The organism is Tardiphaga sp. 768_D3_N2_1, from assembly GCF_052076105.1.
In the GTDB taxonomy this organism is placed as follows: Bacteria; Pseudomonadota; Alphaproteobacteria; order Rhizobiales; family Xanthobacteraceae; genus Tardiphaga.
The window spans coordinates 4477246-4534916 of sequence record NZ_CP197245.1 but is presented as its reverse complement, the minus strand read 5'-3'; the positions used below and the strand labels follow the sequence as shown (position 1 = coordinate 4534916).

At 61.7% G+C, this 57671-nt stretch carries 46 protein-coding genes and 1 tRNA gene (2 of these 47 only partly in view); 31 read left to right on the top strand and 16 right to left on the bottom strand.

The window, feature by feature from the left end; genetic code table 11:
- Positions 1-1549, top strand: partial view of an outer membrane beta-barrel protein gene (locus tag AB8A27_RS21235; RefSeq protein WP_441243614.1) — the 3' portion only. It extends 140 nt beyond the left edge of the window; the window shows 1549 of its 1689 coding nt (coding positions 141-1689); its start codon lies beyond the left edge, outside the window; its stop codon occupies positions 1547-1549.
- A 24-nt stretch (positions 1550-1573) separates the two neighbouring features.
- Here the strand turns inward: AB8A27_RS21235 and AB8A27_RS21230 are convergent, their stop codons facing one another.
- Positions 1574-1846: a hypothetical protein gene (locus AB8A27_RS21230; protein ID WP_092145914.1), complete on the bottom strand. Its 273-nt coding sequence runs from the start codon at positions 1844-1846 to the stop codon at positions 1574-1576.
- A 198-nt stretch (positions 1847-2044) separates the two neighbouring features.
- Here AB8A27_RS21230 and AB8A27_RS21225 point away from each other — a divergent pair, with 198 nt between their 5' ends.
- The gene (locus tag AB8A27_RS21225; protein WP_441243613.1) at positions 2045-3541 is read left to right on the top strand and encodes a sensor domain-containing diguanylate cyclase; all 1497 of its coding nucleotides are present in this window, start codon (positions 2045-2047) and stop codon (positions 3539-3541) included.
- A 3-nt stretch (positions 3542-3544) separates the two neighbouring features.
- Here AB8A27_RS21225 and galU read toward each other — a convergent pair whose 3' ends face one another.
- Positions 3545-4429: a UTP--glucose-1-phosphate uridylyltransferase GalU gene (galU, locus tag AB8A27_RS21220; protein ID WP_115032961.1), complete on the bottom strand. Its 885-nt coding sequence runs from the start codon at positions 4427-4429 to the stop codon at positions 3545-3547.
- Positions 4430-4691: 262 nt separating this feature from the next.
- Between galU and AB8A27_RS21215 the strand changes: the two genes are divergently transcribed.
- Positions 4692-6089, top strand: coding sequence for a lytic murein transglycosylase (locus AB8A27_RS21215; protein ID WP_441244976.1), 1398 nt, complete (start codon positions 4692-4694; stop codon positions 6087-6089).
- A 95-nt stretch (positions 6090-6184) separates the two neighbouring features.
- Entirely contained in the window at positions 6185-7150 is a 966-nt protein-coding gene (locus AB8A27_RS21210) for a Bug family tripartite tricarboxylate transporter substrate binding protein (RefSeq protein ID WP_441243612.1), read from the top strand.
- 52 nt (positions 7151-7202) lie between these two features.
- On the opposite strand, the gene AB8A27_RS21205 is transcribed toward AB8A27_RS21210, so the two are convergent.
- Both AB8A27_RS21205 and AB8A27_RS21200 read right to left on the bottom strand, forming a co-directional pair.
- Positions 7203-8090 (bottom strand): TauD/TfdA dioxygenase family protein, encoded by an 888-nt coding sequence (locus AB8A27_RS21205; RefSeq protein WP_441243611.1) that lies wholly within the window; start codon positions 8088-8090, stop codon positions 7203-7205.
- Between the two features lie 116 nt (positions 8091-8206).
- Entirely contained in the window at positions 8207-9001 is a 795-nt protein-coding gene (locus AB8A27_RS21200; protein WP_441243610.1) for an SDR family NAD(P)-dependent oxidoreductase, read from the bottom strand.
- A gap of 109 nt (positions 9002-9110) precedes the next feature.
- On the opposite strand from AB8A27_RS21200, the gene AB8A27_RS21195 reads away from it, so the two are divergent.
- Both AB8A27_RS21195 and AB8A27_RS21190 read left to right on the top strand, forming a co-directional pair.
- The gene (locus AB8A27_RS21195) at positions 9111-9845 is read left to right on the top strand and encodes an SDR family NAD(P)-dependent oxidoreductase (protein ID WP_441243609.1); all 735 of its coding nucleotides are present in this window, start codon (positions 9111-9113) and stop codon (positions 9843-9845) included.
- An 82-nt stretch (positions 9846-9927) separates the two neighbouring features.
- Positions 9928-10290, top strand: coding sequence for a CsbD family protein (locus AB8A27_RS21190; protein WP_441243608.1), 363 nt, complete (start codon positions 9928-9930; stop codon positions 10288-10290).
- Positions 10291-10434: 144 nt separating this feature from the next.
- Here AB8A27_RS21190 and AB8A27_RS21185 read toward each other — a convergent pair whose 3' ends face one another.
- A complete protein-coding gene (locus AB8A27_RS21185; RefSeq protein ID WP_441243607.1) occupies positions 10435-12135 on the bottom strand; it encodes an SGNH/GDSL hydrolase family protein in 1701 nt (566 codons plus the stop codon).
- A 169-nt stretch (positions 12136-12304) separates the two neighbouring features.
- On the bottom strand, positions 12305-12685 hold the full coding sequence (locus AB8A27_RS21180) for a DUF930 domain-containing protein (RefSeq protein WP_441243606.1): 381 nt from the start codon (positions 12683-12685) through the stop codon (positions 12305-12307).
- 685 nt (positions 12686-13370) lie between these two features.
- Here AB8A27_RS21180 and AB8A27_RS21175 point away from each other — a divergent pair.
- Both AB8A27_RS21175 and AB8A27_RS21170 read left to right on the top strand, forming a co-directional pair.
- Positions 13371-13985: a GIY-YIG nuclease family protein gene (locus AB8A27_RS21175; protein ID WP_441243605.1), complete on the top strand. Its 615-nt coding sequence runs from the start codon at positions 13371-13373 to the stop codon at positions 13983-13985.
- Between the two features lie 211 nt (positions 13986-14196).
- A complete protein-coding gene (locus AB8A27_RS21170; protein ID WP_441243604.1) occupies positions 14197-14403 on the top strand; it encodes a hypothetical protein in 207 nt (68 codons plus the stop codon).
- 114 nt (positions 14404-14517) lie between these two features.
- Here AB8A27_RS21170 and AB8A27_RS21165 read toward each other — a convergent pair whose 3' ends face one another.
- Positions 14518-15975 (bottom strand): glutamate synthase subunit beta, encoded by a 1458-nt coding sequence (locus tag AB8A27_RS21165; protein ID WP_441244975.1) that lies wholly within the window; start codon positions 15973-15975, stop codon positions 14518-14520.
- A 129-nt stretch (positions 15976-16104) separates the two neighbouring features.
- Complete coding sequence (gene gltB / locus AB8A27_RS21160) at positions 16105-20862, bottom strand: glutamate synthase large subunit (protein ID WP_441243603.1); 4758 nt, start codon at positions 20860-20862, stop codon at positions 16105-16107.
- 546 nt (positions 20863-21408) lie between these two features.
- Here gltB and AB8A27_RS21155 point away from each other — a divergent pair.
- Positions 21409-22254 carry a hypothetical protein gene (locus tag AB8A27_RS21155; RefSeq protein ID WP_441243602.1) on the top strand — a complete coding sequence of 282 codons (846 nt, stop codon included), beginning with the start codon at positions 21409-21411 and terminating at the stop codon, positions 22252-22254.
- 126 nt (positions 22255-22380) lie between these two features.
- Here AB8A27_RS21155 and AB8A27_RS21150 read toward each other — a convergent pair whose 3' ends face one another.
- Positions 22381-22857, bottom strand: a complete 477-nt coding sequence (locus AB8A27_RS21150; protein ID WP_441243601.1) for an Hsp20 family protein — start codon at positions 22855-22857, stop codon at positions 22381-22383.
- 198 nt (positions 22858-23055) lie between these two features.
- Here AB8A27_RS21150 and AB8A27_RS21145 point away from each other — a divergent pair, with 198 nt between their 5' ends.
- The gene (locus AB8A27_RS21145) at positions 23056-24003 is read left to right on the top strand and encodes an alpha/beta fold hydrolase (RefSeq protein ID WP_441243600.1); all 948 of its coding nucleotides are present in this window, start codon (positions 23056-23058) and stop codon (positions 24001-24003) included.
- A 12-nt stretch (positions 24004-24015) separates the two neighbouring features.
- Entirely contained in the window at positions 24016-24654 is a 639-nt protein-coding gene (locus AB8A27_RS21140; RefSeq protein WP_441243599.1) for a LysE family translocator, read from the top strand.
- A gap of 66 nt (positions 24655-24720) precedes the next feature.
- Here the strand turns inward: AB8A27_RS21140 and AB8A27_RS21135 are convergent, their stop codons facing one another.
- On the bottom strand, positions 24721-25473 hold the full coding sequence (locus tag AB8A27_RS21135; protein ID WP_092145884.1) for a sulfite exporter TauE/SafE family protein: 753 nt from the start codon (positions 25471-25473) through the stop codon (positions 24721-24723).
- 93 nt (positions 25474-25566) lie between these two features.
- Between AB8A27_RS21135 and AB8A27_RS21130 the strand changes: the two genes are divergently transcribed.
- Positions 25567-26460, top strand: a complete 894-nt coding sequence (locus tag AB8A27_RS21130) for a LysR substrate-binding domain-containing protein (protein ID WP_441243598.1) — start codon at positions 25567-25569, stop codon at positions 26458-26460.
- Between the two features lie 10 nt (positions 26461-26470).
- Here AB8A27_RS21130 and hisN read toward each other — a convergent pair whose 3' ends face one another.
- The 3 genes from hisN to AB8A27_RS21115 all read right to left on the bottom strand — a co-directional run bounded on the left by hisN (position 26471) and on the right by AB8A27_RS21115 (position 29160).
- The gene (gene hisN, locus AB8A27_RS21125; protein ID WP_092145880.1) at positions 26471-27253 is read right to left on the bottom strand and encodes a histidinol-phosphatase; all 783 of its coding nucleotides are present in this window, start codon (positions 27251-27253) and stop codon (positions 26471-26473) included.
- A 625-nt stretch (positions 27254-27878) separates the two neighbouring features.
- Positions 27879-28034 carry a Flp family type IVb pilin gene (locus AB8A27_RS21120; protein ID WP_441244974.1) on the bottom strand — a complete coding sequence of 52 codons (156 nt, stop codon included), beginning with the start codon at positions 28032-28034 and terminating at the stop codon, positions 27879-27881.
- A 238-nt stretch (positions 28035-28272) separates the two neighbouring features.
- Positions 28273-29160, bottom strand: coding sequence for an N-formylglutamate amidohydrolase (locus AB8A27_RS21115; RefSeq protein ID WP_441243597.1), 888 nt, complete (start codon positions 29158-29160; stop codon positions 28273-28275).
- A 292-nt stretch (positions 29161-29452) separates the two neighbouring features.
- On the opposite strand from AB8A27_RS21115, the gene cpdR reads away from it, so the two are divergent.
- The 3 genes from cpdR (at position 29453) to AB8A27_RS21100 (ending at position 31006) form a co-directional block, all read left to right on the top strand.
- Complete coding sequence (cpdR, locus tag AB8A27_RS21110; protein WP_092145876.1) at positions 29453-29812, top strand: cell cycle two-component system response regulator CpdR; 360 nt, start codon at positions 29453-29455, stop codon at positions 29810-29812.
- A gap of 128 nt (positions 29813-29940) precedes the next feature.
- Positions 29941-30015: transfer RNA gene (locus AB8A27_RS21105), tRNA-Val, on the top strand.
- 175 nt (positions 30016-30190) lie between these two features.
- Positions 30191-31006: a gamma-glutamyl-gamma-aminobutyrate hydrolase family protein gene (locus tag AB8A27_RS21100; protein WP_441243596.1), complete on the top strand. Its 816-nt coding sequence runs from the start codon at positions 30191-30193 to the stop codon at positions 31004-31006.
- On the opposite strand, the gene AB8A27_RS21095 is transcribed toward AB8A27_RS21100, so the two are convergent.
- A complete protein-coding gene (locus AB8A27_RS21095; RefSeq protein ID WP_441243595.1) occupies positions 30972-32384 on the bottom strand; it encodes a DHA2 family efflux MFS transporter permease subunit in 1413 nt (470 codons plus the stop codon). The genes AB8A27_RS21100 and AB8A27_RS21095 overlap by 35 nt on opposite strands.
- A gap of 189 nt (positions 32385-32573) precedes the next feature.
- Between AB8A27_RS21095 and AB8A27_RS21090 the strand changes: the two genes are divergently transcribed.
- The 9 genes from AB8A27_RS21090 to AB8A27_RS21050 all read left to right on the top strand — a co-directional run bounded on the left by AB8A27_RS21090 (position 32574) and on the right by AB8A27_RS21050 (position 46360).
- Positions 32574-33464, top strand: coding sequence for an amino acid ABC transporter substrate-binding protein (locus AB8A27_RS21090; RefSeq protein WP_441244973.1), 891 nt, complete (start codon positions 32574-32576; stop codon positions 33462-33464).
- Positions 33465-33570: 106 nt separating this feature from the next.
- Positions 33571-34302 (top strand): amino acid ABC transporter permease, encoded by a 732-nt coding sequence (locus tag AB8A27_RS21085; RefSeq protein ID WP_441243594.1) that lies wholly within the window; start codon positions 33571-33573, stop codon positions 34300-34302.
- Positions 34303-34305: 3 nt separating this feature from the next.
- The gene (locus AB8A27_RS21080; RefSeq protein ID WP_115032978.1) at positions 34306-34998 is read left to right on the top strand and encodes an ABC transporter permease subunit; all 693 of its coding nucleotides are present in this window, start codon (positions 34306-34308) and stop codon (positions 34996-34998) included.
- Positions 34999-35048: 50 nt separating this feature from the next.
- A complete protein-coding gene (locus AB8A27_RS21075) occupies positions 35049-35780 on the top strand; it encodes an amino acid ABC transporter ATP-binding protein (protein ID WP_092145864.1) in 732 nt (243 codons plus the stop codon).
- Positions 35781-36086: 306 nt separating this feature from the next.
- Positions 36087-38117: a methyl-accepting chemotaxis protein gene (locus tag AB8A27_RS21070; protein WP_441243593.1), complete on the top strand. Its 2031-nt coding sequence runs from the start codon at positions 36087-36089 to the stop codon at positions 38115-38117.
- Positions 38118-38205: 88 nt separating this feature from the next.
- Positions 38206-40209 (top strand): HAMP domain-containing methyl-accepting chemotaxis protein, encoded by a 2004-nt coding sequence (locus AB8A27_RS21065; RefSeq protein ID WP_441243592.1) that lies wholly within the window; start codon positions 38206-38208, stop codon positions 40207-40209.
- A 672-nt stretch (positions 40210-40881) separates the two neighbouring features.
- Positions 40882-42642, top strand: coding sequence for a methyl-accepting chemotaxis protein (locus AB8A27_RS21060; protein ID WP_441243591.1), 1761 nt, complete (start codon positions 40882-40884; stop codon positions 42640-42642).
- Positions 42643-42696: 54 nt separating this feature from the next.
- Positions 42697-44388, top strand: coding sequence for a methyl-accepting chemotaxis protein (locus AB8A27_RS21055; protein ID WP_441243590.1), 1692 nt, complete (start codon positions 42697-42699; stop codon positions 44386-44388).
- Between the two features lie 292 nt (positions 44389-44680).
- Positions 44681-46360: a methyl-accepting chemotaxis protein gene (locus tag AB8A27_RS21050; RefSeq protein WP_441243589.1), complete on the top strand. Its 1680-nt coding sequence runs from the start codon at positions 44681-44683 to the stop codon at positions 46358-46360.
- 40 nt (positions 46361-46400) lie between these two features.
- Here the strand turns inward: AB8A27_RS21050 and AB8A27_RS21045 are convergent, their stop codons facing one another.
- Positions 46401-48203: a carbamoyltransferase family protein gene (locus AB8A27_RS21045; protein ID WP_441243588.1), complete on the bottom strand. Its 1803-nt coding sequence runs from the start codon at positions 48201-48203 to the stop codon at positions 46401-46403.
- 389 nt (positions 48204-48592) lie between these two features.
- On the opposite strand from AB8A27_RS21045, the gene AB8A27_RS21040 reads away from it, so the two are divergent.
- From AB8A27_RS21040 to hemC, 5 genes are all read left to right on the top strand, one after another.
- Positions 48593-48910: a hypothetical protein gene (locus AB8A27_RS21040; protein ID WP_441243587.1), complete on the top strand. Its 318-nt coding sequence runs from the start codon at positions 48593-48595 to the stop codon at positions 48908-48910.
- A 259-nt stretch (positions 48911-49169) separates the two neighbouring features.
- Entirely contained in the window at positions 49170-50282 is a 1113-nt protein-coding gene (locus tag AB8A27_RS21035; protein ID WP_441243586.1) for an NADH:flavin oxidoreductase/NADH oxidase, read from the top strand.
- Between the two features lie 219 nt (positions 50283-50501).
- Positions 50502-50687 (top strand): DUF3311 domain-containing protein, encoded by a 186-nt coding sequence (locus tag AB8A27_RS21030; protein WP_092145849.1) that lies wholly within the window; start codon positions 50502-50504, stop codon positions 50685-50687.
- On the top strand, positions 50677-52173 hold the full coding sequence (gene mctP / locus AB8A27_RS21025; RefSeq protein ID WP_441243585.1) for a monocarboxylate uptake permease MctP: 1497 nt from the start codon (positions 50677-50679) through the stop codon (positions 52171-52173). Before AB8A27_RS21030 ends, mctP begins: the two co-directional genes overlap by 11 nt.
- A 108-nt stretch (positions 52174-52281) precedes the next feature.
- Positions 52282-53265 (top strand): hydroxymethylbilane synthase, encoded by a 984-nt coding sequence (hemC, locus tag AB8A27_RS21020; protein ID WP_441243584.1) that lies wholly within the window; start codon positions 52282-52284, stop codon positions 53263-53265.
- A 124-nt stretch (positions 53266-53389) separates the two neighbouring features.
- Here the strand turns inward: hemC and AB8A27_RS21015 are convergent, their stop codons facing one another.
- Positions 53390-55489 (bottom strand): S9 family peptidase, encoded by a 2100-nt coding sequence (locus tag AB8A27_RS21015; protein ID WP_441243583.1) that lies wholly within the window; start codon positions 55487-55489, stop codon positions 53390-53392.
- Positions 55490-55570: 81 nt separating this feature from the next.
- On the opposite strand from AB8A27_RS21015, the gene AB8A27_RS21010 reads away from it, so the two are divergent.
- Complete coding sequence (locus tag AB8A27_RS21010) at positions 55571-56176, top strand: nuclear transport factor 2 family protein (protein ID WP_441243582.1); 606 nt, start codon at positions 55571-55573, stop codon at positions 56174-56176.
- A gap of 70 nt (positions 56177-56246) precedes the next feature.
- Positions 56247-57671: the 5' portion of a class I adenylate-forming enzyme family protein gene (locus AB8A27_RS21005; RefSeq protein WP_441243581.1), read on the top strand. It continues 114 nt past the right edge of the window; 1425 of the gene's 1539 nt are visible here — the first part of the coding sequence; it begins with the start codon at positions 56247-56249; the stop codon falls past the right edge of the window.

Sequence of the window (57671 nt, the reverse complement as noted above, 5' to 3'; positions counted from 1 at the left end):
AGGCGGCTTCGTGTCGCCGCAGAACCTGCCGACGCGCCGGACGGCGGATGCGCCGCTCCAGCCAAATGGAACGCTGCAGACCAGCCAGCTATCGCCGGATCGCTTGCCACAGTCGATCATCACGCCGCCGGTGCCTGCTGCATCGGGCGCCGCCAGCACTGGCTTCGACGCGCTCAACCGTAAGCGCAAGCAGACCAAATATTATCCGGGTGCGAAGAAGCCGAAGCCGCCAGTGGGGCCTGGCAGCCCGCCGCCGCCGCTGGTGCCGGAAACCAGGCCATCACCGCCATCGGCCAAGGCAGCGAAGCCGCCTGTCGCGCCATCGGTTGCCGGCACGGTGGTGGGTCAGCCGCCGCGCCGGCGATTGCCGATCGATCCCGATCCTTACGCGCCGACCGGCGTGCGCGTCGGCAGCTTCCTTGTGAAGTCGGCCGTGGAGATCTATGGCGGCTACGACAACAACCCGGCGCGCTTCGTGCAGCCGAAGGGGTCGTCGTTCTACAAGGTCGCGCCAGAGCTGCTGGCCGCAACCGACTGGACGCGGCACTCGATCATCGTGGATCTGCGCGGATCCTTCACCGGCTATGAGAGGCAGTTTCCGTCAGCCCCGTTCCAGCCTTCACCGGCGCCGGAAAATGTCGACCGCGCCGAATTCAACGGCAAGATCGCCGGTCGACTCGATGTTGCCCGCGACCTGCGCGTCAACAGCGAAATGCGCATGCGCGTCGGCGCGGACAATCCGGGCAGCCCGAATATTCAGGCCGGATTGAAGGACTTTCCGCTATTCACGACGACCGGCGGTTCGCTGGGCGTTGAGAAGGATTTCAACCGTTTTACGATCAAGGTCGATGGGCTCGTCGATCGCACCGTCTACCAGGATTCAAAACTGACCGACGGCACCCAGACCAACAACAACGACCGTAATTTCAATCAGTATGGCGGCGTGGGCCGCGCCACCTATGAAGTGCTGCCGGGTCTAAAGCCGTTCGCTGAAGTCCAGGGCGATGTGCGCGTGCACGACGAGGCCAGGGACCGCTTCACCTATCTCAGGGATTCCAGCGGCGGCTACATCAAGGCCGGCACCACCTTCGAATTCACGCGTCTGCTGACCGGCGAGGCGTCGATCGGTTATGCAGCGCGCAGCTATACGGACCCGCGGCTGGAGATGCTGAAGGGCCTGTTGACCTCGGCCTCGCTGGTCTGGTCCGCTACGCCACTCACCACGGCGAAGTTCATCTCGACGACGTCGATTGACGAGACCACCGTACCTGGCGTGCCAGGGATTCTGACTCGCACCTATGCAGTCGAGGTCTCCCATGATTTTCGTCGTTGGTTGACCGCCATTGGCAAGTTTACCTACGGCACGCAGGACTATCAGGAGAGTTCACGGTTCGATCGGACCTATTCGCTGCAGGGCGATCTTGTTTACAAGCTGAACCGGGAAATCCAGCTCAAGGCGCAGGTGCGCCGGGATATCCTGGATTCCAACGTCGCAGGCGCGAGTACCGCATCGACGGTGGTTATGCTAGGCGTGAGATTGCAGCGATAGCGAACCAAGGCTAGGTCGCTCGTCTCACTTCCATTTACGTAAGAATTTGGCCGTCTTCCGGCGAAATTTTACACCCGACCCGTCCGGCAATCGCGTGGCGATGAAGCCGGCTGCGATACAGGCCTCGCGCTGCGGCATTTGCTCATCCGGCGCGCGTTCGGTTTCCCACCACGAGGCCCTTTGCGAGGCGCGCGGCAGCGCATCGTCGATGATCTCCTCGATTGCATCCATGCTCAGCACGAATTCGTCCTTGGTCTGGCTGGCCAGATAGGCGCGGAGCAGGTCGTAGTCAGGCACGGAATTGTCCTCGGTGTGATCTCATATCCGTCATACGCGCCCGCGCGATCAGGCGCTACCGTGCGGATTCGGTAAATCAGCACCGGAGTGCGTCATCCGAGCATTTTCCGCAACCGTTCGTTAACGCCGTGCGGAACCCGGGCCCGGTATTTAAGCGCTCGGCAAGCATTGGCGTGCCATCCGTCTGGTACGGAGCACATGATGAAATCGGGGAATGCGAGCACGGGAATTCAACGCTGGCCGTTATCGGCCAAGCTTCTGATTCTATCGTCGCTGGTCACGATCCTCGGCTTCTCGGCTATTTGCGGCACCGTGATGCTTGATATGCGCCGCGGCGAGGAAGCGCTGGCGCGGCAGACTGCCGAGAACCTTGCCACCTCTATCGATTCCGATATCGGCCGAACCGTCGAACAATACGATCTGTCGTTGCGCGCCGTCATTTCCGGTATCAATACGCCCGAGATCGACAAGCTCAGCAAGGAAATGCGCCAGCTGATCCTGTTCGACAACGCGGCATCGTCGCGCCAATTCGCGTCCATTCAGGTGTTCGATGCGCATGGCGATCTTATCATCGATGCGGCATCGCTAGATCCCGCCAAGCAGAGCAGTGCCGACGAAGAGTACTTCAAGGTCCACAAGTTCGATGGCGAGCGCGGGCTCTATATCAGCAAACCGATGCTGCACCGGGGTGCCTATTCCGTGGTGCTGAGCCGCCGCATCACCGACGCCGATGGCAATTTTGCCGGCGTCGTCGCGGGTGCCATCCGGTTCGCCTATTTTCATGATTTGTTCGGCCGCTTGCGGCTCAACAAGGACGACAACATCACGGTGATCCGCCGCGACGGTGTCGTCATCATGCGTACGCCGTTCGATCTCGACGTGATCGGCAGGGATCTGAGCAAGACCCCCGGCGTGATGCGGGCGCTGAACCGGTCCAACGGGTCGTATTCGGGCATCGGTGTCGTTGACCAGATCGAGCGCCTCTATGTGTGGCGCGACAGCGGTCGGCCGTTGCTCGTGATCGTCGGCCGGCCGTGGGCCGGCATCTACAATCTGTGGTATCAGCAGGCAATCAAGATCGGCGGCATCATGCTGGCGCTGATTATCTTCATCACCGCGGTGACGCTGTTCCTGGCGCGCGAAATAGGCCGCCGCGCACGCGCCGAGCACAAGCTCGAAGAACTGGCCACGACGGATGGTCTCACTGGCCTGCGCAACCGCCGCAAATTCGATGCCGCGATCGAGCTGGAGTGGCGTCGTGCCATCAGGCATTCACGGCCGATGGCGCTGCTGTTGATCGACGCCGACCATTTCAAGGTTTTCAACGACAGCTTCGGTCATCAATCCGGAGACACCGCCCTGATCGCGATCGCGAATTGCATCGCAGGAGCGGCGAAGCGCGCCGGCGACTGTGCCGCGCGCTATGGCGGGGAAGAGTTCGCCGTGCTGCTGCCCGGTGCGACCGTGCAGGATGCCTATGAGGTTGCCGAAACCATTCGGCGCCGCGTCGAGCAGGTGCCGGCGGATCCCGCGATGCTCACGGTTAGCGTCGGCGTCGCCAGCGTGAAGCCGCTGGTGACGATGGAGTGGACAGGCCTGGTCGAAGCTGCCGACAAGGCGCTCTATGCGGCGAAGGCCGCAGGCCGCAACCGGTGCGTCATCGCAGGCGATGCGCACCAGGCGATGGCGGCCTAGCGCTTATTCTCCGAGATAACGCAGCATTTCGGCACGCAGGCCTTCGCGCAGATCAGGGCGCTGCAGGCCGAAGGCGATGTTGGCGCGCAGGAAACCCGACTTCGAACCGCAATCGTGCCGTTCGCCTTCGAATTCCACACCATAGAACGACTGGCTCTTCGCAAGGCCGATCATCGCATCCGTAAGCTGGATCTCGCCGCCCGCGCCGCGCTCCTGGGTCTCCAGGATCTTGAAGATCTCCGGCTGCAGGATGTAACGGCCGGTGATCGACAGATTGGACGGAGCCGTGCCTTTCGGCGGCTTCTCGACCATGCCGTCGATGCTGAAAGCCGCCTTGTGGGTCGGGTGTCGTTCGCCGACGCCGCAGATGCCATATTGATGCGTCATGTCCATCGGGACTTCCTCGACGGCGACGAGGTTGGATTTTTCGCCAAGCGCGCTCGCGATATCGACCATCTGCTTCAGGCAGCCCGGCGAATTCAGCACCAGCTCATCCGGCAGCACCACGGCGAAGGGCTCATTGCCAACGATGTCACGGGCGCACCACACCGCATGGCCGAGACCGAGCGGCGCCTGCTGGCGGGTGAAGCTCATGGCGCCAGCGGCCGGCTGGAAGCGTGCGAGCTGCTCCATTTCGGAGGTCTTGTTGCGGCTCTTGAGTGTCTCGTCGAGCTCGAACATGCGGTCGAAGTGATCTTCGATGACGCCCTTGTTGCGGCCGGTGACGAAGATGAAATGTTCGATGCCGGCTTCGCGAGCTTCGTCGACCACATACTGGATCAGCGGCCGATCGACGATGGTCAGCATTTCCTTTGGCATCGCCTTGGTGGCGGGAAGGACGCGGGTGCCGAGGCCGGCGACCGGAAAAACGGCTTTGCGAATTTTCATCAGGGGACTTTGCAATGACCTTGGAGGGGAGCGACGCAGGCAGGCCAACGAAGATTGCGCCTGCTGGTTCCGTTTGCAACCGGGAACAAAGGCGGATGTGTGGTGCCGGGCTACGTGTCTGCAATTATCCTTTCCGGCGAGGATGCCGCATTCGCCGGCGTGGCTGAAATTGGGTAATATTAAGCGGATGGAAACCCCGACCGGGCCTCCTGTCATCCCGCAGTCATGGCCGATTCCGGCCGGCTTCTTGAGATGGATAATGATGAAATCTGCGACGAAGGTGGCGCGTGGCCTGACATACGGTGCGGCTGTGCTCTGCGTGGTTCTGCTTGCGGCTGGACGGCCCGATGCGGCGCAGGCGCAGGCCAAGAGCGGCCCTTTCAGCCTGTTTGAGAACATCTTCACGGGATCGTCCCAGACGCAGGATCCGCCGCCGCAGGCTGCGGTGCCTGGTGCGTCCGGTGCGCAGCCATGGTCTGGCGAAGACGGTGCATCCGGCCATCCGTTGATGACTGCACAGGCGATCCGTGAGGCTGCTGGTAATTTCGACAACTGCATTGCCGGACTGTGGCCTGATGCCGCACGCCGCGGCATCTCGCAGGACAGCTATCAGCGTTTCACCGCCGGCCTGACGCCTGATCTGCGAATCATGGATCTGATGGATTCGCAGCCGGAATTCACCAAGGCGATCTGGGAATATCTCGACATTCTGGTGAACGACAACCGCATGGCCAAGGGTCGTGAGGTGCTGGCGAAGTACAAGACGATCTTCGATGCGGCCGAGAAGGCTTATGGTGTCGATCGCTACATCATTGCGTCGATCTGGGGCATCGAGTCGAACTACTCGACGATGATCGGCGATCGCAGCGTTCTGCGCTCGACGGCGACGCTGGCCTGTGTCGGCCGCCGTCAGGCCTATTTCAAGGACGAGTTTCTGGTTGCGCTGGAGATCCTGCACCGTGGCGATCTGAGGCCTGAACAGATGCGCGGCTCGTGGGCCGGCGCATTCGGGCCGACGCAGTTCATGCCGACCGCATTCAAGCGCTTTGCCGTAGATGGCGATGGCGACGGCCGCCGCGACGTGGTCGACAATCCGACCGACCTGATCTTCTCGACGGCCAATAACCTGAAGAAGGATGGCTGGCAGAGCGGCCAGAGCTGGGGCTTTGAGGTCGTCGTGCCACAAGGCTTCAACTACATGCTGGCCGACAAGGCCAAGGCGATGACACTGCCGCAATGGGAGCAGCTCGGCCTCAAGCGCGCCGACAACCAGCCGTTCCCGAAGATGGCGGAGAAGGCCTACCTGCTGGCTCCCGCAGGTTCGCAGGGGCCGGGCTTCCTGATGCTGACGAATTTCCGCGTCATCATGAAATACAATCCGGCCGAGGCCTATGCGATGGCGATCGGCCACTTTGCCGACCGGCTGCGCGGCGGGCCGCCCTTCGTGCAGCCATGGCCGCGGCAGGAGCGCGTGCTCTCGCGATCCGAACGGCTCGAACTGCAGCAGCTGCTGGCGCAGCGCGGCTTCTACAAAGGGACACCGGACGGCCAGTTCGGCGGCCAGACCCGCGAAGCTCTGCGCAACTTCCAGGCCTCCATAGGCGCGCCCGCCGACGGATTCGCGTCGTCGGAGATGCTCGATCGGCTCAGGGCGAGATAAGCGTCCTGCGCAGAGGCCCATGGCGCATAACATTATACCGCAGTGCAGCATACGTGTTACGCTCGCCCCTTAGATACATTCTTTGGGGACGATCGATGTTGAACAGGCGCACGCTGCTGGCCGGATTGTCGGCAAGCCTTCTTCCATTTCAGGCGAAGGCGGCATGGCCAGAGCGGTCCATCACCCTGTTGCACGGCTTCGCGCCGGGCGGTGGCACCGATGCGACCTCGCGCGTGCTCGCCGAAGGCCTGTCGAAAATCCTCGGCCAGACGGTGGTTGTTGAAACCAAGCCCGGTGCCGGCACGACGCTCGCCGGGGCACAGCTCGCCCGCTCGGCACCTGACGGTTACACGATCTCGCTGATCACAGCGACCTATGGCGCGTCGTCGGCCTTTTACAAGAGCCTGCCTTACAAGCCGGTCGATGATCTCAAGGGCATCTGCCAGATCAGTGAAGCGCCCTACATGTTCTCCTGCAATGCAGAGGCGCCGTTCAGGAATCTCGCCGAGCTGATCGCGGCCGCAAAGAAGCAGCCAGACAAGCCGTTGACCTATGGCACGCCCGGCGTCGGCTCCGGTCCGCATCTGATCGTTGAGCAGGTCGGACAATTAGCTGGCGTGAAGTTTCAGCACATCCCGTTCCGCGGCGGCGCGCAGGCGGTGGTCGAGGTGCTGGCTGGTCGCATCGATTTCATGGTTGATCCGCCGATCTCGATGATCGAGCAGATCAAGGCGGGCAAGTTTCGCGCGCTGGCCGTCACCACGGCCGAACGCTTTCCGTCATTCCCGGATATTCCGACCGTGGCCGAAGCTGGTTTTCCCGGCTACGCCGCGCCGGGCTGGTACAGTCTCGTGGGCCCGATCGGCTTGCCTGACGACGTCGTGGCGAAGCTGAACGCCGCGACGGTCTCGCTGCTCAAGGATGAGAGCGTGAAAGAGCGGCTGCTGGCGCTCGGCAGCCAGGCGAAAGCCTCGCAGCCAAAGGAAGTCATCGACCTCCTGGCGTCTGACGTGAAACGTTGGGGAGAAGTGCTGGAGAAAGCGAAGATCGAGCGGATCTAGGAGATACGCAGGCGCGCCGTGCCGTGCGGCGCGCCGATCTTTGAACGACAAACTATTCCGCCGCCTGCTGCGCCACGGTCGGGGCGTTGCCGGCGACGGTTGCGCGGCGCATGTCGCGGGGCTGCGACTGGTCGTAGCGGCGGACACGATGCATGGTCTGGCGATTGTCCCACATCACGAGGTCATGCAGCGTCCATTTGTGGACATAGACGAATTGCGGTTGCGTGGCATGCTCGTTGAGATCGCGCAGCAGGACGCGGGCTTCGGGCACCGACATGCCCCGGATCGCGCCGGCATGCGACGACAGATACAGCGACTTGCGGCCATGTACCGGATGCGTGCGCACCAGCCGTTGCAATACCGGTTTGAACATCTCTTTCTCTTCGTCGGTGTAGTCGAGAAAGCCGAGCGCGCCGCGCGAGGTCATCAGCGAATGTTCGCAGATCATGTCCTCGATCTCGGTTTTTGTGTCGTTGTCGAGCGTATCATAAGCCGCGCGCATGTCAGCGAATTCGGTATTGCCGCCCTTCGGATTCACCACGCGTGCCGACAGCAGCGAGAATTTTGCCGGGATCGGCCGGAAGGAACTATCCGAGTGCCACAGACAGTTGCCGAGATTGAACAGATGAGTGCGGCTGTCTTTCGGCAGCGGCTTGCCGTCCTTGCCGAGATTGGATACGTCGGCGAGCCCCGATGTCAGCCGGTAGTCTTCCTTCTTGGTGACGGAACCGCCTTTTCGATTTTCGCGTTCGCCGAAATTCTGCGCGAAAGCGAGTTGTTGTTCGTCGGTGATGTCCTGCTTCGGAAATATCAGGACGGCATAATCGTCCATGCCGCGCTCGATGGCGACGGCATCGTCGTGGCTGATCGGCTTGGTCAGATCGACACCGGTCACTTCGCCGACGAACAAGGGGTGCAGTTTACGGATCGTCACGGGCATTGCAATTTCCTCCGTGTGGAATGGTTGGCCCATTCGATTGCGGCTTCCGATCATGTCGGACCGCTTGAGAAAAATGCTACGCCCGCAAGGTGCGAAGTCAACTGGCGTGAATGCAGTTACGCATTGCGTGCCATTAGGCCTCCGTCGACCGGGATCACCGCGCCAGTGATATAGGACGCAGCCGGCAGGCACAGACTCAGCGTCATATGCGCGACCTCTTCGGGATCGCCGTAGCGGCGCAACACGGTGCGGCGCTTGGCGAAGATCATCTTGTGTTCGTCGCTGATACGCTCGGTGATTCCCGTCGTGATCGGGCCGGGACAGATACAGTTCACCGTAATGCCGTCGCGGCCGAGTTCCACCGCGAGTGAACGCGTGAGGCCGGTGACGCCGGCTTTTGCTGCGGAATAGGGACTGTGCAGTGCGGTGGCGCCGAGCGCTTCGGTGGACGCGATGTTGACGATCCGCGGCGATGGTGATTTGCGCAGATGCGGCAATGCGGCGCGGATGATGCGCTGATGCGAGGTGAGCATCACGGCGATGGCGCGGTCCCATGCGGCGTCATAGCCATCCTGATCGATCGCGGTGCTCACCGAGATGCCGGCATTGTTGACGATGATGTCGAGGCTGCCGAAATGCGCAGCGACGTCGCTGACCACCGTGCGAATACGATCGGGATCGGCGACGTCGAGCGTCCAGGCATGTGCGCTGCCGCCGCATGACGTGATCGCGTCCGATGCTGCTGCAATCCCGTCCTCCGAAATATCGGTGACGGCGACATTGGCGCCTTCCGCTGCGAATACGCGTGCAGTCGCGCGGCCCATGCCGCTTGCGGCACCAGTGACGAGTACGGTGAGGCCGCGCACCGAGCGGCTGAGCTGTTTGAAATCCGACTGATCGAAATTTGACAACGCATCCTCCGAATTTTCGCACCTTCATGATGAGGCTTGATTGAAGGCTTGCACCGATCGCCTGCGCGGTCAAACATGTGCGCATAAAAATCAAGAAGGACATCAAGGGATGAACGAACTCGACTTTAGTGGTCAGCAGGTGCTCATTGTCGGCGGATCAAGCGGCATCGGCAACGGCATGGCGCAAGCCTTTCGTGCGCGGGGCGCGCATGTGCATGTCTGCGGGACGCGCGCCAAGGCCAGCGACTATTCCATCGACGAAGGCTCCGATCTAGATGGCCTCAGCTACAGCCAGCTCGATGTCGGCAGCGCGTCGGCGATCGAGGCGTTTGATCCGAAGCTCAAGCGGCTCGACATACTGATCCTCGCGCAGGGTGCGGTGATCTATCGTCGCGGGGAATTCGAGATGGATGGCTTCCGCAAGGTAATGGAAGTCAATCTGATGAGCCTGATGGGCTGCGCGACGAAGTTTCATGCGCAGTTGAAATCGAGCAGGGGGCGGCTGATCATCGTCAGTTCGACTGCGGCCTATCACGCCACCAAGGGCAATCCCTCTTACAATGCATCGAAGACCGGCGCGGTCGGTCTCACGCGCACGTTGGCGCAGGCCTGGTCGGAAGACGGCATTCGTGTCAACGGGATCGCGCCTGGCCTCGTTGACACCAAGATGACAAAGGTCACGACGGCCAATCCGAAGCGGCTGGAAGGTGCAATTGCGCGGATCCCGCTGCAGCGTCTCGGCACGCCCGCCGATATGGCCGGCGCTGCATTGTTCCTGGCGTCGCCGCTGTCATCCTATGTTTGCGGTCACACACTGGTCGTCGATGGCGGTTTGATCCTTTAAAATCATCGCATCCGCACCGTGACGGAACCAGTATGGGGTTCAGGCATTACACCGGCGAGAATTTCCTCACGGAGTAATCGACATGGACAAGGACCGTATTGCAGGTGCAGCCAAGGATGCCGCTGGCAAGGTTGAAGGTGTGATTGGCCGCGCGACGGGTGACGAGCGGACGGAAGCGTCGGGTCGCGCGCGCGAAGCCTCTGGCACCGTGCAGAACCTGTACGGCCAGGCCAAGGATGCCGTGCGCGATGCGTCGGACGCTGCCACCAGCTACGCCAAGGATGCGCTCGACAGCGATGTCTATCGTGACGGCACGCAGGCGATCAGCGACAAGGTCCGCGAGAATCCGCTGGGCTCGTTGTTGATCGCAGGTGGTATCGGTTTTGCGCTGGCGATGTTGATGACGCGCCCGCCACGCCGTCGTCCGAACCGTTTCGGCTACTGATCGCGTATTGCGACTGACATCAACGATGCCGCAGAAGCGTCAGCAGTCATGTTCGAGAAAACGTCAGGGACATGAAAATCCCTCAGCCCGCAAAGGCTGAGGGATTTTTTGACTCTGAAATTTCGTGTCGGAATTTTTCGCGCTCTAGCGCGTGAAGAAACCGGAGGGGGCGGAAGCGGCGGGGCCGATATTGGCCGGCGGGCGCGGTCCGGGTGCCTGGGCCGGGCGGGGGCGCTGCGGCACCAGCTGGACGGGCGCGCGGCGCGGCTCGTCGAACCCGAAGAAGCTACCGAAGGACGAAGGCGTTTCGGTAGCGACGACGGGCTTCGGCTTTTTCTTCGGTGCAGTCGGCGGTGCCATCACCGGGACGACGCCATCCGATCCGGTCGCGGCAGCGGTGCTGCTCGTACCCGATGGGCCTGGGGTTACTGCAGCGACGGGAACATCGCCCTTGGCCTGTTCGCGGCCGATCTCGCGGCGTGGCCAGGCGAAGTCATCGGCACGCCCGGCGGGCGCGGCGAGCGGCTCGCCTTTCACCAGCACCCGCGCCACCAGCGCATCCACGTTCACCGGCTTCACGCCGGGCGCGCCCAGCAGCTGATCGGTGCCGACGGAGGAGGCGACCAGGGGCACGATGGGACCTGCCAGCGGACGCGGTGCCGGCGCGCCGGGCACGGCATTGAGGTCCGGCGTCGCAGGCTCGCTCGGTAGCGCGATCGGCGCGGAGCGGCCGGACAGCAGGCGGGTAATCTCGCGCTCGACGTAATGCGCCATCTTGCGGGCGCCGGCCTTGGTGAAATAGACGCCGTCGGCCGAGCGCAGCCGGCGGATCTGGCCTTCAAAATCCGGGCCCTGTTGCAGGAAGCGGCCGACTTCATCGACGAAGCCATCCCAGATGTCGACATAAGTGATGCCGGCCTTGGTCGCAGCCTCGCGATAGAGATTGTCGAGATAGAGCATGTCGGCGGTCGCCTTGGTGCCGCGTACCGCTGGCAGGCCGACCCACAGCACCGGCACGCCCTTCGCCTTCACGACGTTGATCATCTCCTCGATCTTCTTCGAGTAGAGGTCGCCCCAGCGTTCGTCGCGGAAATCGACCATGCCGCCGGTGCGCGCGCCGCGCTCGGCGACGATCGAACCGGGATCGGGAATATCCGCATCGTCGGCTTCGGGCTCGACCGGTTTGTCGCCGGGCTTCACCTCGGCCGCGCTGTCCTTCTTCTCATCCTTTTTGGCGCCCTTCTTCTCGGCAGCCTTGTCGGGCTCGCGGATCGCGACGCGGTCATTGAGGCCGAGCATGACGACAATGGCATCGGGCTTCTCGGTGGCCAGAATGCCCTTGGCTGCCGCGGCCCAGTCGGCGGGCTCGCCCTTCGGTTGATAGCGCAGCAGGCCGGAGACGGTTTTGTGCTTGCGGATCACGCCCATGTCGGGCTGTTCGGCATAGGCGTCCTCGAGGCCGTAAGCGAGCCAGTCGGCCATGCTGTCGCCGAGCACCAGCACGTTGCGTTCGGCGGGGGCATCACGTTTTTCCGGCGATGGCGCGCGCGAATAGTCCTCGCGCGGAGCGACCCGCTTAGGCGCCTGTTGTTGCTGGAACGGCGCAAAAAACGGACTGTCATTGCCACCGCCGAACCAGCCGAAGCCGCCACCGCCGCCCTGCGGCACATTGCGCTGCGGACGCGGGGGAGGTTGCTGCGGACCGCCGAAACCGAAGAATTGCGCCGACGCGGGAGCGACGATGCCAATCAAGAGGCCCAATGCCACGGCGAGCACCATCAGCGTGCCCTTTTCGGCACGCCAGTGGTCGATCCGCCATCTCGGCAAGTTGGGCTTCTGTGACATGCGCCTTGACCGCAATCGCAGGGTCCGCTGACCCGGGTTCCCGCTCGACATACTACCGGATTCGGGCCGCAAGCGGGCAGCCTCAATCCCGCCATCAAGCGCCGCACGGCGTTAACGTCAAGCAAATCCCGTAACTTTTCGCGGCAGGGTTAGCGCCGTCGGGCCTGGACTACTTCCAGAGGCCCAAAGACTGCCATTTCGCGGGCGGAATGACCGTCCCCGTCTTGTAGGTGAAATCCAGCACGGTCTTGTGGTCCGGCGTTGCCTTGCAGGTGAAGGCGACCTGCATCCATTTGCCGCCCGCGCGATAGGCACCGCCCTTGGCGATCAGCGTGTTGCCGAGATGCTGCGGCGGCACCAGCGCGTCTGATTTCGCGCGCTCGACGCGTGGCCCGCCCTTGCTGATCCGGCGCATCGCCTCGAAGTCACAGACCTGCTCCAGTCGGGTTTTGGGATCGAGCTTGCCAAGGGCCGCCATGAAGCGGGCATCGCTGGCATGGGCCTGCGGGATGAGCGCCACGAGGCCGAGCGGAAGAAGCAGGAATTTCATGCGGGAAGGGACAACACGTTTGAAAGGACGAACCGGCGGGACGACATCCGCTTAGCGTGTCCGGAGGTTGCTGACTACCCACCCTGAGATGCGCCGCGCGCCTGGTCGCGTGGGGCGAGTCTTTGTACTGCTTTGGATGGCGTCATGTTCCGGATGACGCGCACGCGCCGTCTGTCCCGCGCTTTTGCGCAAGTTGGCCTTCCGGTGGCCCCCCCTGCGAGATGAGGGGGATGAAGCGCCGAAAGGCGCAACTTTGTAGTTCGTGGCGCGTCCCGTCGGCTGCCTGCGACAGCGACCTTCGGTGCGCGCACGCCTTTCGGCGCTCCATCGCGGCTTTTCTGTTCCCGGGGCCGTGCTTCCGGGTACTGGGCAGGACTAATGAAAGCCCTCCGTTCCGGACGAGCTTTCGCCCGCCTTCACCCGCACCGCGTCCAGCCACTGAAGGCAGAGCCCCGTAGTGGGCCCGGACGGCTACCCAAGACCTCCCGAGTCCGTGCTTGCGAGGCACGTCCGCGGGCGCCGCACCCTGTCCCACCTCCAAAGACGCCCTCGAGAAGCGCCCCTCGTTGGACAGGGTTGAGGGAATATAAGCCTAATTATCTAAGTTGTCAAACTACACGCTAACTAATTGGCTCGATGCGCAGAAGGTGAATATGCTGTCGTTCTGTTAGCTGAGGAGCTGTAGGTGCCTGAAGTAGTTTACGTACTAATCAACGAGGCTATGCCCGGCCTCATAAAGATAGGACGAACTAGTAACGATCTGGCGGGAAGAATACGAGGCTTATACTCAACAGGTGTGCCTTTGCCATTCGAGTTATTCTACGCCTGCGAAGTCAACAACGGATTGTTTGTGGAAAGCCATCTCCACGAAGCTTTTGGCGATCATCGCGTCAGTAAGGGGCGAGAATTTTTCCGACTTGCTCCGGAACGTGCTAGAGCGGCGCTAACGCTGGCAGCAATCAAAGAAGTAAAGCTAGGGGATGAGATCTTCGAGACCAACGAGATCAAGGCCGAAGTTGAAGCAGCAAAGCGAAGAGGCCGTTTCCGTCTTTCAATGATCGGAGTTCCTGTCGGCTCTGAGCTTCAGCTTTTCAAGGATCCAAAGATCATCTGCACAACGGTCGATGAGAACAACAAGGTGAATTATCTTGGCGATGTAACGTCGCTCTCGGATGCTGCTCAACAAGCTCATCTGGCTATCGGGGATGACTGGCCCTCAGTATCTGGGCCGTGGGCTTGGGCCCATCATGGGAAGCGCCTGGACGATTTGCGTCGTGAAATTGAAGACCAATCCGACTGATACGTGAGCTTTACTTCACTGGCGAGTGAGCTGGTTCTCATCCCTTCCTCCCGCGCGGCAAAGCCGCGCGCAGTGGGGAGGGCGACCGGCCACTTGGCCGGTCGGGTGTGGTCTTGCAGCAAAGCGAGAACAGTGTGGTCAATTCGTTCGCGCGCTCCGTTAGGAAGACCCGACGCCGCAGGAAGCGAAGCTGTGGATCAAACTGCGTGAGTTGAAGCCGCTTGGCTTTCACTTCCGGCGGCAGGCGCCAATCAAGCATGTCATCGACGCAGCGCATCGGGATGAAGTATGGGATGCGTTCTTGCGCGGCGAGGGATCTCGCGCGATGCGATTATGGAATTTCGAGGTGGATCGGAATTTGCCGGGGGTGATGGAAACGGTGGTGACCGCATTGGGCACCCCAACCCGACCGGCCTGATGGCCGGCCACCCTCCTCACTGCGCGGCTTCGCCGCTTGGGGGAGGGAAAAGCAAGAAGCCTCGACGCTTGCGCATCGAGGCTTCTTTCAATTCCAACGACTGCCCGCCGCCCTTTACCTCGGCAGCGTCGTCGTTCCCATCAACGCCTGATCGATGGCACGTGCACACAGGCGTCCTTCGCGGATCGCCCAGACCACCAGGGACTGGCCGCGGCGCATGTCGCCTGCGGAGTACACCTTGGGCAGCGAGGTCGAGAAGTCGGTGGTCGCGGCGCGGACGTTGCCACGCTGGTCGAGTTCGACGCCGAGGGTCTTCAGCATGCCTTCGTGGACCGGATGGACGAAGCCCATGGCCAGCAGCACGAGGTCGGCCTTGAGCGCAAACTCTGTGCCGGGGATCGGCTTGAACTTGTCGTCGACGCGGACGCAATTGAGCTGCGTCACCTTGCCGTCCTTGCCCTCGAAGCTCTGGGTCAGCACGGCGAATTCGCGCTCGGCGCCTTCGGCCTGGCTCGACGAGGTCCGCATCTTCAGCGGCCAGTTCGGCCAGGTGAGGCCCTTGTTCTCGTGCTCGGGCGGGGCCGGCATGATTTCGAGCTGGGTCACCGACAGCGCGCCCTGACGCAGGCTCGTGCCGATGCAGTCTGAGCCGGTGTCGCCGCCGCCGATGACGACGACATGCTTGCCGCCGGCCAGGATGTCCTTGACGTCGCCGAGGGGCTCGTTGCCGACCCGGCGGTTCTGTTGCGGCAGGAAATCCATCGCGAAATGGATGCCGTCGAATTCGCGGCCCGGGATCGGCAGATCGCGACCATGCTCGGCGCCGCCGGTCAGCGCGATGGCTTCATATTCCTTGAGCAGTTCGGCGGGATCGATCGCGCCGGGCGAGGTGCCGCCGACAGCCTTGCCGTAGTGGAAGGTGACGCCTTCGCCCTCCATCTGCGCGACGCGCCGATCGATGACGTGCTTCTCCATCTTGAAGTCGGGAATGCCGTAACGCATCAACCCGCCGGCCTTGGCGAACTTCTCATAGACATGAACGTCGTGTCCGGCGCGCGCGAGCTGCTGCGCGCAGGCCATGCCGGCCGGGCCGGCGCCGATCACGGCGACCTTGCGGCCAGTTTTCACGGCGGAGACCTGCGGCTTCAGCCAGCCATTGTCCCATGCCTTGTCGACGATGGCGCATTCGATGGTCTTGATGGTGACCGGATTGTTATCGATGTTCAGCGTGCAGGAGGCTTCGCACGGCGCCGGGCAGATGCGGCCGGTGAATTCCGGGAAGTTGTTGGTGGAGTGCAGGTTGCGCGAGGCTTCTTCCCAGTTGCCGGTATAGACGAGGTCGTTCCAGTCCGGGATCTGGTTGTTGACCGGGCAGCCGGGTGTGCCGGGCTGAACCGAACCGGTGCCGTGGCAATAGGGAATGCCGCAATTCATGCAGCGCGAGGCCTGATCGCGGAGGTCTTTCTCGCTCAGCGGAATGACGAACTCGTTATAGCCCTTCAGGCGCTCGGCAACCGGCGCATACTTGCGGTCGTGACGATCGATTTCCAGAAAACCCGTGATCTTGCCCATTACAACTGACGCCTCTGCAGTCTGTCCCATCGTCATCCCGAGCGTTACGCATTGGCGCGCCTCGAAGGATGATTTGCTTGTTTCGATCTCAGTTCCGCCGCCCCTCGGGGCGGCGGCTCAGTCCGTATCCTACGCGCCGATCGCGATCGCCGGTTCGGCCTCGGCGCTTTTCGCTTTCATTTCGCGCAGCGCACGGCGGTACTCGACCGGCATGACCTTGCGGAATTTCGGCAGCCAGGTTTTCCAGTCCGCGAGGATCATCGCGGCCTTGGCCGAGCCGGCATATTTGGCGTGGCGCGAGATCAGCACGTGCAGGCGCTCGACGTCGCTATCGAGCAGGTCCGCGAACACGTCGACCTTGCCATGGGCTTCGAGATCGCCTGTGTGGTGATAGGTGTTCTCGGCCACCATCTCCTCGGAGAGGACGGGTTCGAGCTCGACCATCGCCATGTTGCAGAGCTTGTCGAAATCACCGGTCTCGTCGAGCACATAGGCGATGCCGCCGGACATGCCGGCCGCGAAGTTACGGCCGGTCTTGCCCAGCACCACGACAATGCCGCCGGTCATGTATTCGCAGCAGTGGTCGCCGGCACCTTCGACGACAGCCACAGCACCGGAGTTACGCACGGCGAAACGCTCGCCGGCGACGCCGCGGAAGTAGCACTCGCCTTCGATGGCGCCATACATCACGGTGTTGCCGACGATGATGGACTCCTCCGGCACAATTGCGGAGTGAGCCGGCGGACGGACGATGATCTTGCCGCCCGAGAGGCCCTTGCCGACATAGTCGTTGCCTTCGCCTTCGAGATCGAAGGTGATGCCCTTGCACAGCCAGGCGCCGAAGGCCTGACCGGCAGTGCCCTTCAACGACACCTTGATGGTGTCCTCGGGCAATCCGGCATGGCCGTAGATCTTGGCGACCGCGCCGGCCAGCATGGCGCCGGCCGAACGGTTGGTGCTGTTGATCTTCGACTCGAACTTCACCGGCGCGCCGCGGTCGAGCGCGGGCTGGGCCTGCCTGATCAGATCGCGATCGAGCACGGCTTCGAGATGATGGTCCTGATCCTCGGTGTGATAGATCTTCTGGCCGGGCAGTTCGGGCTGGCGCACGAACAGCTTGGAGAAGTCGAGGCCCTTGGCCTTCCAGTGCGAGACGAGCGCGGTTTGGTCAAGCATCTGCACCTGGCCGACCATCTCGTCGAAGGTACGGTAGCCGAGCTGGGCCATGATCTCGCGGACTTCCTCGGCGACGAAGAAGAAGTAGTTGATCACATGCTCGGGCTGGCCGGTGAAGCGCTTGCGCAGCACCGGGTCCTGCGTCGCAACGCCGACCGGGCAGGTGTTGAGATGACACTTGCGCATCATGATGCAGCCCGCGGCGATCAAGGGCGCGGTGGCGAAGCCGAATTCGTCGGCGCCGAGCAGTGCGCCGATGACGACGTCACGGCCGGTGCGGAAGCCGCCATCGACCTGGACGACGATGCGCGAGCGCAGGCGTTCACGCACGAGGGTCTGATGGGTTTCGGCAAGGCCGATTTCCCACGGCGAACCCGCATGCTTGATCGAGGTCAGCGGCGACGCGCCGGTGCCGCCTTCGAAGCCGGCAATGGTCACATGATCTGCACGCGCCTTGGCGACGCCCGCGGCAACCGTGCCGACGCCGATTTCCGACACCAGCTTCACTGAGACCTGGCCCGTCGGATTGACGTTCTTCAGGTCGTAGATGAGCTGCGCGATGTCTTCGATCGAATAGATGTCGTGATGCGGCGGCGGCGAAATGAGACCGACGCCCGGGGTCGAGTGGCGCACGGCGGCGATCGTCGCGTCGACCTTGTGGCCTGGCAACTGGCCGCCTTCGCCGGGCTTTGCACCCTGCGCCATCTTGATCTGCATCATGTCGGAATTGACGAGATATTCCGTGGTGACGCCGAAACGTCCTGACGCGACCTGCTTGATGGCCGAGCGCATCGAGTCGCCATTCGGCATTGGCTTGTAGCGATCTGACTCCTCGCCGCCTTCACCGGTGTTCGACTTGCCGCCGATCCGGTTCATGGCGATGGCCAGCGTCGTATGCGCCTCGCGCGAGATCGAGCCGTAGGACATGGCGCCGGTGGCGAAACGCTTGACGATCTCGGCTGCGGATTCGACCTCCGCGAGCGGCACCGGCTTACGCTTCTCGTCTTCGGCGCTCTTGATCTTGAACAGTCCGCGCAGCGTCAGCAAACGCTCGGACTGCTCGTTGAGAATCTTCGCGAAGGCGCGGTAGCGATCCTGAGAATTGCCGCGGACGGCATGCTGCAGCAGCGATACCGACTCGGCGTTCCACGCATGGTCTTCACCGCGGCTGCGATAGGCGTATTCGCCGCCGACATCGAGGGCCGTCTTGTAGATCTGGATCTCGCCGAACGCCTCGTTGTGGCGACGCACGGTTTCCTCGGCGATTTCGGCAAGGCCGACGCCTTCGATCTTGGTGTGGGTGCCCGTGAAGTACTTGGTGACAAATTCCTGACGCAGGCCGACAGCATCGAAAATCTGCGCGCCGCAATAGGACTGGTAGGTCGAGATGCCCATCTTCGACATGACCTTGAGCAGGCCCTTGCCGATCGACTTGATGAAGCGCTTGACGATCTCATAGTCGTCGAGCTGCACCGGCAGCTTGTCCTTCATCGCGATGATGGATTCGAACGCCAGATACGGGTTGATCGCTTCGGCGCCATAGCCGGCGAGGCAGGCGAAGTGATGCACTTCGCGCGGTTCGCCGGATTCAACGACCAGGCCGACCGAGGTCCGCAGACCCGTGCGGATCAGGTGGTGATGCACCGAGGCGCAGGCGAGCAGCGACGGAATCGGAATGCGATCCGAGCCGGCCATGCGGTCGGACAGGATGATGATGTTGACGCCTTCACGCACCGCGGCTTCGGCCCGGGCGCAGAGTTCGTCGAGCACCTGCTCCATGCCCGCCGCGCCGAAACCGGCATGGAAGGTGGTGTCGAGGGTGCGCGAGACGAAGTGCGACTCGGCGACGTCGGTGATCGAGCGGATCTTTTCGAGATCCTGGTCGGTCAGGATCGGCTGACGTACTTCGAGGCGCTTGGTAGTGGCGACGCCCTGCAGGTCGAACAGGTTCGGCCGCGGCCCGATGATCGAGACGAGGCTCATCACGAGCTCTTCACGGATCGGATCGATCGGCGGGTTGGTGACCTGCGCGAAGTTCTGCTTGAAATAGGTGAACAGCGGCTTCGGCTTACTCGACAGCGCCGAGATCGGCGTATCGGTGCCCATGGAGCCCGACGCTTCCTCGCCCTGCGACGCCATCGGCGTCAGCAGGATGGTGACGTCTTCCTGGGTGTAGCCGAAGGCCTGCTGACGATCGAGTAGCGGCAGGTTGGAGCGCTGGCCCTTGGCCGGCGCGTCCGGAAGTTCTTCCAGAACGATCTGGGTGTGTTCGAGCCACTCGCTATAGGGATGGCTTGCGGCCAGCGATGCCTTGATCTCGTCGTCAGGGATGAGACGGCCCTGTTCGAGGTCGACCAGCAACATCTTGCCGGGCTGCAGGCGCCACTTGGTAACGATGTCTTCTTCCGGAATCGCCAACACGCCCATCTCGGACGCCATGACGATGCGGTCGTCCTTGGTGACGAGATAGCGTGCGGGGCGCAGACCGTTACGGTCGAGCGTCGCGCCGATCTGGCGACCATCGGTGAAAGCGAGGGCGGCAGGGCCGTCCCACGGTTCCATCATCGCGGCGTGATATTCGTAGAACGCGCGGCGCTGCTCATCCATCAGGGGATTGCCGGCCCAGGCTTCCGGAATCATCATCATCACGGCGTGGGGCAGCGAGTAGCCACCCTGCACCAGGAATTCGAGCGCGTTGTCGAAGCAGGCGGTGTCCGACTGGCCTTCATAGGAGATCGGCCACAGACGGCTGATGTCCTTGCCATAGAGTTCGGACTCGATGGACGCCTGACGCGCCGCCATCCAGTTAACGTTGCCGCGCAGCGTGTTGATTTCGCCGTTATGCGCGACCATGCGGTAGGGATGCGCCAGCGACCAGGTCGGGAAGGTGTTGGTCGAGAAGCGCTGGTGCACCAGCGCCAGCGCGGACTCAAAATCGTCCTCGTGCAGGTCGGCATAGTAGCTGCCGAGTTGGTCGGCGAGGAACATGCCCTTGTAGATGATCGTGCGGCACGACATCGAGCACGGATAGTACCCGGCAAGGCCGCGCTCGCGGCGCTGATAGATCGCCTGCGAGATCGACTTGCGGAGAATGTAGAGGCGGCGCTCGAATTCATCCTCGTTGGCGATCTTCGCTTTGCCGATGCCGATGAAGACCTGCATGTTGGCAGGCTCGGTCGGCTTCACGCTTTCGCCGAGCGAGGTGTTGTCGGTCGGCACGCTGCGCCAGCCGAGCAGAACCAAGCCTTCCGCCTTGATCTGGTCGGCGATGATGCCCTTGATGACCTGACGCCAGGCGGTGTCGCGCGGCATGAACAGCGCGCCGATGGCGTATTTGCCAGGCTCCGGCAGGCTGAAGCCGAGTTCCGCCGTCTTGCGAACGAAGAACTTGTGCGGGATCTGCACCAGAATACCGGCGCCGTCGCCAAAGCGCGGATCTGCGCCGGTGGCGCCGCGGTGCTCGAGGTTGCAGAGGATGTTGATCGCGTCAGACACGATCTGATGCGACTTGCGGCCCTTGATGTTGGCAATGAAGCCGACGCCACAGGCGTCCTTTTCCTGCGACGGGTCGTAGAGGCCCAACGCCGGCGGACGGTAGGTATGGAGTTCCGGTTTGATGGCGGTGTCTTTCACGTGAGCCGATTTGATAGCCGGGGCCGCCGAATGCGTGCCGGTTTCGATCAATTGGCGCTCGTGCTCTGATCCGCTCATCTTCGTCCTCTCAACCCCCCGTCGGGGTTCTGCCACCCTTGTCGGCGCACCTTTGACGCTCGCGGAACCCGTTCGGGCTACCGCTCGCGCGCCTTGCGAGCCTCGTTTTCAGAATTCAGACTGGTGGTGCCCATCGTCCCCGGCGGCCACCCCATATCTCGCCTTAAAGGCATTTCGTCTCAGCAGGCGTGTTTTTTAGTCGCTACGCCTGCTTATGTTGCAAACCCTGTGCCGGATTTGCCACCAAAAATTGCGACAGTGATGCTGTCCTAACCAGGACTTTGCCAAATTTTTATCTAGCACACAAGCGCGCTTGAGTCCGCCATCGCATAGCAGCAACGCATGCCAAATTGTCCATGCCTCGAAGACACATTCAGGCGGGTGGTGCCGTGATCCGGCCCAAGCCCGGCCCAAGGACTGCCGGATTCAGCGATGAGGTTGCGCAGCTCGTTAACGCCTGTGGCGGCGGTGCTGGCCAGGCGAGCGAAGCGTGAGGTTCAGGGAACTGAACACACTCCGGGCGCGGGGGCGTCGAAGGAGCATGCAATGAAGGTACTTGTGGGATGTCTGGCCTCGGCCGGTCTGTTGCTGGCGAGTGGCGCTGCACAGGCGCAGGCGCTGCCGCCGATGCGCGGCGATGTTGCCGCTGTGGCGCGGGTATCCGATGTCGGCGGTCCCTATGCGGCCATGCCGCCGGCGGAATATGCTGAGCCGCGCCCCTATGGCGTCTTGCGCCGCAGCTATGATCTGGCGGTGCTGCCGCTGCGGGAGGTCTATTCGATTCTGCGCGAGGCCGGCTTCTCCGCCCTCGGCATGCCGCAGCAGCGCGGTCTCGTCTACACGGTTTCGGCGATTGATCTCGACGGCGAGGACGGCCGGCTGGTGATTGATGCGCGCACCGGACGGATCCTGCGCTTCATTCCGGCCTATCGCATGGGCGACCGGATGGGCGAGGAAATCGACGCGCGCTACGGCCCGCAAGGCGCCGTGCCGACCCTGCCGCAATATCGCCGTCCGCCGTTTACAGCCGGGACGGCAACACCCGCACCGAAAGTCGCGAGCCGCGCAACGACAGTGCCGTTGCCGAAGCGGCCGCCGGTGCGCGCGGTTGCGGCACCGGCCAAGCCTGTCGCTCCGGCCGAGACCAAGCCGGTCGCAGTCACGCCACCTGAAACGCCGCCGGCCGCAGCGCCGGTGCAGCAATCGGCCGTAACTGAACAGAAGCCCGCCGAGACGAAGGCGCCGGAGACGACGGGGACTGCTCCAACAACACCGGCGGCGCCCGAGAAGAAGGATGCTGCCGCACCGACGGTCGCTCCGCCGGCAACAGAAGCAAAGCCTTCGACGCCGCCCGCTGCAGAAACGCCGCCGCCTGCGCAGGGGTTGGAATAGTCCGGGAGAGCCGCTGACGGTATCTCTCCCTCCAGCACTTTGCTTGGGGGATCAAGAAAAACGCCCCGGATGGCTCCGGGGCGTTTCGTTCTACAGCTACACTTATTTCACACTACAAAGTCGCGGTTACGCGGCGACTTTCTCGGCCGAGCCGTCGACCACCTGCGGTGCGCTTACGGTGCCGGTGGAAATCGGAATGCTGCGCGGTTTCTTGGCTTCCGGAATCTCGCGGACGAGGTCCACATGAAGCAGGCCGTTCTCAAGCGAGGCGTTCTTCACCTGGACGAAATCGGCAAGCTGGAAGGCGCGTTCGAAGGCACGGGCGGCGATGCCGCGATAGAGTACTTCGGACTTGCTGCCATTCTCGTTGGCAGCCTTCTCGCCCTTGATCGTCAGCGTGTTTTCCTTCGCGACGATGGAGAGCTCGTTCTGCGCAAAGCCGGAAACGGCAACGCTGATACGATATTCGTTCTCGCCGGTGCGCTCGATATTATAGGGCGGATAGCCCGGCGCTGCATCGCCTGTGGCCTGATCGAGCAGGTTGAACAGGCGGTCAAAGCCGACGGTGGAACGATAAAACGGGGTGAGATCATAGCTACGCATAGGATAGTCCTCCATTGAGCGACTGTTGCAATAACCCGCCCGCCACAGGGCCGGGCTTTCGTGTCATGCAGCCTAGAGAGGCCTGCATGAAGCTGATATGGGAGGGGGCTGGCGGCTCGCAAGGGGGGCCGAAAGATTCGCGCCGACCTGTCTCCTGCCCTTGAAATCCCGCGTTTTTCGCCTAGCCGGTCCCCTGCCATGACGCTCGTCTCGATTCCCGCCAATCCCGTTCCCGAGGGCGCCGTGTCCGGCACCATCAAGACCCCGGACGGGGTCGAACTGCGTTTTGCGCGCTGGGCGCCGACGGGCGGGCGCAAAGGCACGGTCTGCGTCTTCGCCGGGCGCGGCGAATATATCGAGAAGTATTTCGAGACCGTGCGCGACCTGCGTGACCGCGGCTTTGGCGTGGCGATGATCGACTGGCGCGGGCAGGGCCATTCGTCGCGGCAGTTGCGCGATGGCCGCAAGGGATACGTGCGCAACTTCTCCGATTTCGAGATCGACGTCGAAACTTTCGTGCAGCAGGTGGTGATGCCGGATTGTCCGCCGCCCTATTTCGCGCTGGCGCATTCGATGGGGGGCGCTGTGATGCTGCGTGTGGCGCATTCCGGCAAGCGCTGGTTCGATCGCATGGTGCTGTCGGCGCCGATGATCGATCTGCCGGGCCGCTCGACCTCGCTGCCGGCGCGGTTGTTGTTGCGCGTCATGCGCTGGACCGGGCAGGGCGGCAACTACATTCCCGGCGGCAATGGCGAACTGGTCGGGACCTCGTCATTCCCCAACAACAAGCTGACCAGCGATCCCGTGCGCTATGCCCGCAACGCAGCGATCCTCGAAGAAGATCCGACGCTGGGCATCGGTTCGCCGACGGTGGCCTGGGCCGATACCGCGATCCGCGGAATGCACGGCTTTCGCGAGGCCAACTATCCCGTGAAGATCCGTCAGCCGATCCTGATGCTGGCCGCCAGCAACGACCAGGTGGTGTCGACGCCGGCCATCGAGGAATTCGCCTATCACCTGCGCGCCGGTTCGCATCTGGTGATCGCCGGCTCGCGCCACGAAATCCTGCAGGAGCAGGACCGCTATCGCCAGCAATTCTGGGCGGCCTTCGATGCCTTCGTGCCGGGCACACCGCTGTTCAAGTAACGGACACATCCTATGCTTGGTATTCACGGCCTCTGGCTCTTTATCCTCTCCGGCATCCTGCTCAACATCACGCCGGGACCCGACACCGCCTATATTGTCGGCCGCAGCGTGCAGATGGGCTGGCGCGGCGGGGTCGCGGCGGCGCTGGGGATCAGTGCGGGATGCCTGGTCCATGTGTTCGCTGCGGCGGTCGGATTGTCGGCGCTGCTGGCGGCCTCATCCTATGCCTTCACCGCAGTGAAATGGATCGGCGCGGCCTATCTGCTTTACACCGGCGTGCAGATGCTGCGCTCGCGCGCATCGACAGCTACGACGAACGACGCCGCGGAAAAGCCGCTGCTGTCGCTCCGGCAAGTATTCTGGCAGGGCGCCTTCACGAACGCGCTCAACCCGAAGGTTGCGCTGTTCTTTCTCGCCTTCCTGCCGCAATTCGTCGACGTGGATGCGCCCAGCAAAGCATTGGCCTTCATCGTACTCGGGCTGATCTTCATCAGCACAGGCACGATCTGGGGGCTCGGCACGGCCATTGTCGCAGCCAAGGCCGCCAGCCGCGTCCGGCAATCCGGTCAGGCGATGGTCTGGGTCAACCGCGCGCTCGGTGGCGTCTTCATCTATCTCGGCATTCGCGTGGCAATGCTCGAAACACGTTAAGCGGTTTCAAGCGAAGTGGATGCCGGTTCGCGTCCGGAAAACGCGTCAAAACAAAGGGCTCTACGGCTACTTCATCACCGCCAAGGTCGCGGTGATGGAGAGATAGATGCCAAGCAGCAGCATCGCGACCAGAAACCAGCGGCGAAACTGCTCGGGCTCCATGCGCTCGCGTACTGCCTGACCGAGGAACATGCCGGCAAAGGCGGTGATCATCGCGATCACGCCCGGCACCGCCGTTGCCGCATTGAGGAGACCGGCGCTGGTCAGGTTGAAGGCCTGTGCAAACGTCGCGACGGTGAAGTACAGGCCGAGCGCCTGCACCAGCTCGTTCTTCTCCATGCCGATGGACTGCATGAACGGCATCGACGGAATGACCTGCACGCCGGTGGCTGCGGCCACCACGCCCGTCAACAGGCCGGCGACGCCGCCGACCCATTTCTCGTTCTGAGGCGCTGTCCTGAACTGGAACTTCACCAGCGTGACGACGGCATAAATCACCAGCAGGATACCGAGCACGATCGAGCCATATTTTGCATAAGGCCCGGTCATCAGCCCGCCGCAGAGCCAGATGGCCACCGCAGTGCCGATCAGCAGTGGCCACAGCCTGCGGATGATGTCGCGCAGATAGGGGCCGGCAAAGGTCTGCCAGATATTGGTGACGATGGCAGGCACGATGACGATGGTCAGCGCCTGCACCGGGCTCATGGTCACCGCGAGCAGGCCTATCGAGACGGTCGGCAGGCCGAGGCCGATGACGCCTTTGACGAAGCCCGCGAGCGCGAAGACAGCGGCAATCAGAATGAGCATGGAATCGATCATGGTGCGACACATTGACCGATCATCCCGGACGGCACAATCTGGAGGTTACGGAGAATGCCTTCGTTTTGGACGAAGGCTGATGCGGAGAGAGCCATGCATGCCGATCTTGTCGATCTCAGGCTGTTCGTGGCAGTCGCCGAGGCGCGCAGCATCACCGGCGGCGCTAATGCCGCCAATCTGGCGCTGGCCTCGGCAAGCGCCCGGATCAAGGGGCTGGAAGCGACAGTCGGTGTGCCACTGCTGAAACGCGGGCGGCGCGGTGTCTCGCTGACGTCAGCCGGCGAAAGCCTGCTCGGCCATGCCCGCATCATCATGCAGAATGTCGAGACCATGCGCGGCGACATGGCCGCCTATGCCAATGGCATGAAGGCCAGCGTATCGATGCTCGCCAATACGGTCGGGCTCTCAGAACATCTGCCGAAGGCGCTGGCGGCGTTTCTGCGCGAGCATCCCAATGTCAGCCTCGAGGTTGAGGAGCGCGAAAGCGCCGATATCGCGCAAGCGATTGCCGCCGGCATCGCCGATTTCGGCTTCGCGGCCGAGCACACGCTGCCGGACAGCCTGGAACGCTTCACCTTCAACGAAGATCGACTGATGCTGGTGACGGCGCCGCGCAGCGATCTGGCCGGCCGCCGTCACATCGATTTCCACGAGATCATTGATCGCGACTTCATCGGCCTCACCAACGCGACGGCGCTGCAGAATCACATCGGCAAATATGCGGCGCAACTCGGAGCACGGCTTCGGTACCGGGCGCAGATGCGCGACTTCGATGCGATGTGCCAGATGGCGGCAGCCGGCGTCGGCATTGCGATCGTGCCGGAGGTCGCAGCACGGCGCTGCGCACGGTCTACCGCGCTGGCTCTGATCCGGATTCGCGATCCCTGGGCAAATCGCAAACTGGCGATCTGCTTTCGCAACCTGAAGACGCTGTCGCGGCCCGCGCAGCAGATGATCGAGCATCTGCGCACGGCTGCGCGGGCGTAGCAGGATCCGATCAGGCGTTGAGGATTTTCAGCGCCGCCTCATGCACGCGCGGATCGCCGGCGGCGACGATGCGGCCACCGTTCTGCGCGGGTTTGCCCTCCCATGTGGTCACGACGCCGCCAGCGCCGGTGATGATCGGGATCAGGGCTGCGATATCGTAGGCCTTCAGTTCGGTTTCGATGACGAGGTCGAGATGACCGGCGGCCAGCATGCAATAGGAATAGCAATCGCCGCCGTAGCGCGTCAGCCGCACGGTTTTTTCGACGTCCTGAAATTTCGCGCGATCGGCATCGCCCATCAGCCGCGGGCTGGTGGTGAACAGCGTGGCATCTTTCAACGATGCGCAGCGGCGCACGGCAAGCTTGCGGGTGGTGTTGTTGGCGCCCTGGTAGCGCGCCGACCCATTATCGCCGCTGAAGCGCTCACCGATATAGGGCTGATGCATCATGCCATAGACCGGGCTGCCTTTGTGCAGCAGCGCTATCAGCGTGCCCCAGATTGGAAAGCCCGAGATAAAGGATTTGGTGCCGTCGATCGGGTCGAGCACCCAGACATATTCGGCGTCTTCGCGTTCGGTGCCGAATTCCTCGCCGACGATGCCATGCTGGGGGAAGTTGGCCTTGATGAGCCGGCGCATCACCGCCTCGGCGGCGCGGTCGGCTTCCGTGACCGGGTCGAAATCGGCGCTGTTCTTGTTATCGACGCTCAGCGAGGTGCGAAAGAACGGCAGGATGGTCTCGCCCGACGAGGTCGCAAGACGACCAATGAAGGCGTTGAAGTCGATGACCGTCACAGGGAGGTCCTTTGTTACGGCTGCTGGATGGGGACGTGTCGCTTCCTATACAGGGCAGAGCAACGACTCGCATCTGCGGCGATCGAAACCCCTGTGCGATTCCACTAAATCACAGCGCTGAATCGGGTTGCGATTTCCCTAAGATTTTTGATGCCCGATATCAGAAATTGACCAATGAAATGAATTTATGATCATTTCTTAAATAGGTCAAAGCTACTGTCGTTTTTATAATTATTTGATTTTTCTAGCGAAAATTATGACGCCCATGCCTGAACGGTGCGATCACCATGCGAAATTTGCATGGAAATTTGCCCGAAAAGCCTTGCACTTGGTGCGCCGCGGCTGCATATTGTTGCGGTGCGGTAGCGCCTTGCGCTATCGCTGCCCTCCTTGGGCGTTTCCTCCCTAGACTTGGGCCGCTTGCTATCGCAAGCGGCCCTTTTTTCTTGTCTTGTCGGAGGAGTTTTGCATCAAGCGTGCCGACGTGGCTACCGGCGATTGTCTTTGCGTCGCCTGACCTGTTCGTCGTCCGCACCCCCCGACAGCCTCGGGTCCATTGCGACGTCAGTCATCAGGCAAGACCTATTCGGCTGAGAACCTCAAGCCGGTGTCCACGTCGCAGAGGTTACTTCAGCGACGAATTGATGTCGGCGAACTTGCCATTGAGGTTTGTGCCGAGTCCGTTGACGACGGCAATGATGGCCAGCGAGATGCCTGCAGCAATCAGTCCGTATTCGATCGCGGTTGCTCCCGATTCGTCCGACCAGAATTTCTTGATCATGTTCTTCACGTTCTCTCCTGCCCATTGTTGTGCGGTTCCAATCCGCGGAACCACGCTGGTGGGAAGAACCTAAAGTTGTGTGAATCGTGACGGTAGAATCCTGCCCCATCTCCAAATCCCCGCGAGTATGGCCAATTTGCCGCATGAAATAAGAACTCGTGATCTCTCGGATACGGTTCCAAATACCACATACGGTTGAGTTGACGGTTTGGACCTGGGTGGGGCGTTTAGAACCGGCCTATTCGGCGGCGGCCTGGAACGGGCCGAGGCTGTCCAACGGGATTTTCGCCAGCGCATCGGCCAGAACGGTAAAATCAGCCGCAATCTGGTCGAAGCGCGCTGTCCTCTCACGGCGGCGTTCATCCATATAGATCGCCCGATTCAGCTCGATCTGGATGGCGTGCAGCCCGCTGGCCGGGTTGCCGTAATGCTCGGTAATGAAGCCGCCGGCATAGGGCTTGTTACGGCCCAGGGAATAGCCGAGGCCGCCGAATGTGCCTTCGACCACCTCGGCCAGGAGAGTAGCGCAGCTGGTGCCATAGCGGTCACCGACAACCACGTCAGGGCGGCGCGGCTCCTCACGGGAGATTCCGATCGAGGGCATCGAGTGGCAATCCACCAGGATCACCGTACCGAATGTCTGGTGCGCCTTGTTGATCAGGCGGCGCAGGGCGCGGTGGTAGGGCTTGTACAGCGCCTCGATCCGGGTGAGGGCGTCATCAACGTCGAGCCGCTCGCGGTAGATCTCCTGGCCGTCACCGACCACCCGGGGAATCGTGCCGAGGCCGCCGGCGACGCGCATCGAGCGGGTATTGGCGAAACTGGGCAGACGACCGTTGAACATCCGCGGATCGAGCTCATAGGGCTCGCGGTTGACGTCCACATAGGAGCGCGGGAAGTGCACCCGGACCACCGGGAAGCCGCGATCGCTCAATCCTGCGATCAATTCGTCCATGAACGAATCTTCCGAGCGGCGCAGCGCCGCTACGTCGATACGGGACGCACTGAGGAATTCCGCTGGATAGACCGAGCCTGAATGCGGGGAATTGAAAATGATCGGGGCGCGCCAGTTGGCCGGCTCGACGATCTCAAAGGGAGGCGACAGCTCACCGTCAAACTGGGTCATCGTCGCGCATCGTCCCTGCAGCCGCCTTCTTCGGTTTGCCCAGTCTGGCAGAAAACCGGCGCTTTGTGAGGCGGCATTGTCGATAACCGAAACAAGTCTGCCAAGTTAAAAACCTTCCGCAGGCGTGACGATCGCGAGAAACGCGCTCATTTGTTGTGTTTCAAGGCGTTCTGGCGCACCATCCTGGGACGCTTATGCACAGCCTGCACTGATCACCTTCACCCGAAATTTACCAGACCTCGGGCTTAGTGGGCGAACAGGTCCTCTCATTCAGGTTCGACGTCCAATCGCCATGCACAAAATCCTTCTCGCAGAAGACGACAACGACATGCGCCGCTTCCTGGTGAAGGCGTTGGAAAACGCCGGTTTTCAGGTGTCGCACCACGACAACGGGATGTCAGCCTATCAGAGACTCCGCGAGGAACCCTTTGAAATGCTTCTAACGGACATCGTGATGCCGGAGATGGACGGGATCGAACTGGCGCGCCGCGCCAGCGAACTCGACCCCGACATCAAGATCATGTTCATCACCGGCTTTGCTGCTGTAGCGCTCAATTCCGACTCGGAAGCGCCGAAAAACGCCAAGGTGCTGGCCAAGCCGGTCCACCTGCGCGAATTAGTCAGCGAAGTGAACAAGATGCTGGCGGCCTGAGGGCAGCCGGCTTTCTTGCCGAGTTTCTTGGATTTTCCTGCGAATGAGGCAAGGATTGGCTGTTCGGCATCCTTGCTTGTCCGGGTTTGACCCGTTATAGACCCCACACCCGTAACGACCGGTTCTTAGGGCGCGTAGCTCAGCGGGAGAGCACTTCCTTGACATGGAAGGGGTCACAGGTTCGATCCCTGTCGCGCCCACCATCCAAAACCGTCAGCTAAATCCTCCGAACGGTGCCAGATGGGTGCCTTTTCAGGCATCCGGAGACGTTTCTTTCCCGAATGCACCGCTTAATGACAGTTTTGTTTCGGAATCAGTCGTTTTCGCGCCGTGACTCGGCTATAGCTCAATGGTCCAGGACTTTTCGACCGGAAGCTGATGCCAACGAAGACCCGGCCGGTAATCGGCGTGATCGGCAACGCGTATCGCATTGAGAACAGGTTCTCCGTCCAGGCGGTTGGAGAAAACAACCTTCGTGCGGTCGCGGAAGTGGCCAATGCCCTGCCGATGATGTTTGCCGGCACTCCTGACATCACCGATATCGGCCAGGTGCTCGATCTGGTCGACGGCATTCTGCTCACTGGCGCCCGTGCCAATGTCCATCCGACCCGGTTCGGTATGGAAGCCCATGTCCGTCACGAGCCCTACGACAATGGCCGCGATGCGGTCGCTCTCTCAATGATCGAAGCTTGCGTGGCGCGCGGCGTTCCGATCTTCGGAATCTGTCGCGGGTTGCAAGAGATGAACGTAGCGTTCGGCGGTTCGCTGCACCCCGAGATCCGTGAGATTCCCGGCCGTATCAATCATCGCATGCCGCGGCTTGAGAATGGCGAGATCCATCCCGATCCTGCCGTCGTATTCGCCGATCGCCATGACGTGCATCTGACCAGCAACGGCACATTCGCCAGCCTACTGGGGCGCGATACCATCACGGTCAATTCCCTGCATGGCCAGGGCATCGACATCCCAGGCGAACGTGTGGTGATCGAGGGCATTGCCGAGGACGGAACCATCGAGGCCATTCGCATCGCCGATGCGCCGAGCTTCGCGCTTGGTGTGCAATGGCACGCCGAATATGACCCGCAGATCAATCCGATCAACCGCACGCTCTTTCAGGCCTTCGGTGAGGCGGTGGCCGCCCGCAGGCAACGCGGGACCTTCACGGCTGCGCCGCTATCAGCAGGAACGCGCTGAGCGCGGCTGCGACGCAAAGGACGGCACCCGCGACTGTTGCTGCGGCAAATGCGTCGATCAGCGCCGGTCCCTTGGCCGCCATGACCGATCCGATCAGCGCGGTGATGACAAGCCCGCCGGTGCGTGCGACCGCGCTGTTGAGACCGGAGGCAGACCCCGTATGACGCGCGTCGACTGACATCAGTACGGCCGTGGTCAGAGGCGCGACGGCGCCGGCCATGCCAATGGCGATGACGATCATGGCGGGAAGGACGGTGGTCCAGTAGCTGGTGTCAGGGCCGATCCGAAGCGCGAGCAGAAAACCCAACGCGACGATGACGGGCCCAAGCGTCAACAAGGCCCGTGGGCCGGTTCTGGCCGCGAGCGAACCAGCGAGCGGCGATGTCAAAGAGATGACAAGCGGCAAAGGCAGCAGCGCGGCACCGGCTTGCGTTGCCGTATAGCCGGCGGCCTCGATCAGGAGAAAGGGCAGCAGGACGAACAGCCCGCCGAGTGCGCCATACAGCAGGAACGTCAGTAGCGTCAGGCCGACGAAGCTCGCCGACCCGAATAATGCGAGCGGCATCATCGCGCGTTCGCCCTTACGGCCTTCGACCCATACGAACACAAGCAAGAGCAGGAGGCCTGCCACGAGCATGCCAGGCGTGAAACCCGCCCAACCATGTGACGTAGCTTCGGTCAGACTCCAGGTGGTCAGGCCAAGTCCCGCAGTTGCGAGGATGGCGCCGAGACTATCGAGCGGTTCGTCGCCGTCCTGTCGGTCGCGGGGGATGCCAAGCCAGGCAAGAGCCATCGCAGCCAGCGCGATCGGCACATTGATGAGAAAGATGAGATGCCAGCTGCCGATGTCGATCAGCCATCCCCCGAGCACCGGGCCGAGTGCACCTGCAGCAGCGCCGCTGGCAGCCCAGATGCCGATGGCGCGCCCCTTGGCTTCACCGGAAAACGTCTGGCCGAGGATTGCCAGACTGTTCGGCATCAGCATTGCTGCGCTGACACCCTGCAGAAATCGTGCAGCCAGCAGCAGACGCAGGCTGGGCGCCACAGCGCAGGCCAGCGAGGCAAGCGCAAACAGGCCAACGCCCCAGATCAGGAGTTTGCGGCGGCCGAAGCGGTCGCCTGCTGCACCGCCGAGCAAAAGAAGTGCACTGAGCGGCAACAGATAGGCATTGATCACCCATTGCAGGTCGGCGGCATCGGCCTGAAAACTCGCGGCAATGGCAGGAAGTCCGACATTCACCACCGACCCGTCGATAAAGGCCAGGCTGGAGGCCAGGATCGTGGTGGTGATCACCAGCCCGGGATGGCTGATATCATCGATCTTTTCCGCGGCGCGGGCGGCACCTGTGTCACAAAGCGCATGCAGGGCGTTGCTCATGACCGGGTTGTAGGGGGAACGGGAGTTCAGAACAAACCGTTGTCCTCCGATCGGGCAATTCCGTTTTGGCCCCGATTGTGCAAGCATCCCGGGCGGTCGTGCCGGGGCGCTCGGAAAGAGAGTCGTTTGGCGTGAGATCGGACTGTGTTGAGGAGAGGGACTATGAAACGATTTTTTCTGTTGGGGACCATGATCGCCGTGGCGGTCTGCACGACGCAGGCGGGCGCTCAGGAGCTCACCGGCACGCTCAAGAAGATCAAGGACACCGGCGCCATCACCATCGGCTTCCGCGATTCCTCGGTGCCGTTTTCTTATCTGGATGACAACCAGAAGCCCGTCGGTTTCGCCATGGACATCTGCTACAAGATCGTCGATGCGGTGAAGAAAGAGCTGAAGAACGACAAGATCGAGGTGAAGCTCAATCCGGTTACCTCGGCTACCCGCATTCCGCTGATCGCCAACGGCACCGTCGATCTCGAATGCGGCTCGACCACCAACAATGCCGATCGCCAGAAGCAGGTCGCCTTCACCAATACGCACTTCCTGACCGCCAGCCGCTTCGTCTCGAAGAAGGCTGCCAAGCTCGACAAGATCGACGATCTGAAGGGCAAGTCGGTGGTCTCGACCTCCGGCACAACCAATATCAAGCAGCTCACCGAAGCCAATGCTGCGCGCAATCTCGGCATCAACGTCATTCCCGCCAAGGATCACGCCGAAGCGTTCCTGATGGTCGAGACCGACCGCGCTGTAGCCTTCGTGATGGATGACATCCTGCTCGCCAGCCTTGCTGCCGGTGCGCGCGATCCGAGCGCCTATGTGATCTCCAAGGACGCGTTCTCGAAGGCCGAGCCGTACGGCATCATGCTGCGCAAGGACGATGCTCCGTTCAAGAAGGTCGTCGATGCCGCCACCGCCGAGCTCTACAAGAGCCCGGAAGGCGCGAAGATCTATGACAAGTGGTTCATGCAAAAGATCCCGCCGAAGGGCCTCAATCTGAACGTTCCGATGGGAGCCGAACAGAAGAAGGCGTTCGCCAGCCCGTCGGATTCGCCGGATCCGGATGCCTACGTGGCCAACTAAGACGATCTGCCCATGCAATGGCCCGGCCATTGCATGGGTTTAGCCTTAGGTTGCCAGTTTTTCGGTTGCCAGGTTTTCGCGTAGGACGGCGCGTGGGGGTGAATGCGTGAACTATAACTGGAATTGGGGGATATTCTGGGACCAGACGCCTGATGCGATGGGGACCTATTTCGGTTCGCTGATGAGCGGCCTTCAGGTCACGATCCTCCTTGCACTCAGCGCCTGGGTCATCGCTTTCGTGATGGGCTCTCTGATCGGCATCATGCGGACCCTGCCTGTGCGCTGGGCCGTGATCGTCGGCAACACCTATATCGAGATATTCCGCAACATCCCGCTGCTGGTGCAGCTTTTCATCTGGTTCTTCGTCGTTCCCGAACTGCTGCCCGGCGATCTCGGGATCTGGATCAAGCAACTGCGCAACGGGCCGTTCATCGCAGCGATGCTCGGGCTTGGCTTCTATATGTCATCGCGTGTCGCCGCGCAGATCACCGCCGGCATCAATGCGCTGCCAAAGGGCCAGCGCATGGCCGGCACGGCAATCGGCCTCACCACCTGGCAGACCTATCGCTACATCCTGCTGCCGCTAGCCTATCGCATCATCTTCCCGCCGCTGACCTCCGAATTTCTCAACACCATCAAGAACACGGCGCCGGCGCTGACCATCGGTGTGCTCGAACTGACGGCACGGGCGCGGTCGATGCAGGAATTTTCGTTCCAGGTGTTCGAGGCCTTCTCGGCCGCAGCCGCCATCTACCTCGTACTCAGTGCCGTCGTGACGATCGTAATGCGCATGATCGAAAAGCGCCTCGCGATCCCCGGTTTCGGCGGGGGGAAATAAGCGATGTTCAGCAATTTCGATTACGACGTCATCTGGCGCAGCCTGCCCTACCTGTTTCAGCAGGGCATGGTGTTTACGCTTACTCTGACGGCGATTGCGACCGTCTTCGGCCTCATCCTCGGCACCTTGATTGCTATGATGCGGCTGTCGTCCAGTGCCGTGCTGTCGGGCTTTGCGGTGAGCTACGTCAATCTGATGCGTTCGCTCCCGCTCGTGCTGGTGATCTTCCTGTTCTACTTCCTGATGCCCTATGTCGGGCAGTGGATCATCCGGTCCGATCAGCCGGTGCAGGTCGGCGCTTACGCCTCGACCATCGTCACCTTCACGCTGTTCGAGGCTGCCTATTTCTCGGAGATCATGCGCGCCGGCATCCAGTCGGTTCCGCGGGGGCAGGTGATGGCAGGTTACGCCATCGGTCTCAACTATCGTGAAGTGATGCGCCACGTCGTGCTGCCGCAGGCGTTCCGCAACATGCTGCCGGTGATCTTCACCCAGACAATTGTGCTGTTCCAGGACACGTCACTGGTCTACGTACTGTCGATCACGGACTTCCTCGGCGCAGCGTCCAAGGTCGCACAGCGCGACGGTCGTCTCACGGAAATGTATCTGTTCGCGGCGCTGGTCTATTTCGTGATCTGCTTCACCGCCTCGTTCTTCGTGAAGCGCTTGCAGAAGCGCATCAGTATCATCCGCTAACCGCTTCGCTTTCAGTCTTTGCCTCCAACTGTCGGTCGCTCATCATGCCCATGATCACCATCGAAAAAGTCAGCAAGTGGTACAATCCGCAGTTCCAGGTGCTGAAGAACTGCACGACGACGGTCGAGAAGGGCGAGGTTGTCGTCGTCTGTGGTCCTTCGGGCTCGGGCAAGTCGACGCTGATCAAGACTGTCAATGCGCTGGAGCCCGTGCAGGAGGGCACCATCATGGTCGATGGACTGAATGTCACGACGATGAAGAAGGACCTGCCGAAGCTGCGTTCGCGCGTCGGCATGGTGTTCCAGCACTTCGAACTGTTTCCGCATCTGAAGATCGTCGAGAATCTGTGTCTCGGCCAGACCATCGTGCTCGGCCGCTCTGAAGATGCGGCGCAGGCCAAGGCGATGAAGATGCTGGAGCGCGTCGGCCTGACAGCGCATGCGCAGAAGTATCCCGGCCAGCTCTCCGGCGGTCAGCAGCAGCGCGTCGCCATCGCACGCGCGCTGGTGATGGACCCGATCTGCATGCTGTTCGACGAACCGACCTCGGCGCTCGATCCCGAAATGATTAACGAAGTGCTCGATGTCATGGTCGAGCTCGCCAAGGAAGGCATGACCATGATGGTGGTGACCCACGAAATGGGCTTCGCCAAGAAGGTCGCCAACCGCGTCATCTTCATGGATGCCGGTGAGATCGTTGAGGACGCGCAGAAGGATGACTTTTTCGGTCATCCGCGCAGTGATCGCGCGCAGCACTTCCTGTCGAAGATCCTCTCGCACTAACGCATACAGTGCGGTGCTGGTGCCTCATGTTTATGCAGGTTCTTGAATGCTGCGTGACGGGGCAATTAACGAATGTGTCAGAAATGAAGTGGTATCCTTCAACCGTGAGGGCGAGGGCCTGTTGGTCCGCTGATTGAACTCCACCGGAGCGATCGGGTCTTTGTCCTCACGGACAACCCGTGTCGCCACGTTCTCAGCCTCTGCCCCTATGCTTCTCTGACCGTCTTCCAACGACCCGAGCCGAGGCTGCGCGAGCCGTGCTTGCGCGCGTGTCCTGTCCTGGCCCTTCTCCGGAAAGTGCATCGCATGATCAAGATCAACAGCGTCGGCAACAAATTGGGGCTTGCCGGTCTCGTTGGCATCTTGCTCTCCGCTGGCGTTGTCGCAAACCAGATGAGGACCGAGAGCGCGATCTCGGAGGTCAATCGTCTGGCCGATGTGCAGCAGAAGATCGCCGATAGCGCGATGGAGGCCGACGGCCAGATGCGCGCCATGCAGGTGGCCAGTCAAGGTCTGCGCATGGCCATCACGACACCCGAGATTGACAAGAGCGCGGCCGAGATCAAGGCGGCCAAGGCTGCGCAGGACCGCATCATCGATGCCGCGTCCGCCCTGGCGACCCGGCAGGAATACAAAGACAATTTCGCGAAGATCAAATCGCTGACGTCAACCTATCTCGCTGCTGCCGACGAAATTGTTGGCCTGCAGAAGAAACTGCTCGAATTCTATCGCAACCGCAACGTCGCCGTAATCGACTGGAACCGGCATCTCGACCAGATGCGCCTCACCACTGCCGTCACCGAGGCGACGAACTGGCCTGAAGTGGATGGACAGCTTAAGATCGCGGACAATGCCATCAACGCCGTGCAGGCAGCCGCATGGCGCTATGCGTCGATGAATGAAGTGACGCAGAAGGGCCAGATTCTCACCCGGGCCAAGGTGCTGACCGACGCGCTGGCCAAGGCCAGCGTGTTCGAGGACAGCGAACTGGTGCAGAGCGGCTTGATCCAGCTCGGTGCCGACATGAAGAAATTCATGACGGCCACCGATGAAGCGATCAGCAGCAACGATCAGAAGACCGATATCGTCCGTACCAAGATCACGCCCACCGCTGCGGCGGCATCTCAACTGGTCGCGCAATCGGTATCGTCGGCCAAGGCTGCGGTTGGAGCGGCCCGGGCTCAAGCCGTCGAGGAAATGGCACGCTCCGGCCAGGTCAATCTCGCACTTGGACTAGCGGTCGTGCTGGTCCTGATCTGCACCATGGTGTTCTCCTTCATCGGCGTTGCCCGGCCGATGACGCGTCTGAACGGCGCCATGGGCAAGATGGCGGCTGGCGATCTCGATGTCGTGATCCCCGGTGCCAAGCGCGGCGACGAAATCGGCGATATCGCCAAGACAGTTACGGTCATTCGAGCAAACGCCGAACAGAAAGCACGCGATGAAGCTGCGGCGCGACTCGATCAGGAGAATCTAACGATGGCGTCGCGCAAGCGCGAAATGGTCGAGCTTGCCGATACGTTCGAACGGGCCGTCGGCAACATCGTCGATAATGTCTCGTCGGCATCATCTCAGCTCGAGGAATCTGCGGGTGCGCTGACGGCGACGGCCGAACAGGCCAAGGAGCTGACGGCCGCCGTCGCTGCTGCCTCGGACGAGGCTTCGACCAATGTGCAAGCGGTGGCGTCGTCGACCGAGGAAATGTCGTCCTCGGTGAACGAGATCAGCCGGCAGGTGCAGGAATCGGCTGACATCGCCAACTCGGCCGTTGCGCAGGCGCGCAAGACCAACGACCGTGTAACTGAGCTCGCCAAGGCAGCGGCCCGGATCGGCGATGTCGTCGAGCTCATCAACACCATTGCCGGCCAGACCAACCTGCTGGCGCTTAACGCCACCATCGAAGCGGCGCGCGCCGGCGATGCCGGCCGCGGCTTTGCGGTTGTTGCATCCGAGGTGAAGGCATTGGCCGAACAGACGGCCAAGGCGACGGGCGACATCAGCCAGCAGATCAGCAGTATCCAGACTGCGACCGAAGAATCGGTCGGCGCCATCAAGGAGATTGGTGACACCATCAGCCGCATGTCCGAGATCGCCTCGACCATCGCTTCAGCGGTCGAACAGCAAGGCGCAGCAACCCAGGAAATCTCGCGCAACGTTCAGCAGGCAGCGCAGGGCACGATGCAGGTCACGTCGAACATCACCGATGTACAGCGCGGCGCCAGCGAGACCGGATCGGCCTCGACGCAGGTGCTGTCCGCGGCGCAGTCGCTGTCCGGCGAAAGCGCGCGGCTCAAGCTCGAAGTCGGCAAGTTCCTGGACTCTGTCCGGGCGGCATAAATTCATGCTTCTCCCACAATGGGAGAAGCAGCAACAAAGACGGCGCCCGTCGCCGAAGCCAGATCAAGTCCTACCTAGGAAGCCAATGATGTCGCTGCTCAATCTCCGTATCCGCGGTCGCCTCTATGGCGGCTTCGGCGCGCTGGTCCTGTTCGGTCTCGCCAGTTCCGGCTTTGCCGTCTGGCAGATGACGGAGGTTGGAACGCAGGTCGAAACGCTGAGCGTGCAGTCGTCGAATACGATTCGTGCCTCGGAAATCGCGTCCGAGCTACACGCGATCCGTGGCGCCGTATTGCGCTATTCCTTCGATCAGGACGAAGCGGCGCTTGCAGATGCCGACAAGCGCCTCGCCGGGGTCACCGCCAGCCTGGATACGGTGATCAAGGCCAGCCGCTCGGAAGAGCGCCGTGCCGCCTACCGCGCCATCGAGAAGGATGTTGCCGATGTGAAGGCGCGGCGCCAGGCGCTCGGCGAAGCCATCAAGCAGATGGTCGCTGGCCGGGAAGTGCTGCAGGAGGCCGGGGATAAGCTGTCATCCAGCCTGCGCAAGCTGGTGATCAGCACGCGCAACACCATGTATGGCCAAGGTTCGACCAAGCTCGAATCCGACACGCTCATGGTGCAGATTGCGAATTGGCGCTTCTTCGTCAGCCGTGACGAGAAACATATCGAATCCTTCAAGGATCACGTCCGCATCGCGGAGCAGCAGATCGGCGAAATGGAGAAGATGCAGATGCCGCCGACGCTTAGCGCGTTGTTCGGTGCGATTCGTAGCAACCTGAAGAACTACGCTGCCCAGTTCGAGAAGGCTGCCGCCAGCCTGCAGACGGCAGACGGTATCTTCAACAAGTCGATCAGCCCGATCATCGTGAAAGCAATCGGCAAGGTCGAGACCATCAAGTCCGACATCCAGCAGGTTCAGTCGCAGACCGTCGCTGCAACCAGCAACCGCGTTTCGACAACGGGCATGCTGCAGCAGATCGTGGCAAGCGTCGCTACTGTGATGGGCCTCGCGATCGCCTTCCTGATCGCGCGCGGCATTATTGGCCCGTTGTCCGGCCTGACGGCAGGTATGAAGCGGCTCGCTGACGGCGATTTCAGCGTGGTGCTGCCGGGTCTCGCCCGCAAGGACGAAGTCGGCGACATGGCACGGGCAGTCGAGACCTTCAAGGTACGGGCCGAGGAAAAGGCGCGCGCCGAAGCTGAAGCCAAGCTGACACAGGACCAGCAGGCAGCCATCCAGCGCCGCAAGGACATGATCCGTCTCGCGGACGATTTCGAAGGCGCCGTCGGCAGCATTGTGGAAAACGTCTCGTCGGCCTCGAGCCAGCTCGAGGAATCGGCAGGTGGATTGACAGCGACCGCCGAACAATCACGCCAGCTCACCGCCATGGTGGCTGCAGCCTCCGATGAAGCCTCGACCAATGTGCAGGCGGTGGCGTCGTCCACCGAGGAGATGTCGTCCTCGGTCAATGAGATCAGCCGTCAGGTTCAGGAGTCGGCCAACATCGCCAACTCCGCGGTGGCACAGGCCCGCAAGACCAATGATCGCGTGGCTGAGCTTGCCAGGGCGGCCGCGCGGATCGGCGATGTTGTCGAGCTGATCAACACGATTGCCGGTCAGACCAATCTGCTGGCGCTCAACGCCACCATCGAAGCGGCGCGCGCCGGCGATGCCGGTCGCGGCTTCGCGGTCGTTGCATCGGAAGTAAAGGCGCTTGCCGAGCAGACGGCCAAGGCAACCGGCGACATCAGTCACCAGATCTCCGGTATCCAGGCCGCGACCGAGGAGTCGGTCGGCGCCATCAAGGAGATCGGTGACACTATCGGCCGCATGTCGGAAATCGCATCGACGATCGCGTCTGCCGTCGAGCAGCAGGGCGCGGCGACGCAGGAGATCTCCCGCAACGTTCAGCAGGCCGCGCAAGGCACGATGCAAGTGAGCTCGAACATTCTGGATGTGCAGCGTGGCGCGAGCAACACGGGTTCGGCGTCGTCGCAGGTTCTGTCCGCTGCACAATCGCTGTCCGGCGAAAGCGCGCGGTTGAAGCGCGAAGTCGGAAAGTTTCTGGATTCCGTTCGCGCCGCCTAGGACCAAACGTCATACGACTACGCGTGTTCGTCTGACGAAGAAGGCAGAACTAACAAACAGCCCGGGATGCGTCGTCGCATCCGGGCTGTTGCCTTTGTGAGCGGAGCGATGATGCGTATGCGCTTCCTGAACTCGGTGCGTGCTGCCTGAGTTTGTCCTAACGGCTCTCGCCGACGTGACCAGAGACCCACCTTCTCTCGCGCCGCAGGTCGCGCTGTTTCGGCAGAACTTCGCAATTGAAGCTATCTCGCCTGGCTGGCTATCGGCCTCGTACTGCAATCTTAGATAGTTAATTCGGGGCCGGCGTTGCACGAACTCCCGACGCATCGACCCGGAAAATGTTCGAGTTACTTAGGTGCCGCTGCCATTTCAGTTCAATTTGAGTGAGGGCATCATCGGCGTGTTAACGTTTGTGTCAGAAGCGCGGTGGTAGGTTCCTGTTCATGAACGGGTGATTTGATCGATCATCGAATGTATCGCTCGCTCATATGAGCTGATGACGTTTCTCGTTCAGGATCGGCTCAGGCCAAGCTTCGCGTGCCCGTCGGATTGCCGCCGGGCTCCGCCAAAAAGACAACCGCCTAGCATTCGACCATTTCATTCGACGCCGGACTCTGTCCGGCGAAGGACGACCCGACTCATTTCTCTGCCACTTCATTCCCAGGGACTGTCATGGCCTTCATCCAGAATCTGCGTATCGGCACCAAGCTCGCGATTGCGTCCGGGCTCGGCATCATTCTCGTCAGCCTGATGATCTATATGCAGATCACGGGAAGTGCGGAGGTGCGTCAGTCCTATCAGACCGCCGGCGTCTATCAGGCCATTGCGCAGAATGCTGCCGAGGCCAAGGCCTCATTCCGCGGCATGCAGATCGGCGTGCGGGATTTCCTCGGCGCGACGAAAGTCGCTGACGTCCAGAAGGCCGCCGATTATTTCACAGCGCGGACCGCAGCCGGGCTTCGCTTCTCGTCGCAAATGTTGAAATTGGCAACTGCGCCGGATGAGCGCGAACGCATCAGCAAATTCCTCGACATGATGACGACCCTCGGCAAGGGCGGTGACAAGATCGGTGCGATCCGGACGGATATCCTGAACCTGCAGGCGACACGTAACGAGGCAGGCGAACTGTCTGCCGATGCCTCCGCACGAATCACAGCGCTGGGTGCAGAGATCGTCAAGCTCCGCACCGATGTGCTGTTGCCGATGAGCGCCGAACTCGACAAGCTGGCGGATGCCATCGTCAACATGGCCAAGGAAAAGACCGAGCAGCAGACGACCGCCGCGGCGAACGAGGCCGCTGCAGCCGAGCGAAATTCGCTGATCCTTGGTGGCGTGGTCGCGCTAATGCTGATCGGCACCTGTGCATTCTCGGTGTTCACGATCGGCCGTCCCATGAGCGCGCTGAGCAAATCCATGGAAGAGCTCGCCGAGGGCAATTTCGGCGTGGTGCTGCCGGGCCTCGGCCGGAAGGACGAGATTGGCGAGGTCGCTGGCGCCGTGGAGAAGTTCAAGCTGAAAGCGCAGGAGCGCGCCCGCGCAGAAGCTGACGCTCAAAAACAGCAGGAAAAGATCGCTGCCGAGCAGCGCAAGCGCGAAATGATGAAGCTGGCGAATGATTTCGAGAGCGCCGTCGGTGAGATCGTCGAGACCGTGTCGTCGGCGTCGACGGAACTCGAAGCGTCAGCGGGCACGCTGACGTCATCGGCCGAGCGTTCACAGCAACTCACGACGATGGTCGCAGCGGCTTCGGAAGAAGCGTCGACCAATGTGCAGTCCGTGGCATCGGCGACCGAGGAAATGGCGTCGTCGGTGAACGAGATCAGCCGCCAGGTTCAGGAATCTGCGCGCATCGCCAGCGAGGCCGTGCAGCAGGCACAGAAGACCAACGACCGTGTCGGCGAATTGTCGAAGGCGGCGAGCCGTATTGGCGATGTGGTTGAGCTGATCAATAGCATCGCCGGGCAGACCAACCTTCTGGCGCTCAATGCGACCATCGAAGCCGCCCGCGCCGGTGAAGCCGGGCGTGGTTTCGCCGTAGTGGCGGCTGAGGTGAAGACGCTCGCGGAACAGACCGCCAAGGCGACGGGCGAGATCAGCACACAGATTGGCAGCATCCAGTCCGCCACCGACGAATCGGTCAGCGCCATCCGCGAGATCGGTGTCACCATCGGCCGGATGTCGGAAATTTCGTCGACGATTGCTTCGGCCGTCGAAGAGCAGGGCGCCGCCACCCAGGAGATTTCCCGCAACGTGCAGCAAGCCGCGCATGGCACCCAGCAGGTCTCGTCCAACATTACGGATGTGCAGCGCGGCGCCAGCGAGACCGGGTCGGCCTCGTCCCAGGTTCTTTCGGCCGCGCAGTCGCTCTCGTCGGACGGCAGCCGCCTCAAGGCGGAAGTCAGCCGCTTTCTCAGTTCGGTTCGGGCGGCCTAAGGCCATGCCGGACAACAGCTAGTTCCACCGACGAACGCCCACAGGACGTCAGCCATGTTCTCGAAGATCTCTATCAAAGCCAAGATCACCATCGTTATCGCGTTCCTGTTGATCGCGATGACTGGGATGGGGGCGCTTGCCGTCAGTAAGATGCAGACGATCAACGCCAATGCGTCGGACATCCAGAAAAACTGGTTGCCCAGCGTTCGTGTTCTCGGCGGGCTGCGGGCGACGACCATCGATTATCGCAATCTGGTGCGTGCCCACATTCTCGCAGCCAATGCCGAGCAGATGCAGAAGACAGAGGCTGGCATCGACACCATCGTCAAGCGGGTTGCCGAAGAGCGGGCGGCCTACGACAAATTGATCTCGAGCGCTGAAGAACGTGCGATCTTCAATGACTGGAGCAAGGAATGGGACACCTATCTGTCGCGCAGCCAGGAAGTCTTCGCGCTTGATCGCAAGAATCTCGGCAAGGGCAATCTGGAAGCCCATGAACTCAATCTCAATGTGATCAATCCGCTGGGATCCAAGGCCGACTTCGTCCTGCGCAAGGCCATCGAATTCAACGACAAGGGCGCAGCGGCATCGGGACAGAAGGCCGATGACAGCTATGGTTCGGCGCTGATGACTGTCATCGCGATCATTGCAGTGACCGCGGTTATCGGCATCGGTGTCGGCGTCTATCTGGTCAAGGACGTGTCCTCGGGCATCGCATCGATCGTCAAGCCGATGCAGGCGCTGAGCGCCGGCGATCTCACGGCGCATGTCGCGCATCAAGGCGAGAAGACCGAGATCGGCGCGATGGCCGACACGCTTCAGGTGTTCAAACAGGCGCTGATCGACAAGCGCGCGGCAGATGAAGCTGCCTCTGCCGACGCCGAAGCCAAGATCGAGCGCGGTCGCCGCGTTGACAACATCACCCGCGAATTCGAAATGATGATCGGCGAGATCGTGGATACCGTATCGTCGGCATCGACCGAACTCGAGGCCTCCGCAAGCACACTGACTGCGACAGCCGAACGTTCCCAGGGCCTGGCCACCACAGTGGCGGCAGCGTCCGAAGAAGCCTCCACCAACGTCCAGTCGGTGGCATCGGCCACGGAGGAAATGGCCTCGTCCGTTAACGAGATCAGCCGGCAGGTGCAGGAGTCGGCGAGCATTGCCAATCAGGCGGTCGATCAGGCGCGCCGCACCAACGATCGCGTCAGCGAACTCGCCAGCGCTGCATCGCGCATCGGGGACGTCGTCGAACTGATCAACAACATTGCCGGCCAGACTAACCTGTTGGCGCTCAACGCCACCATCGAGGCAGCACGGGCCGGCGAAGCCGGCCGCGGTTTCGCGGTCGTGGCCTCCGAAGTGAAGGCACTCGCTGAGCAGACTGCCAAAGCGACTGGCGAGATTTCGACGCAGATTTCCGGTATCCAGGCGGCGACGCAGGAATCGGTCGGCGCCATCAAAGAGATCGGAGACACTATCGGCCGGATGTCCGAGATTGCCTCGACCATCGCTTCCGCGGTGGAAGAGCAGGGCGCCGCGACGCAGGAGATTTCGCGTAACGTTCAGCAGGCGGCACAGGGTACCATGCAGGTCTCGTCAAACATCATCGACGTGCAGCGTGGAGCGTCCGAGACCGGCTCTGCGTCGTCGCAGGTGCTTTCGGCCGCGCGTTCGCTGTCATCGGACAGCACACGTCTCAAGAACGAAGTAAGCAAATTCCTGAATTCGGTGCGCGCTGCCTAACGGGTTTGAACACTGGTGTACAACGGCAAAAGCCGGCGCGTGAGCGTCGGCTTTCTTGCGCGATAATGCTGTTATGCGTGTGCGCCACACTCATTCAAGAAGCCATGCACAAGAAGTAGTCATGATGCACCGCTCCTTAACTTTATCCGGACAATCTCGATCACGAGATCGTTGATCGCTGAAAGCTATCGACGCTTGGCCGGCAGCTCCAATGCATGCCGCGTCTTCAAACCCAGAAAATACCATTCGTGCAGTTGCGCGCCAACGGTCGAAAACCGAGGGACCATCACCTATGTTTGCCAGCCTATCCATCCGCACCAAGATCACCATTGTCGTCTCGTTTCTGCTGCTCGCCATGTCTGCAATGGGCGCGCTGGCCATCAAGCAGATGTACACGATCAACGGAGCGACCTCCGACATCGTTACAAGCTGGCTGCCGAGTGTGCGTTCTTTGGGTGAAGTCCGCGCTGCTACGATCAGCTATCGCTCTGTGGTTCGCGGACATCTGCTTGCAACGGATGCCGCAGATACGAAGGTTCAGGACGACACGCTGGTGCGTTACGCCGAGATGCTCGACAAGGCGCGCAAGACGTATGAGCCGATGATTTCCTCGCCCGAGGAACGCGCGATGTACAACGAATTCAGCAAGCTCTGGAGCGAGTATATCGCGGCAGTGCAGCCCGTTCTTGCGTTGTCGCGCAAGAATGCTCGTGATGAAGCACGAGATATGAACGTGAAGGTCAACCAGATTGGCTTCAAGGCGGACGAAGCCTTGCAGAAGGATGTCGACCTCAACAACAAGGGTGCTTTGGCGGCCGGAGAACTGGCGACGGACAGCTTTGGGATCGCCATCAAGATGGTGATCGGTTCGCTCTTGCTTGCGGTCGTTGTCGGCGTCGGTGCGGCTACCCTGCTGGTGCGCGATGTTTCGGCCGGCATTACTTCGATCGTGCTGCCCATGCAGGCGCTCGGTACGGGCGACCTGACCGCAGTCGTCCCGCATCAGGGCGAAAAGACCGAGATCGGTACGATGGCGGACTCGCTGCAGGTGTTCAAGCAGGCGCTGATCGACAAGCGCGCGGCGGATCAAGCCGCGGCGGCCGACGCCGAAGCCAAGATCGAGCGCGGTCGCCGCGTTGACAGCATCACCCGCAATTTCGAATCGATGATCGGTGAGATTGTCGAGACGGTGTCGTCGGCATCGACCGAACTGGAAGCCTCGGCAGGCACGCTGACCGCCACGGCGGAACGTTCGCAGGAATTGACCACGACGGTCGCTGCAGCCTCAGAAGAAGCATCGACCAATGTACAGTCAGTAGCTTCGGCGACCGAGGAAATGGCCTCCTCGGTCAACGAGATCAGCCGCCAGGTTCAGGAATCGGCGGCAATCGCAGGACAAGCGGTCGATCAGGCACGCAAGACCAACGATCGCGTCAGCGAACTCGCCAGCGCAGCGTCGCGCATCGGCGACGTCGTCGAACTGATCAACAACATTGCCGGCCAGACTAACCTGTTGGCGCTCAATGCGACCATCGAGGCTGCACGGGCCGGCGAAGCCGGCCGCGGTTTCGCTGTCGTGGCCTCCGAAGTGAAGGCACTCGCTGAGCAGACAGCCAGGGCGACTGGCGAGATCTCGACGCAGATTTCCGGTATCCAGGCGGCGACACAGGAATCGGTCGGCGCCATCAAGGAGATCGGAGACACTATCGGCCGCATGTCCGAGATTTCCTCGACCATCGCTTCCGCGGTGGAAGAGCAGGGCGCCGCGACGCAGGAGATTTCTCGCAACGTTCAGCAGGCGGCGCAGGGCACGATGCAGGTCTCATCGAACATCGTTGATGTGCAGCGTGGTGCGACAGAGACCGGATCTGCCTCGACTCAGGTTCTCGCTGCAGCGCAATCACTGTCCTCGGACAGCACGCGGCTGAAGGATGAAGTCAGCAAGTTCCTGAACGCGGTGCGGGCAGCGTAATATTTGCGCTCTCCCCGCATGCGGGGAGAGCGCAAGGCCGCTACTTCACATTCGACATGACCAGTCCTGCGACGTCCATATAGGTGCGCACCAGCGGGGCGATGAATCGATGCGTTGAGGTCTTCGACACCAGCGTATCGTGCAGGATCAGGTGGTCAATGCCGGTATTGATGAAGCACGCCATCGCATCGCGCGGGGTCTCGACGATCGGTTCGCCCTTCACGTTGAACGAGGTGTTGAGCAGCACCGGAACGCCGGTAAGCGCATCGAATTCCTTCAGTAGCCGATACAGCACCGGATTGGTGTCTTCCGTGACGGTCTGGATGCGCGCCGTTCCGTCGACGTGCACGATAGCCGGAATCTTCTCGCGCCATTCGGGTCGCACCGGGGCCGCGATCAGCATGAACGGCGAATCCTGATCGCCTTCGAAAATCTCTCTGGCGCGCTCGGCGAGCACGATCGGCGCGAATGGCCGGAACGGCTGACGGTGTTTCACGCGTGAATTGAGAATGTCCTTCATCTCCGGCCGGCGCGGATCGGCGATGATGCTGCGATTGCCGAGCGCGCGCGGCCCGTATTCCGAACGCCCTTGAAACCAGCCGATCACTTTCTGGTCTGCGAGTAACTTTGCCGTGTCGCGGCAGATATTATCGCTGCGCACCGCGCTGGTCTGTGCCTTGACGAGCGTGCGCTGGGTCGCTGCCTCGACGTCGCGATCCGTATAGGCGCGGCCGGTGTAAGAGTGCGTCATCACATAAGAGCGCGGCTGCTTCTGTACCTCCAGCAGGCCGTAATAAGCACAGCCGATGGCGATGCCGTTGTCGCCGGCAGCGGGCTGGATCCAGACATTTTCGAAGCCGGCTTCGCGGGCGATGCGACCATTGGCGACGCAGTTCAGCGCGACGCCGCCGGCGATGCAAAGGTTCTTCGCGCCGGTCGTCTCGCGCAGCCAGCGCGCGCGGGCGAGCAGCACCTTCTCGGTGTCGTCCTGCACGCGCCAGGCGAGATCCTCCCAATGCCGCATGGACGGATGGGTGTCCCACTTGCCGTCGCTGTCGGCGATATAGGGCTGGTTGTATTCGGGGGTCCAGCGCGGCACGCTGAGGACATTGTCGGTGATATCCATCAGCGGCTTGATCTGGTCGCGGCGGCCGTAGGGGGCCAGCCCCATCAACTCACCGCATTTGTTCCAGTCGCCGAACACATAGGTCGAGGCCCGGCTATAGAGTGCGCCAAGGCCCGGCATGTTGTAGAATTCGTCGCTGAGAAAGCCGCGATCCGGCTCCATCCAGACTTTCTTCAGGCAGTCGAGCTGTGCGCCCTTGAACGTGTAGTAGCTCTCTGATTCCCGGGCGAGCTTCGAGCCTGGCTCGTCGCCAGGATAGGTCTCCATCACGTCCGAACGATAGCTGCCGACGCCGTCGACGATCATGATTGCCCCCTCCTCGAAGGGGCAGACGGCAAACGCGCTATAGGCGTGAGCCAGGTGATGCGAGATCGTTTTGACCTTGCCGGTGCGGGAGCGGAACAGCGGATGGACGCTGGCGTCCTGCCGTTCATATTCGGGCAGGAAGCCCGGCATGTCCTGATAGATCAGGCGGTCTTCCATCTCAGGAACCGGCAGGATGTAGCAATTGCTCACGACCAGGTCGACGTCGTCGAGCGTGATGCCTTCGGCGTCGAGGACGTAATCGATCACTTCCTTGTAGAATCCCGTGGCGTGTTTCTCGCGGGTAATCCGCTCCTTCTCGATCGCATAGGCCAGCGCGCCATCGCGCAGCAAGCAGGCGCTGACGTCGTGATCGTAGGTGTTGAGACCAAGGATGTAGCTGGGTTTGGGCATGAATCAGCTTCTGACAATTCGCGGGAAGGGACGAACGATGGGATCGAGCTGCTGACGCAGACGCGGTGGGTGTGACGGACCGCATATTCGCAGATGCGAGGCAGCGATCAGCATAGTGCGAGGCAATATGAAGAGAAGATGAACGGCAGGAGGTTAAAAGCGAGGTGATGCGGGAAGGTGCGCATTCGTTCGTAGTGACAGCGTTGCCGGCAACTTGACCGACGTTTGAGCTTGACCCTATTGTAAAGCACGTTCGTGCATGCACGCCTTGTGATGGCCATATTACTATTCTGGTTTCAGCACCTGTGTGAATCAAGAATTGCTCACTGAACGATTCGAGGCCGGAAGCATTCTAAAGCTGTGCTTCTGCAGAATGGGAGATCCTAAGAATGGCTCAAACCAAAACGACGCGCCATAATATCGTGACCCGCTGCCTGGCAGCGATGGCGCTTGTGTCTGTCTACTGTGTTGGTCTGATCGGCGCGTCCACGGTGTTGCTCACTACAAGCAGCACTTCGGCCGAGGCCCGTGGCGGTGGTCGCGGTTGGGGGCGTGGCGGCGGTTGGGGCCGTGGCCGGGGTGGCGGTTTCTATCGTGGCGGCGGCTGGGGCCGCGGTCGTGGCTATGGCTTCTATGGTGGGCCGCGCTTCGTGGCGCCGGGCTGCTATTTCAGCCGTCGCTGGGGCCGGGTGGTCTGCCCGTACTAAGTTGTAGGCGCTGCGGCGCTGAATGAACGAGATAGAGAGGCGCGCCGGATAACCGGGGCGCCTTTTGCTTTCCAGGCTCGCTTTCTCCAGGAATTGGGCCTCTCTTCCAGGAATGATTTGTCGAAAGCTACCTTCCTTGCACAATGCTGAGGTCGCTTTTGGCATGCCATCTTGCGTTTTCTCCTCCAAGTTCCAATGTCGGCATGGCAAGCTTGCGCGCTCGCGCATGGCAATTTGGTCCTCCCACCCTGGAATCTTCATGAGCGCTCTGTTTTCTCCCTTCAAGCTGCGCGACCTCACGCTGCCGAACCGCATCGTCATTGCGCCGATGTGCCAGTATTCTGCCGAAGATGGCCGGGCTACCGACTGGCACATGATCCATCTCGGCAATATGGCCCTGTCGGGCGCGGCCATGCTGGTGATCGAAGCGACAGCCGTGGAAGCCATCGGCCGCATCACACCAGGCGATCTCGGGCTCTATAACGACGAGACCGAAGCCGCACTGAAGCCGGTCCTCGCGGCGATCCGCAAACATTCGAAGATCGCCGTAGCGATGCAAATCGCCCATGCCGGCCGCAAGGCGTCGAGCCATGCACCGTGGGATGGTGGCCAGCAGGTACCGTTGGACAAAGGCGGCTGGGTCGCTCAGGCCCCGTCCGCGATTCCGCAGAAGTCCGACGAATTGCCGCCGCAGGAGATTGATGCCGCGGGCCTCGCGCGCATCCGCGACGCCTTTGTCGCGACCGCGAAGCGCGCGGAGCGGCTCGGCATCGACGCGCTCGAAATCCACGGTGCACATGGCTATCTGCTGCACGAGTTTCTTTCACCGATCTCCAACCAGCGCACCGACAATTATGGCGGCTCCCTGGAGAACCGGATCCGCTTCCCGCTCGAAGTCTTCGACGCGGTGCGTGCGGCGTTTCCCGCCGGCAAGCCGGTTGGCTTCCGTGTTTCGGCATCCGATTGGGTCGAGGGCGGCTGGGATGTTGAGCAGACCATTGTTCTCGCCAACGAGCTGAAGAAGCGCGGCGTCGACTGGATGGATGTTTCATCAGGTGGTGTCTCGCCACAGCAGAAGATCGCGCTCGGGCCGGGTTATCAGGTGCCGTTCGCCGAAGCCGTGAAGACGGCCACGGGATTGCCGACGATAGCCGTGGGGCTGATCACTGAAGCACAGCAGGCCGAAGACATCGTTGCTTCCGGCAAGGCCGATCTGGTCGCCATCGCGCGCGGTATTCTCTACGATCCGCGCTGGCCGTGGCACGCGGCGGCGCATCTTGGCGGTCAGGTACAGGCGCCGCCGCAATACTGGCGCTCGCAGCCATCGACGCAAAAGGCGCTGTTCGGCGATACGACGTTCGGCGGCCGCTAAACCACTTCAAGACGCCTCACTTTCAACACCCACGCATTGTCCCGCAAGTCCGGTGCGATGTGTGGGTGTTTGCGTTTGCTGCGCGCCCACTCCGCGAATGGCAGCCCTGCAGCAGCATCGTGTTTACATGACAGAATGTCGCACCTACACAGCGCAAAATTCTGCGCCGTAAAATAATCGTGGCATCCGGCGCTGCCCGCCTATCGAGAGGAGCCCGCCATGGCCCGCCATTTCTTATGGCTTCTGCTGATCCCCTTCGTCGGCCTGCTCTGGGTCCCGTTCTACAACTTTCATGATCCGGTGCTGTTCGGCTTTCCATTCTTCTACTGGTACCAGCTCGCCTGGGTGCCGATGACCGCCTTCCTGACCTGGCTCGCCTACCGGACCTACCCCAATGAAGACTGAGCTCGATATTCCCGCCGTTGCGGTCTTTCTGTTTTTCTTCGCGCTCGTCACCGTGATGGGCTTCGTCGCCTCGCATTGGCGCCGCCCGAAAACGCTGGCCAGTCTCGACGAATGGGGTCTTGGTGGCCGCCAGTTCGGCACCTGGATCACCTGGATCACCTGGTTTCTGGTCGGCGGCGATTTCTATACCGCCTATACGGTGATCGCCGTGCCGGCACTGGTCTATTCGGTCGGCGCTTATGGCTTCTTCGCGCTGCCTTACACGATCCTGGTTTATCCTATCGTGTTCATGGTGATGCCGAAGCTGTGGCAGGTGGCCAAGGACAACGGCTATGTCACTGCCGCCGACGTTGTGCATGGCCGCTATGGTTCACGCCTGCTGGAAGCAGCAGTCGCCATCACCGGTGTCGTCGCCACCATGCCCTATATCGCTCTGCAGCTGATCGGTATGGCCACGGCTGTGAAGGCACTTGGTTTCGAAGGTGAACTTCCGCTGATTGCGGCCTTTGTCGTGCTCGCGCTCTACACCTATTCGTCGGGCCTGCGTGCGCCGGCGCTGATCGCCTTCGTCAAGGATATCATGATCTATATCGCTGTGATCGCGGCAGTGTCGGTGATCCCCGGCAAGCTCGGCGGCTATGCCGCAGTGTTCGACGCAGCCGATCAGGCATTCAAGGCCAAGGGTTCGGGCAGCATCTTGCTGCAGCCCGGTCAATATGTAGCCTATGCCACCCTGGCACTCGGTTCGGCGCTCGCGGCCTTCATGTATCCGCATACGCTGACCGGCATCTTCGCCAGCAAGAGCGCCACGACCATCCGCAAGAATGCGGTGCTGTTGCCGGCCTATACGCTGATGCTCGGCCTCTTGGCGCTGCTCGGCTATATGGGCCATGCTGCCAAGCTGAAGCTTGCCAGCAATAATGACGTGGTGCCGGCGCTGTTCCAGACGCTGTTTCCGAGCTGGTTCGCCGGCTTCGCTTTTGCGGCGATCGCCATCGGCGCGCTGGTCCCTGCGGCCGTGATGAGCATTGGCGCTGCCAATCTCTTCACCCGCAATTTCTGGAAGGCCTATGTCAACCCGCAGGTCGATACGGCGGGCGAAGCCGCGGTGGCGAAGATCGCGTCGCTGGTGGTGAAGGTCGGTGCGCTCCTGGTGATCATCTATCTGCCGACGCAGTTCGCGCTCGACCTGCAGCTTCTCGGAGGCCTGTGGATTCTGCAGACGCTGCCGGCCTTGATCTTCGGCCTGTTCACCCGCTGGTTCACCGCGCCGGCATTGCTGACCGGATGGGTGGTCGGCCTGTTCGGCGGGACATATCTGGCCTGGACGGACGGGCTCAAGCCGCTGCACATGCTGTCGATGGGCAGCTTCCAGGCGACGGTCTATGTCGGCTTGATTGCCCTCGTCGCGAATATCGTGGTCGCGGTGCTGGTCAATCTCGTGGTGCCGAAGCCGGTGGTAACGGCCGAGGCGGTGAGCACTTAAAGGCCGTTGTAAAGCCCGCGCGCGCATTGTTTCCGGCGCGCGCCGGCTTTATTGTCCGCGCGAATGCCCGCCATCCCTGTGCGGGACCGCTGGATGGAGCTTGCCTGAGTGACTGAATCAATGCGCATCGGCACGCGCAAAAGCACTATGGCGCTGGCCCAGACCGAAGAGATCGCGCGCCGGCTTGCGGTGGTTGCGCCGGAACTGGCCGTCGAGATCGTGAAATTCGAGCCGGTCGGCGACCGCGACCAGACCAGCAATCTCCTGAAGCATGGCGGCAAGGGCGGGGCTTTCGTCGGCGAGATTCGCGCCGCCGTGCTCAAGGGCACGTTGCATGCGGCAATGCATTCGCTGAAGGACATGCCGGGCAACGAGGACACGCCCGGCCTCGTGATCGGCGCTACGCTGGTGCGCGATCCTCCGACGGACTCGCTGGTGCTGCGCAAGGGTGTCAGCCTCGACGATCTCAAACGGACGCGTGGTAAAGGCTTCAGGATCGGCACCAATGCCGTGCGCCGCGCGGCCTATATTCGGCGGCTGTTTCCCGAGATTGAGGTGATCCACTTCCGCGGCGCTGCCGATACGCGCGTGCGCAAACTCGACAATGGCGAGATGCAGCGACTGCCCGATGGTGGCGAGGTCGGCCCCGCCGATGCGCTGATCATGGCGCGTTCAGGCCTGGAGCGGGTCGGGCTGGCCAGCCGCATTGCCCGTGATTTCACGCCGCAGGAAATGTTGCCGGCCGTGGGGCAGGGCATCGTCGCAGTCGAATGCGCGGCGCATGATTGGGCTTCGCGGCGCTATCTGTCGCTGATCGATGATCCTGCTGCGCACCTGTCATGTGATGCCGAGCGCGAGGTGTTGTGGGTGCTGAACGGCCACTGCAATTCGCCGATCGCCGGTTATTCGGTGATATCAGGGCACGAGATGTCGCTGACCGCATCGGTGCTGGATGAAGCCGGCGGGCAGTTCATCGAGGTAACGCGCGTAGGGCCGGCGGATCGTCCGCGCGAGCTGGGGCGGGCTGTCGGGCTGGAACTGCTGGGCAAGGGCGCCGGTGCGCTGATCGAGGCCAACAGGCCGGCGGAGTAGGCTGCCAACCTCTTAGTCGTCATGCCCGGGCTTGTCCCGGGCATCCACGTCTTAACCGAGCGAGAGAAGGCATGGATGGCCGGGACAAGCCCGGCCATGACGGAGCTGAACTCAACGACGACGACTAGCTCTCCGCCATCCCCACCGACCACAGTGCAAACGCATAGACGATCGCGATCTCATCCAGCCGGTTGAAGCGCCCGGACGCGCCGCCGTGACCGGCGCCCATATTCGTCCGCAGCAGCACCGGGCCGCCACCCGTCATCGTCGCGCGCAGCCGGGCAATCCATTTCGCCGGTTCCCAATAGGTGACGCGGGGATCGGTAAGGCCGCCCATCGCCAGGATCTTCGGATACTGCTTGGCCGCGACCTGATCGTAAGGCGAGTAGGACAGGATCGTCTTGAAATCCTCCGCGCTCTCGATCGGATTGCCCCATTCGGGCCATTCGGGCGGCGTCAACGGCAGCGTGTCGTCGAGCATGGTGTTGAGCACATCGACGAACGGCACTTCGGCGACGATCCCGGAGAACAACTCGCCGGAGCGGTTGGCGACCGCGCCCATCAGCATGCCGCCAGCGCTGCCGCCGTGACCGACGATTCGCTTTTCTGACGTGTATTTCGCATCGATCAGTGCTCGCGCCGCCGCAGCGAAGTCATCGAATGAGTTGGTCTTCTTGTCGCGCTTGCCGTCGAGATACCAGCCCCAGCCCTTGTCGGCCCCGCCGCGGATATGCGCGATCGCATAGACAAAGCCGCGATCGACCAGCGAGAGCCTGTTCGCGGAGAACGACGCCGGCATCGCCATGCCGTAGGAACCATAGCCATAGAGCAGCAGCGGAGCCTTGCCGTCCTGCACCAGGTCCTTGCGGTGCAGGATTGAGACCGGCACCTCGGCGCCGTCATGTGCCTTGGCCATGATGCGCGTGGTGACATAGTCAGCGGGATTGTGACCGGACGGGATTTCCTGCCGCTTGCGTAAGGTACGCTCGCGCGTCGCCATGTCGTAATCATAGACTTCGGACGGCGTCGTCATCGAGGAATAGGCGAAGCGAAGCATGGTCGTATCGAATTCGTAGCCGCCCATCGTATCGAGCGAATAGGCAGCCTCGTCGAAGGCAATGGCGTGCTCCTCCTTGGTGGTGAGATCGCGGATCACGATCGACGGCAGTGCGTTGGCTCGCTCCAGACGGACCAGGTGATTGACCGTGAGATCCATGTCGAGAACATAGATGCCCTCGCGATAGGGGATCAGGTCTGTCCAGTTGGCGCGCGCGGGTGACGCCAGCGGCGCGGTCACGATCTTGAAGTCGATAGCGCCGTCGGCATTGGTCAGGATGAACAGCTCATCGCCGCGATCGGCCAGCGAATACTGCACACCGTCTTCACGCTTCGCCACGAGGCGCGGCGGCGCGTCTGGCGTGGCGAGATCGATCAGCTGTTGTTCGGAGGTCTCATGATCGCCGCCGGCGATGACGCAGAAGCGGCCGCTGGCGCTTTCATGGATGTGGGTGAACCAGCCGGAATCTTGCTCCTCGAAGATCAGTTTGTCGTCGGCCTGTTTGCTGCCGAGCCTGTGCAGCCAGACCTGCATCGGGCGATGGTTGTCGTCGAGCTTCACATAGAAGAAGGCCTTGCAGTCAAGCGTCCACACCACGCCGCCGTCGGTCTCCTCGACTACGTCGTCGAGATCGTTGCCGGTGGCCCAGTCACGCACGCGGATGGTGAAATATTCCGAGCCCTTGACGTCAGCACTCCAGGCTTCCAGCGCGTGGTCGGGCGAATGGCGGGCGCCGCCGAACTTGAAATATTTGTGGTCCGCGGCCAGCTTGTCGCCGTCGAGAATGATGCTGGCCTCGCCGCCGTCCCGCGGCATGCGGCCGAACAATTCATGCTGGCCGCCCTCGCGGAATTTCCGCAAGTAAGCATAGGGACCGTCCGGCGATGGCACGCTGGAATCGTCTTCCTTGATGCGGCCGCGCATTTCCGCGACCAGTTTGGTCTGCAGCGCTGCCGTGCCGCCGAGCAGGCTCTCGGTATAGGCGTTTTCGGCCTCCAGATATGTGCGGATCTCCGGCTCCAGCACGCTGGGGTCGCGCAGTACCTCCTGCCATTTGGCGTCTTTCAACCAGGCGTAATCATCATTCACGGTGATGCCGTGGGTCGTAAAGGAATGCGGATGACGCGGCGCAACCGGCACGGGCATGGAAGATGTCTGCTTTGTCATGAACGCTCTTTTCGCGGAAGCCTGATCGGATATGATTGCGGCACACGCGCATCGGCGCCTGCCCCGCATATTGGATATTCCATGGATATAGAGATTATCGACCGCCTTGCCATCCGCGATCTCATTGAAAACTGGGTGGTCTGGCGCGATGCCGGCGACTGGGACCGTTTCCGCACTGTCTGGTTCGACGATGGCCGCATGGTGGCGACCTGGACCCAGGGCACCGCGGACGAATTCATCGCCATGAGCAAGGCCGGCTGGGCCAAGGGCGTTTCGATCATGCACTTCCTCGGTGCGCAATCGATCGACCTCGCGGGCACCCGTGCGGTGTCGCAGACCAAGATGACCATCGCCCAACGCGCGCTGGTCCATGGCGTCAATGTCGACGTGATGCTGACCGGGCGATTCTACGATTTCCTCGAAAAGCGTGACGGCAAATGGGGCATGGTGCTGCGCCAGCCGATCTATGAGAAGGACCGCATGGATCCCGTGGTGCCTGGCACGCCGTTGAAGCTCGATGCGGATCTGCTCGCGAGCTTCCCCGAGGGCTATCGCCATCTCGCATATCTGCAGAGCCAGATCGGCTATCAGATCAAGCCCGATATGCCCGGCCTGCGCGGTGCTGCTGTGGAAGCGCTCTATGCCAGCGGCAAGAAGTGGCTGAACGGCGAAAAGCTGGATCGGTAGCTTTCTGACCTCCCCTGAAAAGGGGAGGTCAAGCAAAGATAATCAAGTAAGAACAAAAACGAGGAAACGCATGCCCGACTTCATCACCCTCGATGCTTTGGTCCATAACACCGCCGTGTCGAAGCCCGACAAGATCGCTGTGATCGACGCTGAACGCGAGATCGATTACGCGGCGTTCGACCAGCTGATCGACCGTATCGCTGCATCACTGCAGGCCAGCGGCCTCAAGCCGCGCGATGCGATCTCGATCTGTGCGCTGTCCTCGATCGAATATGCCGCCGTGTTCCTCGGCGCGCTGCGCGCCGGCGTTGCGGTCGCGCCGCTGGCGCCGTCATCGACACCGACGGATTTTGCCGCGATGGTAAAGGATGCTGCGGCAAAAATCTTGTTCATGGACGATGCGACGGCTGCGTCGTTCGCAGAGGCGGCGATCGATCCCTCGATCCCGCGTATCGCATTGGACGGCGGTAAGGCCGGAAAGCCGTTCGCGCAATGGCTGGCGCCGGAAGGTGTGAAGCCCACACCGGTGACGATCGATCCGGAATGGGTCTTCAATGTCATTTATTCCTCGGGCACGACCGGTACGCCGAAGGGCATCATCCACACTTATTGGATGCGCTGGCGGCAATATGGCCAGCTCGATCCGCTGGGCTATGGGCCGGATGCGGTCACCGTGCTGTCGACGCCGCTCTATTCCAACACCACGCTGGTCTGTTTCAATCCGACACTTGCCGGTGGCGGCACCTTGGTGCTGATGAAGAAGTTCGATGCGCGGGGCTTCCTCGAACTCGCTTCCAGGCATCGCGCGACCCATGCGATGCTGGTGCCGGTGCAGTATCGCCGTATCATGGCGGTTGAGGACTTCGATCGCTTCGATCTCAAATCCTTCGTGATGAAATTCTCGACCTCGGCGCCGTTCGGCGCTGTGTTGAAGGCGGATGTGCTGAAGCGCTGGCCCGGCGGGCTGACTGAATATTACGGCATGACCGAAGGCGGCGGCACCTGCGTGCTGCTGGCGCATGAACATCCGACCAAGCTGCACACGGTCGGGCAGCCTGCACCGGACCATGAGATCCGCTTGATCGATGAGGACGGAAATTTCGTCGCTCAGGGTGAGATTGGCGAAGTGGTCGGGCATTCGCCCGTCATCATGCAGGGCTATCTCAACCAGCCCGGCAAGACCGCCGAGACGTTCTGGCATGATGCTTCCGGCAAACGCTATGTGCGGACCGGCGATGTCGGTCGCTTCGACGAGGACGGCTTTCTGCAGCTGATGGACCGCAAGAAGGACATGATTATTTCCGGCGGTTTCAACATCTATCCGAGCGATCTGGAAGCCGTGCTGACGAAACACGACGACGTGCTCGAAGCCGCTGTCGTGGCCATGCCGTCGGAAGAGTGGGGTGAAACGCCGGTCGCCTTCGTGGTGATGAAGGCGGGTGCCTCAGTCGATGCGCCAGGGCTGAAAGCCTGGACGAATGAGCGTGTCGGCAAG

Bases quoted from the DNA above. Each gene is read 5' to 3' on its own strand.
- AB8A27_RS21225 (WP_441243613.1), top strand. From the start codon at position 2,045: ATGATGAAATCGGGGAATGCGAGCACGGGAATTCAACGCTGGCCGTTA.
- galU (WP_115032961.1), bottom strand. From the start codon at position 4,429: ATGAAAATTCGCAAAGCCGTTTTTCCGGTCGCCGGCCTCGGCACCCGC.
- AB8A27_RS21215 (WP_441244976.1), top strand. From the start codon at position 4,692: ATGAAATCTGCGACGAAGGTGGCGCGTGGCCTGACATACGGTGCGGCT.
- AB8A27_RS21210 (WP_441243612.1), top strand. From the start codon at position 6,185: ATGTTGAACAGGCGCACGCTGCTGGCCGGATTGTCGGCAAGCCTTCTT.
- AB8A27_RS21205 (WP_441243611.1), bottom strand. From the start codon at position 8,090: ATGCCCGTGACGATCCGTAAACTGCACCCCTTGTTCGTCGGCGAAGTG.
- AB8A27_RS21195 (WP_441243609.1), top strand. From the start codon at position 9,111: ATGAACGAACTCGACTTTAGTGGTCAGCAGGTGCTCATTGTCGGCGGA.
- AB8A27_RS21190 (WP_441243608.1), top strand. From the start codon at position 9,928: ATGGACAAGGACCGTATTGCAGGTGCAGCCAAGGATGCCGCTGGCAAG.
- AB8A27_RS21185 (WP_441243607.1), bottom strand. From the start codon at position 12,135: ATGTCACAGAAGCCCAACTTGCCGAGATGGCGGATCGACCACTGGCGT.
- AB8A27_RS21180 (WP_441243606.1), bottom strand. From the start codon at position 12,685: ATGAAATTCCTGCTTCTTCCGCTCGGCCTCGTGGCGCTCATCCCGCAG.
- AB8A27_RS21165 (WP_441244975.1), bottom strand. From the start codon at position 15,975: ATGGGCAAGATCACGGGTTTTCTGGAAATCGATCGTCACGACCGCAAG.
- gltB (WP_441243603.1), bottom strand. From the start codon at position 20,862: ATGAGCGGATCAGAGCACGAGCGCCAATTGATCGAAACCGGCACGCAT.
- AB8A27_RS21155 (WP_441243602.1), top strand. From the start codon at position 21,409: ATGAAGGTACTTGTGGGATGTCTGGCCTCGGCCGGTCTGTTGCTGGCG.
- AB8A27_RS21150 (WP_441243601.1), bottom strand. From the start codon at position 22,857: ATGCGTAGCTATGATCTCACCCCGTTTTATCGTTCCACCGTCGGCTTT.
- AB8A27_RS21145 (WP_441243600.1), top strand. From the start codon at position 23,056: ATGACGCTCGTCTCGATTCCCGCCAATCCCGTTCCCGAGGGCGCCGTG.
- AB8A27_RS21140 (WP_441243599.1), top strand. From the start codon at position 24,016: ATGCTTGGTATTCACGGCCTCTGGCTCTTTATCCTCTCCGGCATCCTG.
- AB8A27_RS21135 (WP_092145884.1), bottom strand. From the start codon at position 25,473: ATGATCGATTCCATGCTCATTCTGATTGCCGCTGTCTTCGCGCTCGCG.
- AB8A27_RS21130 (WP_441243598.1), top strand. From the start codon at position 25,567: ATGCATGCCGATCTTGTCGATCTCAGGCTGTTCGTGGCAGTCGCCGAG.
- AB8A27_RS21120 (WP_441244974.1), bottom strand. From the start codon at position 28,034: ATGATCAAGAAATTCTGGTCGGACGAATCGGGAGCAACCGCGATCGAA.
- AB8A27_RS21115 (WP_441243597.1), bottom strand. From the start codon at position 29,160: ATGACCCAGTTTGACGGTGAGCTGTCGCCTCCCTTTGAGATCGTCGAG.
- cpdR (WP_092145876.1), top strand. From the start codon at position 29,453: ATGCACAAAATCCTTCTCGCAGAAGACGACAACGACATGCGCCGCTTC.
- AB8A27_RS21100 (WP_441243596.1), top strand. From the start codon at position 30,191: ATGCCAACGAAGACCCGGCCGGTAATCGGCGTGATCGGCAACGCGTAT.
- AB8A27_RS21095 (WP_441243595.1), bottom strand. From the start codon at position 32,384: ATGAGCAACGCCCTGCATGCGCTTTGTGACACAGGTGCCGCCCGCGCC.
- AB8A27_RS21090 (WP_441244973.1), top strand. From the start codon at position 32,574: ATGATCGCCGTGGCGGTCTGCACGACGCAGGCGGGCGCTCAGGAGCTC.
- AB8A27_RS21080 (WP_115032978.1), top strand. From the start codon at position 34,306: ATGTTCAGCAATTTCGATTACGACGTCATCTGGCGCAGCCTGCCCTAC.
- AB8A27_RS21075 (WP_092145864.1), top strand. From the start codon at position 35,049: ATGATCACCATCGAAAAAGTCAGCAAGTGGTACAATCCGCAGTTCCAG.
- AB8A27_RS21070 (WP_441243593.1), top strand. From the start codon at position 36,087: ATGATCAAGATCAACAGCGTCGGCAACAAATTGGGGCTTGCCGGTCTC.
- AB8A27_RS21065 (WP_441243592.1), top strand. From the start codon at position 38,206: ATGTCGCTGCTCAATCTCCGTATCCGCGGTCGCCTCTATGGCGGCTTC.
- AB8A27_RS21060 (WP_441243591.1), top strand. From the start codon at position 40,882: ATGGCCTTCATCCAGAATCTGCGTATCGGCACCAAGCTCGCGATTGCG.
- AB8A27_RS21055 (WP_441243590.1), top strand. From the start codon at position 42,697: ATGTTCTCGAAGATCTCTATCAAAGCCAAGATCACCATCGTTATCGCG.
- AB8A27_RS21050 (WP_441243589.1), top strand. From the start codon at position 44,681: ATGTTTGCCAGCCTATCCATCCGCACCAAGATCACCATTGTCGTCTCG.
- AB8A27_RS21045 (WP_441243588.1), bottom strand. From the start codon at position 48,203: ATGCCCAAACCCAGCTACATCCTTGGTCTCAACACCTACGATCACGAC.
- AB8A27_RS21040 (WP_441243587.1), top strand. From the start codon at position 48,593: ATGGCTCAAACCAAAACGACGCGCCATAATATCGTGACCCGCTGCCTG.
- AB8A27_RS21035 (WP_441243586.1), top strand. From the start codon at position 49,170: ATGAGCGCTCTGTTTTCTCCCTTCAAGCTGCGCGACCTCACGCTGCCG.
- AB8A27_RS21030 (WP_092145849.1), top strand. From the start codon at position 50,502: ATGGCCCGCCATTTCTTATGGCTTCTGCTGATCCCCTTCGTCGGCCTG.
- mctP (WP_441243585.1), top strand. From the start codon at position 50,677: ATGAAGACTGAGCTCGATATTCCCGCCGTTGCGGTCTTTCTGTTTTTC.
- AB8A27_RS21015 (WP_441243583.1), bottom strand. From the start codon at position 55,489: ATGACAAAGCAGACATCTTCCATGCCCGTGCCGGTTGCGCCGCGTCAT.
- AB8A27_RS21010 (WP_441243582.1), top strand. From the start codon at position 55,571: ATGGATATAGAGATTATCGACCGCCTTGCCATCCGCGATCTCATTGAA.